Source organism: Blastococcus sp. SYSU D00868 (assembly GCF_054050575.1).
In genome coordinates this window covers 1-47,192 of record NZ_JBJGZO010000036.1, presented here as the reverse complement: position 1 = coordinate 47,192, position 47,192 = coordinate 1, and the positions used below count along the sequence as shown (strand labels likewise).

Below are 47,192 nucleotides of genomic sequence, written 5' to 3'. Positions count from 1 at the left end.
CCCCCCCCCCCCCCCCCCCCGCCCCCCCCCCCCCCCCCCCCCCCCCCCCCCCCCCCCCCCCCCCCCCCCCCCCCCCCCCCCCCCCCCCCCCCCCCCCCCCCCCCCCCCCCCCCCCCCCCCCCCCCCCGCTACAGCGACGCGGGCGCGGCGGCGACGGCGGGAACCGTCGGCCGGGCCGGCTCGCCGGCCGCGGGGACCGCGGCCGGGCCCCGGGTGCCGGCGTAGGCCGCGCTCAGCCGCCGGTAGGCGGGGCTGGCGAACGCCGCGAGGACGGCGAGGACGCCGATCAGCCCGGTGACCACGAAGACCAGGGCGATGCCGCGGGTCGGGCCGGTCCCGAACCAGTCGCCGATCGCCCGGGCGCCGGCGCCGTCGGTCATGAACGGGATGACGACGAACTGGGTGAGCGGCGCCATCAGGAACGCGGTCAGCGGCGAGGCGGCCTGCTCGACGCTCTGCGCGAAGCCGAACACCCGGCCCTGCCGCTCGTAGGGCACCACCCGCTGGAGCACGGTCTGCTCGGCGGCCTCGGCGAAGGGCATGACCGTCATGAACACGGCCATCGCGATCGTCAGGGTGAGGATCGAGGACACCAGCGGGAACAGCAGGGTCCCGGCCCACATGGCCAGGTCGACCAGCAGCAGGACGCGGATCGGGCGGCTGCCCAGGCCGATCCGGGCGACCAGCAGCCCGCCCACGACCAGCAGCGCGGACAGCCCGCCCCACAGCAGCCCCCACGCCTGCACCGACATCAGCGACAGGCCGTAGGGGTCCATCAGCGCCATGAACGCGCCGCCGAGGAAGTTGTTGAAGCAGCTGAACAGGATCAGCGGCAGCAGGCCCGGGACGCCGCGGACCAGGCGCAGCGTCCCGCGCAGGTCGACGCCGGCCGCGGCGGGCGCGGCGTCGTCGTCCCCGGCCGCGGCCGCGGCGCCGTCCTCGGGGACCCGCACCCGGGTGAGGTGGACGACGGAGGCGACCAGCACGGCCAGCGCCAGCACCAGGACGGCGGTCATGCCGCCGAAGGCGACCAGCAGCCCGCTGACCACCGAGGTGACCAGCATGGACAGCCCGGTGGCCGACCCGACCAGGCCGTTGGCCCGGTCCCGGCGGTCCTCGGGCACGAGCAGCGTCACCAGGGTCGTCAGCGCGATGGACCGCGGGTTGCCCGCGATCACGCCCAGCATCAGCAGGACGACGAAGCACCACAGCGGCACGCTGCCCGCCGTCCGGAAGGACTCCGCCGGCGTGACCAGCAGGACGACGGACGCCAGGCCGTAGAGCGCGATGGAGGCCACCGCGGACGCCTGCAGGACGGCGTGCTTGCGGTGGTGGTCGACCAGGCTGCCGAACCAGATGCCGGTGCCGGCGGTCGCGACCAGGAAGATCCCGGCGATCATGCCGGTGGCGAAGACCGACCCCGTCTCGAGGAACACCCAGAAGGTGACCGCGAACCAGACGGTGTAGTTCACGACCGACACCAGCAGGTTGTCCACCAGCAGGTGCGCGAAGACCCGCTGGGGACCCGAGCGCAGGTCCAGGGCGGGGGGCCGGTCGGCCATGGCGGTCTCCTCGTCGGTGGCTGCCCGCGGCCGGGAGGCCGGCGGACGTTCACCAGAGGAGACCGGGCGATGGCCCCGCGCTCATCGGCACCCGCGAGATCTGCACACCCGTCGGCATCAGGCGCTGAGGGCGACGGGTGTGCAGATCTGGTCGGCTACAGGCGCTCGGCGACGAAGTCGATGCAGGCGGTCAGGGCGCTGACGTCGTCGGGGTCGACGGCGGGGAACATGCCCACCCGCAACTGGTTGCGGCCGAGCTTGCGGTAGGGCTCGACGTCGACGACGCCGTTGTCCCGCAGCACCTGCGCGATGCGCGCGGCGTCCACGCCCTCGGCGAAGTCGACCGTGCCGACGACCAGCGACCGCTGCGCCGGGTCGGCGACGAACGGGGTGGCGATCTCCGACTTCTCCGCCCAGCCGTACAGCCGGCCGGACGAGTCGCGGGTGCGCTCGACCGCGCCGGACAGGCCGCCCAGCCCGTTGAGCCAGTCGACCTGGTCGGCCAGCAGGAACAGCGTCGCGACCGCGGGGGTGTTGTACGTCTGGTCCTTGGCGGAGTTGTCGACGGCGATCGACAGGTCGAGGAACCCGGGCACCCACCGCCCCGACGCCCTGATCTCGGCCACCCGCGCCAGCGCCCGCGGCGACATGAGGGCCACCCACAGCCCGCCGTCGGCGGCGAAGGCCTTCTGCGGGGCGAAGTAGTAGACGTCGCTCTGCGCCACGTCCACCGGCAGGCCGCCGGCGCCGCTGGTCGCGTCGATCAGCACGAGCGCGTCGTCGTCGGCGCCCCCGGGCCGGGCCACCGGCGCCATGACCCCGGTCGAGGTCTCGTTGTGCGCCCAGCCGTAGGCGTCGATCCCCGGCGCGCCGGCGGGCAGGGCCAGCGTCCCCGGCTCCGCCGAGGTGATCACCGGGTCGCCGAGGAACGGCGCGTCCCGGACGCCGGAGGCGAACTTGGCCGAGAACTCGCCGAAGGTGCCGAACGCGGCGCGGTCGCGGATGAGCCCGAAGGCGGCGGCGTCCCAGAACGCCGTCGTCCCCCCGTTGCCGAGGACGACCTCGTAGCCCTCCGGCAGCCCGAACAGCCGGCCCAGCCCCTCGCGGATCCGGCCGACCAGCCGCTTCACTGGCGCCTGCCGGTGCGAGGTGCCCATGAGCGCCGCGCCGTCGGTGGCCAGCGCCCGCAGGGCCTCCGGGCGGACCTTGGACGGACCGCAGCCGAAGCGCCCGTCACGGGGCAGCAGGTCGGCGGGGATCTGGATGGTCATGCGGGGTCCCTCCCCGGGTCGACGGCGTCAGCACGAGGGGCCCGCCGCGGACGTGCGTGCGACGGGCCCCTGCGGTGGTGGTCGGTGCCTCAGGAGGCGGGGGCCACCTGGCTGATGGACTTGGTCTGGACGTTCTCCCAGCCCTCGACCTCCTCGGGCTTGCGCGGGTCGGGGCCGATGTAGCGGGCCGACGGGCGCACGAGGCGGCCGGTGTTCTTCTGCTCGAGGATGTGCGCGCACCAGCCGGCGGTGCGGGCGCAGGTGAACATCGAGGTGAACATGTGGCTGGGTACCTCGGCGAAGTCGAGGACGATGGCCGCCCAGAACTCCACGTTGGTCTCGACCGGCCGGTCCGGGCGCCGCTCGCGCAGCTCCTTGAGCGCGGCCTGCTCCAGGGCGCGGGCGGCCTCGAAGCGCGGCGCGCCGAGCTCCTCGGAGGCGCGGCGGAGCACGCGGGCGCGCGGGTCCTCGGCGCGGTAGACCCGGTGGCCGAAGCCCATCAACCGCTCCTTGCGGTCGAGCAGGTCCTTCACGTACTTCTCGGCGTCGCCGGTCCGCTCCACCTCGTCGAGCATGTGCAGCACGCGGGACGGGGCGCCGCCGTGCAGCGGGCCGGACATCGCGCCGATCGCCCCGGACATGGCCGCGGCGACGTCGGCGCCGGTGGAGGCGATGACGCGGGCGGTGAACGTCGAGGCGTTCATGCCGTGCTCGGCCGCCGACGTCCAGTACGCGTCGACGGCGGCCACGTGGCGGGGGTCGGGCTCGCCGCGCCAGCGGACCATGAAGCGCTCGACGATGGTCGAGGCCTCGTCGATGCGCTTCTGCGGCACCGCGGGGACGCCGATGCCGCGGGCGGACTGCGCGACGTAGGACAGCGCCATCACCGCGGCGCGGGCCAGCTGGTCGCGGGCCTCCTCGGAGGAGATGTCCAGCAGCGGGCGGTAGCCCCAGAACGGGGCGAGCATCGCCAGCGCCGCCTGCACGTCGACGCGCACGTCGCCGCTGTGCACCGGGATCGGGAACGGCTCGGCCGGGGGCAGGCCCGGGCCGAACTTGCCGTCGACCAGCAGGGCCCAGACGTTGCCGAAGGTGACCTTGCCGACGAGGTCCTCGATGTCGACGCCGCGGTAGCGCAGGGCGCCGCCGTCCTTGTCCGGTTCCGCGATCTCCGTCTCGAAGGCGATGACACCCTCGAGACCCGGCTTGAAGTCGTCGGCCATCTCGCATGCTCCTCTGCGCGCGCGGGATCGTGCGTCGGATCGCGGCGCACGACAACGCTGGAACAGTAGGCCCAACCCCCGGGCGCGGCGCAGCCGGGGCGGGCCCGGTGGCAGCATCGGACGGGTGCCCGACCTCTCCCGCATGCGCAGGGACTACGACCGCCCCGTACTGCGGGAGGACGACCTGGCCGCCACCTGGCTGGAGCAGTTCGACCGCTGGTTCGGCGACGTCGTGGCCGCGGAGCTGCCCGACCCCAACGCGGTGGTCGTCGCCACGGCGGACGCCGACGGGGCGCCGGACGCCCGCATCGTGCTGGTGAAGGGCTACGACGAGGCCGGCTTCGTGTTCGGCACCAGCTACGCCTCGGCCAAGGGCGCGCAGCTGGCGGTCAACCCGCGGGCGGCGCTGGTGTTCCCCTGGCACGCGCTGCAGCGCCAGGTGCGGGTGACCGGGCGGGTGGAGCGGATCGGCGACCGCGCCTCCGACGGGCTGTGGGACCCGCGGCCCCGGGAGGCGCAGCTGGCGGCCGTGGCGTCGGTGCAGTCGACCGTCGTCGACTCCCGCGACGAGCTGGAGGCGCGGGTGCGGCTGCTGGACGAGGAGACGCCGGAGGGGTCGGTGCCGCGCCCGCCCACCTGGGGCGGCTACCGGGTGGTGCCCGAGGTCGTGGAGTTCTGGCAGGGCGGGCCCGGGCGGCTGCACGACCGGCTGCGCTTCGTGCGGGACGACGCCGAGGGCGGCGGCTGGATCGTGCAGCGCCTCGCGCCATGACGTCCCCGGTCGACCCGGTCGAGGGTGCCGGGAAGGCGGCGGAGCCGGCACCGGCGCCGCGCCGGCGGGGCTGGGCCATCGACACCACCCCGCTGCAGAACCCGCACTACCGCCGGCTGTTCTGGGGCATCGCCGCGACGATGCTCGGCCAGCAGATGACGCTGGTCGCCGTCCCGTTCCAGGTCTACGACCTGACCGGCTCCTCGCTGCTGGTCGGCGTCACCTCGATCGTGGCGCTGGTGCCGCTGGTCGTGTTCGGCCTGCTCGGCGGGGCGATCGCCGACGCGATGGACCGCCGCCGGCTGATGCTGGTCACCGCCACCGGCTCGGCGGTGACCAGCACCCTGCTCGCCCTGCAGGCGCTGCTGCCCGGCGGCGGCAACATCTGGCTGCTGTGGCTGCTGACGGCGGCGGTCTCCGGGTTCAGCGCGGTCAACCAGCCGACCCGCAGCGCGGTGATCCCGGCGATCGTCGGGCCGGCCGGGGTGCCCGCGGCCAACGCGCTGTCGATGACGGTGCGCCAGGTCGGCGTCATCGTCGGGCCGCTGCTGGCCGGGGTGCTGATCGGGCTGGGCGACCTGTTCCTGGCCTACGCCGTCGACGCCGCCGGGTTCGTCGTGGCCCTGCTGCTGCTGCGCGGGCTGCCGCCGCTGCCGCCGGGGTCCGCGGCGACCGGCCCGCTGCGGCTGGCCTCGGCGGTGCGCGGGGTGGGGGAGGGCTTCACCTTCCTGCGCACGCAGCCGGTGCTGCTCATGACGTTCGTCGTCGACATCATCGCCATGGTCTTCGCCTGGCCGCAGGCGGTGTTCCCGGAGCTCACCGAGACGCGGTTCGCCGACTCGCCCAACGCGCTGGGCTGGCTGTTCGCCGGCGTCTCCATCGGCGCCCTGCTCATGGGGCTGACCTCGGGCTGGGTGTCGCGGGTCGACCGGCAGGGCGCGGTGGTCATCGCCGCGATCGTGGTCTGGGGCGTGGCGATCGTCGGCTTCGGGTTCGCGCCGTCGCTGTGGCTGGCGGTGCTGTGCCTGGCCGTGGCCGGCGCCGGGGACATGGTCAGCGCCGTGCTGCGCTCGTCGATGCTCCAGCTGGCCGCGCCCGAGGAGATGCGCGGGCGGATGCAGGGCGTGTTCATCGTCGTGGTGGCCGGCGGCCCGCGGCTGGGCGACCTGCGCGCCGGCGCGCTGGCCAGCACCGCGGGGGTGACGACGGCGATGGTGTCCGGCGGCGTCATGACCGTCGTCGCCATGGCGGTCGTGGCCCTGGCGGTGCCCTCGTTCTGGCTGTTCCGGGCCTCCCGCTCGACCCAGCCCTCCGCGCCGCCGGGGGGAGCCCGGCCGGTCTCGCCCGCCCCCGAGAGTGGCGAGGGCCGACCGGGCTCCGCCCCGTCGTGACGCGCGCGCGGGGCGGCGGCAGCGTACTGACCGGTTCCGCAAGGACTACGCGAGGGCCCCGGCGACCACCCGCAGGTCGGCGACGAGCGCGTCGAACGCGGCCGCGCGGGCCTCGTCCGGCGTCCGCAGCACGGCGGAGGGGTGCGTGGTCGCGAGCATCCACGTCTGGTGCGGGGCGTCCTCGTCGTCGTCGGCCGGGTCGACCGCCGCGACCCCGGGCGGCGTCCAGGGGAGCAGCTGCCCGCGGTCCTTGGTGATCCGGAAGGACGGCGAGATGAGCGCCTTGGCGGCGGTCGCCCCCAGGCAGACGACGACCTCGGGCTTGAGCACCTCGAACTCCGCCTCCAGCCACGGCCGGCAGGCGCGCAGGTGCTCGGGCCCCGGCGACTGGTGGATCCGCCGCTTGCCGGTCGGCGTGAACCGGAAGTGCTTGACCGCGTTGGTGACGTAGGCGTCGCCGCGGTCGATGCCGGCCTCGTCCAGCGCCCGGTCGAGCAGCCGCCCGGCCGGGCCGACGAACGGCTCGCCCTTGCGGTCCTCCTGGTCGCCGGGCTGCTCGCCGACGAACACGATCCGCGCCGTCTCCGGGCCCTCGCCGAAGACCGTCTGCGTGGCCGGCTCCCAGAGCTCGCAGGCCCGGCACCCGGCGGCCGCCGTCCGCAGGCCCGGCAGCCCGACGCCGCGGGGAGGCTGGGCCGGCACGTTCTCCTGGCTCATGCCCTGATGACACCGCAGTCGGCGCGCGGGCGCGCGCCGGGCACGGGATAGCTTCGGGGGCAGGCCGAGGAGGGGGACGGACGAGTGCTGGAGTTCGACGGGCTCTACAAGAGCTATGGCGCCCACCGCGTGCTGGACGGTGTCGGGTTCACCGTCGCGCCCGGCTCGATGTTCGGCTTCTGCGGGGCCAACGGCGCGGGCAAGACGACGACGATGCGCATCGCGCTCGGCCTGGCCCGGGCCGACGCCGGCGAGGTGCGGTGGCGGGGCGCCCCGCTCGACGCCGCCGCCCGCCGGCGGATCGGCTACATGCCGGAGGAGCGCGGGCTCTACCCCAAGATGCGCGTCGGCGAGCAGCTCGCCTACTTCGCACGTCTGCACGGGATGGACGGCGCCGCGGCCGCGCGCGCCGCCGACCACTGGGCCGAGCGGCTGGGCCTCGGCGACCGGCGCAAGGACGCCGTCGAGAAGCTGTCGCTGGGCAACCAGCAGCGGGTGCAGCTGGCCGCCGCCCTGGTCAGCCGGCCGGAGGTGCTCATCCTCGACGAGCCGTTCTCCGGACTGGACCCGGTCGGGGTCGACTCGCTGGCCGAGGCGCTGCTGGAGCAGTGCCGGGGCGGCGTCCCGGTCGTCTTCTCGAGCCACCAGCTGGACCTCGTCGAGCGGCTGTGCGACTCGGTGGGGATCCTCGCCCGCGGCCGCATGGTCGCCAGCGGCACCGTCGAGGAGCTGCGCCGCCGCGAGGCCGGCCGGCTGCTGCGCGTCGTCGTCCCCGAGGCGCCGGCGGGCTGGGCGCACGGGCTGCCCGGCGTGCGGGTGGTCTCCCAGCAGGGCGGCGACACCCTGCTGGAGCTCGCCGCCGGCGGCGACGACCAGACCGTCCTCGCCGCCGCGCTGCGCACCGGCCGGGTCAGCCACTTCGCCTGGCGCGAGCCGACCCTCGTCGAGCTGTTCCGCGAGGCGGTCGCCGACCCCGCCCCGGCGCCGGCCGCGGCCGACGAGGAGGTGGCCGCGTGAGCGAGCCGAGGCCGCTGGGCAGCGCCGCGCTGGTCCGGCTCGTCGCCGGCCGGGAGATCTCCACCCGGCTCCGGGACAAGAACTTCATCATCAGCTCGATCGTGATCATCCTGGTGCTGATCGGCGTGATGGCCTTCCAGGTCGTCGTCGGCTCCGGCGAGGACGAGGGCCGGATCGGCATCGTCGGCGACAGCAGCGAGCTCGGCCCGGCCGTCCAGGCGCAGGGCGAGGCGGTGGGCGTCGACGTCACCGTCGTCCCGCTGCCCGACGAGGCCGCCGCCCGGCAGGCGGTCGACGACGAGGACGTCGACGGCGCGCTGGTCGGCGGCGCCGACGACCCGCAGCTGCTGGTGAGGGACCGCGACGCGACGCTGGAGGCGGTGGTCAACGGCGCGGTCGCCGGCGTGGCGATCGCCACCCGGCTGGCCGAGGCCGGGGTGGACGTCGGCGACGTCCCGGAGGTCTCGGTGACGGCGCTCGACGCCGGGGACGACGACGGCGAGCGGGTGGTCACCGCGATCATCGGGGTCGGCATCCTGTACGGCCTGCTCATCATGTTCGGCCAGTTCGTCGCCCAGGGCGTGGTCGAGGAGAAGTCCAGCCGGGTGGTCGAGCTGCTGCTGGCCACGATGCGGCCCTGGCAGCTGCTCGCCGGGAAGATCCTCGGCCTGGGGGTGCTGGGCCTGGCGCAGATCGTGGTCATCGGCGCCCTCGGCGTGACCGGGGCGCTCGCCTTCGACGTCGTCGACGTCCCCGGCGAGCTCATCGGCACGGTCGTGTCCGTCGTGCTGTGGTTCGTCCTCGGCTACGCCTTCTACGCCGCGATCTTCGCCGTCGCCGCCTCGCTGGTCAGCCGGCAGGAGGACCTGGGCACGGTGCTCACCCCGACCACCCTGGTGCTCGTCGCCGGCTTCTTCATCGGGCTGCAGGCCGCCGGGGACCCGGAGAGCACGCTGGCCACCGTCACCTCCTACGTGCCGGGGCTGTCGCCGCTGGTGATGCCGGTGCGGCAGGCGGCGGGGGAGGCCGCGGCCTGGGAGGTCGGGCTGGCCGTCGCCCTCATGCTCGTCGCCATCGCGCTCGTGGTCCGGCTGGGCGGCCGCGTCTACGCGGGGGCGCTGCTGCGCACCAGCGGGAAGACCAAGCTGCGGGAGGCACTGCGCGCCGAGCGCGCCTGACGGAGGACCTCCCTGCCCCCACCGCTGGCACGCTCGCGGCGGGCCCCTGCAGGGGGGCCGACCCGCCGGGCCCGTGACCTCCTCCGGTTGCGTCCGGATGGGGAGGGGTAGCCGCCCGCGCATGGCGATGCAGCTGGGCTACACGATGATGACCGAGCAGGCCGGGCCGAAGGACCTGGTGAGCCACGTGGTCGGCGCCGAGGAGGCGGGCTTCGACTTCGCGGTCAGCAGCGACCACTTCTTCCCGTGGCTGGAGGAGATGGGCCACTCGCCCAACGCCTGGGTCACCCTCGGCGCCGCGGCGCAGGCCACCAGCCGCATCCCGCTGATGACCTACGTGACGTGCCCGATCCTGCGCTACCACCCGGTGGTCGTGGCCCAGCAGGCCGCGACGCTGCAGATCCTGTCCGGCGGCCGGTTCACGCTGGGCGTCGGCGCGGGGGAGAACCTCAACGAGCACGTCGTCGGCGCCGGCTGGCCGCCGGCCGACGTCCGCCACGAGATGCTCGTCGAGGCGCTGCAGGTGATCCGCGAGCTGTTCGACGGCGAGGGCCACGTCAACTTCCGCGGGGACCACTTCGACGTCGAGTCCGCCAAGCTGTGGGACCTGCCGGAGAAGCGGGTGCCGATCGGCATCGCGGTCTCCGGCCAGCAGTCCTGCGCCATCGCCGGCGAGCTCGGCGACGCGATGATCGCCACGGAGCCGCGCACCGAGCTGGGCGAGTGGTTCGACGACGCCGGCGGGGTCGGCAAGCCGCGGATCGCGCAGATGCCGATCAGCTACGACACCGACCGGGACGCCGCCGTCGAGCGCGCGCACCGGCTGTTCCGCTGGTTCGGCCTCGGCTGGAAGGTCAACGCCGAGCTGCCCGGCCCGCCGGCCTTCGAGGCGGCCAGCCAGTTCGTCCGCCCGGACGACGTCGCCGGCAGCATCCCGTGCGGCGCCGACGTCGACGCCGTCATCGAGGGCGCGCGGGAGTACGCCGACGCCGGGTTCACGCACCTGGCGCTGGTCCAGATCGGCGGCGACGTCCAGGCGCCCTACCTCGAGTGGGCGCAGCGCGAGCTGATGCCGGCCTGGAAGGAGGCCTTCGGCGCCTGAGGAAGGACCTCCCTGCCCCCACCGCTCACCAGCTCGCGGCGGGCCCCTGCAGGGAGGCCACCCGCCGTCGGGGGAGACACGATCGGGTCAGGTCACCACCACGGAGGACGCCGCGGGCCGCCGCGGCACCGCACGATGGCGGCATGACCGAGGACCTCCACGAGCGCCTCCGGCGACTGCCGGACGCCGACGCGCCCGCGCTCATCGCCCTCGGCCGTGAGCTGGTCGGCGCGGGCCGCCTGCCCGACGCCGAGGAGTGCTTCCGCCGCGCCGCGGCCCTGGGCGACGCCGTGGCGGCCTTCGCGCTGGGCAACACGCTGGCCGCGCAGGAGCGGTGGAACGAGGCGAGCATCGCCTACGAGGCCGCCCTGGCCGGCGGCGAGGCGCACGCCTGGCGCACGCTGGGCACGGTCCTCGACGAGATGGGCGACGAGGAGGGGGCGCTGGCCGCGTGGCGCGGCGCCGCCGAGGCGGGCGACCCGCACGCCGCCGCCGTCCTGGCCTGCCGGGAGTGGTGCCGCACCCAGGACGTCGGGCTGGAGGCTGCCCTGCGGGCCGGCGCCGACCTGTTCCCGCCCGCCCGGGCCGACCTGGCCGACCTGCTGCGGGAGACCGGCCGGGCCGTCGAGGCGCGCTTCGTGCTGGAGGTCGGGGCCAAGCGCGGCGAGGCCGTGGCCTGGCTGCCGCTGGGCAACCTCTACTGCGACGAGCTCGGCGACGACGAGGCGGCCGAGGAGGCCTACCGCAGCGGGATCGCCGCCGGCGACGTCCGCTGCCACCACAACCTGGGCGTGCTGCTCGTCGGCCGCGGCGACCGGGAGGGCGCGACCGAGCAGTTCGGCCTGGGCGCCGAGGCCGGAGACGAGCTGGCGATGGCCGCGCTCCGGTACTTCCAGGACTGACCCGCCCCTGCTCGACGAGATCTGCACACTCGTCGGCATCAGCGGCTGATGGTGACGACTGTGCAGATCTCGTCGCGTCAGGGCAGCTGGCGGAGGGCGGCGAGCGGGCCGCGGTAGGACGACGCCGGCGGGCCGGTGACCCCCGGGCGCGCGGTGAACAGCCGCCCGGCCCCGGGCTGCGCCGCCAGGTCCTCGCCGGACATCCCCTCGGCCGAGGTGGTCACCACCAGCAGGTCGCGGCCGGGCCCGGCGAAGCAGCAGGCGGAGGTCTGCTCGACCGGGACGTCGACGACGGCGAGCAGCTCGCCGTCCGGGGAGTACCGCCGCACCTGGCCGGCGCCCCACAGCGCCGTCCAGAGGCAGCCCTCGTCGTCGACGGTGAGCCCGTCGGCCACGCCCGGCTCCCCGCCGAACTCCAGCAGCACGCGGCCGGCGCCCAGCGTGCCCGAGGCGACGTCGTAGTCGACGGCGTGCAGCAGGCCCGGGCCGGAGTCGGCGAGGTACAGCGTGCCGCCGTCGGGTGACCAGCCCAGGCCGTTGGAGACGGTCAGCCCGTCCCGCAGGGTGCGCACCGTGCCGTCGAGGTCCAGGCAGTAGAGGGCCCCCGCGCCCGGCCGCTGGTCGAACGCCATGGTCCCGGCCAGGAGGCGGCCGGCGGGGTCGCATGCGGCGTCGTTCATCCGCGTGCCGCCGGACTCCGCGGTGCCACCCTCGCCGGCCAGCTCCAGCAGCACCCGGGCGGTGCCGTCGCCGGCCACGTGCGTGAAGCCGCCGCCGGCGGCCAGCAGCCACCCGCCGCCGGCGGCCGGGGCGACGGCGCCCACCGTGTCCCCGCCGCGGTGCGCGGCCACCTCGGTGAGCGCGCCGTCCGGCCCCACCGTCGCCCGGCGCAGCAGGCCACCGGAGATGTCGACCCACAGCAGCTCGGACCGGCCGGCGTCCCAGCGCGGCCCCTCCCCGTGCTCGGCGACGGACGGCTCGGCGGGGGTCGCGGTCAGGCGCTGCACGGGGTCGATGGTCCCCGTGTCATCCGGCCGTCACACGCCCGGCGGCATACTCCGGCCATGTCCGAAGCCACGGTGGACGTCGCCGACCTCCGACAGCACGGCCGCGGGGAGGACGCCGGCGCCGGCACCGACGCCCCGCTGCGGGACGACATCCGGCTGCTCGGCCGGGTGCTCGGCGAGGTCATCGCCGAGCAGTCCGGCGACGAGGTCCTGGACCTCGTCGAGCGCACCCGCGTGGCCGCCTTCGGGGTGCGCCGCAGCGACGTGGACCGGGCCGAGCTCGCCGCCCGGCTCGGCGAGCTGGACGTCCGCTCGGCCAACCACGTCATCCGCGCGTTCAGCCACTTCTCGCTGCTGGCCAACCTCGCCGAGGACATCCACCACGAGCGGCGGCGGCGCTACCACCGGCGCAGCGGCTCGCCGCCGCAGCCGGGCAGCCTGGCCGCCAGCTTCGCGATCCTGGACGACGCCGCGCTCGACGCCGACGCGGTCGCCGACGCGCTGGACGGCGCGCTGGTCGTCCCGGTGGTCACCGCGCACCCGACCGAGGTGCGGCGCAAGACGATCACCCAGGTGCAGCGGCAGGTCACCGAGCTGATCCGCCTGCGCGACCGCTCCACCGAGGACCTGGGCGCGGACCCGGAGTGGGCCGGCAAGCTGTGGCGCTCGGTGCTCACCCTCTGGCAGACGGCGCTGCTGCGGCTGTCCCGGCTGCGGCTGCAGGACGAGATCGACGAGGCGCTGCGCTACTACGAGCTGTCGCTGTTCGAGGTCATCCCCGCCATCAACACCGAGCTGCGCCGCGCCCTGCGGCAGCGCTGGCCCGGCGCGGACCTGCTCGACCGGCCGATGCTCCAGCCCGGCTCGTGGATCGGCGGCGACCGCGACGGCAACCCCTTCGTCACCGCCGACGCGGTCCGCCGCGCCACCACCCGCCAGGCGGAGACGGCGCTGGGCCACCACCTGGCCGAGCTGGTCGCGCTGCGCGACGAGCTGTCGATGTCCGACCGGCTGGTCACCCCCACGCACGAGCTCTACGCGCTGGCCGACGCCTCGCGCGACGAGTCGCCGTTCCGCGCCGACGAGCCCTACCGGCGGGCGCTCATCGGCGTGCACGCGCGGCTGGCCGCGACCGCCCGCCGGGTGCTGGGCACCGTGCCCGGCGCCGCCCCGATCACCGACCTCGTGCCCTACGACGCGCCCGAGGAGCTGCTCGCCGACCTCGCCGTCGTCGACACCTCGCTGCGCAGCCACGGCGCCGGCGCGCTGGCCGACGACCGGCTGACCCGGCTGCGCGAGGCCGTCGAGGTGTTCGGCTTCCACCTGTGCGGCCTGGACATGCGGCAGAACTCCGCGGTGCACGAGGAGGTGCTCGCCGAGCTGCTGGCGTGGGCCGGCGTCTGCGACGACTACGCCGCGCTCGACGAGCCGTCGCGGGTCGAGCTGCTGGCCGGCGAGCTGCGGCTGCGCCGGCCGCTGGTGCGTCCCGACGCCGAGCTGTCCGACCTCGCCCGCGGCGAGCTGGACCTGGTCCGGGCCGCCGCCGAGCAGGTCGCGCTGCTGGGACCGGCGACCATCCCGAACTACGTGATCAGCATGTGCGAGTCGGTCAGCGACGTCCTCGAGGTCGCCGTCCTGCTCAAGGAGGTGGGCCTGCTCGAGCTCGACGCCGCCGGCCGGCCCACCTGCCCGGTCGGGATCTCGCCGCTGTTCGAGACGATCGAGGACCTGCAGAACGCCGGCGCCACCATGACCGCCGTCCTCGCCGAGCCGCTGTACCGGGACCTGGTCGCCGGCCGCGGGAACCTGCAGGAGGTCATGCTCGGCTACTCCGACAGCAACAAGGACGGCGGCTACCTGGCCGCCAACTGGGCGCTCTACCGGGCCGAGCTGGCCCTGGTCGAGGTCGCCCGCGCCGAGGGCGTGCGGCTGCGGCTGTTCCACGGCCGCGGCGGCACCGTCGGCCGCGGCGGCGGCCCCAGCTACGAGGCGATCCGGGCGCAGCCGCCCGGCGCCGTCTCCGGCTCGCTGCGGATCACCGAGCAGGGCGAGGTCATCGCCGCCAAGTACGCCGACCCCGACCTGGCCCGGCGCAACCTGGAGGCGATGGTCGCGGCGACCCTGGAGGCCAGCCTGCTCGACGTCGAGGGGCTGGGGGACGCCGCCGACGACGCCTACCGGCTGCTCGACGACCTGGCCGCCCGCGCGCAGCAGGCCTACCGGGCGCTGGTGCACGAGACCCCGGGCTTCGTGGAGTGGTTCCGCGCGGCCACGCCGATCCGCGAACTCGCCGAGCTGAACATCGGCAGCCGCCCGCCGTCCCGCAAGGCCGGCGACCGGATCGCCGACCTGCGCGCCATCCCGTGGGTGTTCAGCTGGTCGCAGGCCCGGATCATGCTGCCCGGCTGGTACGGCACCGGCTCGGCGCTGGAGGGCTGGGTCGGCGGCGACGAGGCCCGGCTGGAGCGGCTGCGCGAGCTGCACCGGCGCTGGCCGTTCTTCCGCACGGTGCTGTCCAACATGGGCATGGTGCTGGCCAAGACCGACCTGGGCCTGGCCGCCCGCTACGCCCAGCTGGTGCCCGACGAGGAGCTGCGCGCGCGGGTGTTCGACCAGATCACCGCCGAGCACGAGCGCACCTGCCGGATGCTGCTGGCGGTCACCGGGGACGACGAGCTGCTCACCGACAACCCCTCGCTGGCCCGCTCCATCCGCAACCGGTTCCCCTACCTGGAGCCGCTGCACCACCTGCAGGTGGACATGCTGCGCCGCCGGCGGGAGGGGGACGACGACGAGCTGGTCCGCCGCAACATCCAGCTGACCATCAACGGCATCGCCACCGCGCTGCGCAACTCCGGCTGATCCCGGACCGGCCCGGCGACCCCGGTCAGAGCTCCGGGACCGGCACCCGCGAGCGGTCCAGCCACCGGGCCAGCCGGGCGCCGTCCCACGGCCGGCGGCGGCGCCGGGCGGCCAGCAGCAGGCACCGCGGCAGCTCGAGCAGCGCCAGCGCGATGCCGGCCGCACCGGGCAGGTCGCGGTCGCGCACGTGGGCGGCGAGCGCCCGCGGCCGGCGGGCGAGGAGCGCGAGCGTGTCGGCGACCGGCCGCGCCGCGTGCTGGGGGACCAGGACCTGCACGGTCCGCGCGTGGTGCCACTCGCGCAGGAACACCCCGCGGGCGCTGCGGCCGCCCTTGCCGTGCCGGAAGCGGGTGCCGGGCACGCGCAGCAGCAGGTGCCCGGCGGCCCGCAGCCGGCGGGAGGCGTCGCGGTCCTCGTTGTAGAAGAAGTAGGCGGGGTCGAAGCCGCCCGCGGCGAGGAACTCCGCCCGGCGCAGCAGCAGCGCCGTGCCGGCCAGCTCCCGGACCGCGCGCGGCGGGCCGGGCGGGTCGTCGTCCTCCCCGGGGCCGTGCACCGCCGGCGCCGCCCACACGGCCCGCGGCTCGGCGTCCAGGGCCTCGGCCAGCCGGCGCAGCATCGCCGGCTCGGGCTCGCCGTCGGAGTTGAGCAGGGCGACGTAGCGGCCGCCGCACGCCTCGACCGCCAGGTCCATGGCGCGGGCGAAGCCGAGGTTGCGCCGCGCGCGCAGCACCCGCCGGCGCGCGGCCGGGTACCGTTCCGCCACGCAGGCGCGGGCCGCCGCCGACGTCTCCGGCCCGGCGGCGTTCTCCACCAGCAGCGCCCCGCCGCGCCAGCCCGCCCCGGTCGCCGCCGCGACGGCCGCGTGGTGGCGGGCGAGCGTCTCCGGGGACTCGCGGTGGACGAGGAAGACGACGTCGACGTCGTCGAGGCCGGTGCGGGGGCTGGTCACCGCCGGCTCCTACCCGCGGCCGGCCACGTGCTGCGCGACGGCGGCCGACCGGGCAGGGTCGGGGACGTGGGCAACGGGGGAGCGGTCGAGGGCGTCGCCGTCGCGGCCACCGGCGGGGACGTCCTGCAGCGCGCGGCCGCCGACCTGGGCCTGGCCCCGGCGGCGCTGGCGCCGGCCACCAGCGACCCGGCGTACCGGGTGCTGGCCGGCGCGGCCGGCGAGGCCGTGCTGCTGCGCCGCCAGTGGACCGTCGAGGGCACGCCCGAGGCGGTGGTGCTCGCCGCCGCCGGCATGGGGCCGGACCACCCGGCGGTGCGGGCGGCGGCGGTCGGCTGGGGCTGCGACCGGGTCCGCGACCGGCCCGGCGGGTGCGGCGTGCGGCGGCTCGCGCTGCCGCCGGCGACCGCGCCGCTGGCCGAGCAGTTCCTGGCCGCGGCGGCGCTGGCCGCCACCCGCGTGGAGACGGCGGTGGCGCTGGCCCGCGGCACCGGCGAGGACCGGGTCAAGCCCGACGGCAGCCCGGCGCTGGCCGCCGACGAGGCGGCGCACACCGCCGCGGCCGGCGTCCTCGGCGCGCTCGGGGTGCCGCTGCTCAGCGAGGAGCGGGCGGACGTGGCCGTCGCCGACGGCGAGCCGTGGATCGTCCTGGACCCGCTGGACGGCACCGGCAACTTCCGCGCCGGCCTGCCGCCGTGGGCGTTCTCCGCGGCGCTGGTGCAGGACGGGCGGCCCGTGGCCGGGGTGGTGGTCGACCTCTCCTCCGGCCGCCGGTGGTCCGGGGCGGAGGGGGCCGGGGCCCGCCGCGACGACGTCCCGGTCGCGCCGCGCCCCGGCACGACCGTCGTCGTCCCCAGCGCACCCGGCGGCGGCGCGGTCGCCGTGCCACGCACCGCCCGGCGCGTGCGGGTGACCGGCTGCACCGCGGTCGAGGTGTGCCTGGTCGCCGACGGGTCCGCGGCCGGCTGGCACGACCTGGACCGCTCGGGCACGCACGTGCACGACGTCGCCGGCGGGCTGGCGGTGCTGGCCGCCGCCGGCGGGGTGGCCCTCACCGCCGACGGCGAGCCGCTGCGGCTGCACCCCGACACCGGGACGAAGATCCGCTTCGCGGCGGCCGGCACCGCCGCGGCCGCCCGGGAGCTGATCGCCGCGGCCCCGCGCCGCTGACGCCCGCTCAGGCGTCGGCGGTCTCGGCCTCGATCTCCGCGGCCCGCGCGGCCGCCAGCAGGTCCTCGCGGTCGTGCATGGTCGTCCGCTGCCGCCCGCGGGTGGCGCCGAGCGCCATCTCGGCGGCGTCGATGGCCTTCCAGTTGGGCAGCAGCACCGGCTCCGCGCCGCGGGCCCGCAGCGTCCGCACCAGGTCGTCGGGGTCGCCGTGCGCCGCGATCGCCCCGGCCTCGACGTCGGCCAGCAGCGTCGCCACGGTCTCCCGCGCGTCGTGCTTGTTGGTGCCGACGACGCCGGTGGGCCCGCGCTTGATCCAGCCGGCCACGTACTCCCCGGCGGACGGCGCGCCGTCGCGCAGCACCCGGCCGGCCTCGTTGGGCACCGTGTTGGTGGCGGTGTCCAGCGGCAGCCCGGGCAGCGGCAGCCCGCGATAGCCGACCGACCGCACGACCAGGTCGGCGGGGAGCACCGTCAGCTCGCCGGTGCCCACCGCGCGGCCGTCGGCGTCGACCGCCGTCCGCTCGACCTCGATGCCGGTGACCCGGTCCTGGCCGAGGATCCGGACCGGGCGGGCGAAGAACCGCAGCTCGATCGTGCCGCGGCCCGGCTCGGCGGCGTTGCCCGCGTAGCCGCGCAGCACCTTGACGTTGCGCGCCTTGAGCCGGTCGGCCGGCGGCGGCTCGTCCTCCCCGGGCAGGTCGGCCGGGTCGACGAGCACGGTGGCGCCGGCGAGCTCACCGAGCTCGTCGAGCTCCTTGGTGGTGAAGCTGGCCTGCGCCGGTCCCCGGCGGCCCAGGACGGTCACCGACTCCACCGGGGCGGCGGCCAGCGCGTCGAGCACGTGCTGGGGCATGTCGGTCGGCTCGAGCTCCTCGGCGGTGCGCACCAGCACGCGGGCCACGTCCAGGGCGACGTTGCCGACCCCGATGACCACGGCCCGCCGCACCCCCTCCAGCGCGGCCTCGACGCCCGGCCGGTCGGCGTCGGGGTGGCCGCAGTACCAGGCGACGAGGTCGGTGGCGGCGATGCTGCCGGGCAGGTCCTCGCCCTCGATCCCCAGCGCCCGGTCGCGCGAGGCGCCGTAGGTGTAGATGACCGCGTCGACGTGCCGGCGCAGCTCGTCGAGGGAGAGGTCGGTGCCGATCTCGACGTTGCCGACGAACCGCACGTGCTCGTGGTCCAGCACGCCGTGCAGCGTGTCCCGCAGCGCCCGCATCCGCAGGTGGTCCGGGGCGATGCCGTGCCGGACCAGCCCGAACGGCGTGGGCAGCCGGTCGACGAGGTCCACGGCGACCGGGACGTCGGTCTGGCGGGTCAGCGCCTCGGCGGCGTAGATGCCGGCCGGCCCGGCGCCCACGACGGCCACCCGGAGGCGGCGGGGGGCGGGTGTGGTGGCAGTCTCCTCGGCGTCCGACATGATCGGCATCCTGACCCGAGCGGCCGGGATGCGCCAACCACCGGGCCGGTCGGGCGAGCCGTCCGCTGCCGAGGAGGAGCCCCGTGTCCGTCGTCGTCGTCGCCCACATCCGTCCGCTGCCCGAGCACCTCGACGCCGTCCGCGCGGCGTTCCTGGAGGTCCTGCCGGAGGTGCACGCCGAGCCCGGCTGCGAGCTCTACGCGCTGCACGAGGCCGACGGCGTCCTGGTCATGGTGGAGAAGTGGGAGAGCCAGGAGGCGCTCACCACCCACATGACGGCGCCCGCGCTCACCGGGCTGGGCCCGAAGCTCGCGGGCAAGGTGTCCGGGGCGCCGGAGGTGCAGGTGCTCACCCCGCTGCCCGCCGGCACCAAGGGCGAGCTCTAGCCGCAGGCGACGTCGTGGTCGAGCCCGTCGGCCACGTACTGGGTGAACACCACCCGGCCGCCGGGCACGAGCGGGTCCTCGGCGCAGAGGTCGGCGGCCTCCCCGGCGGACTCCGCGCCCGCCAGCCAGCTGTCGAGGCCGGACAGCGGGCTGCCGGCCGGGACCCGGCCGGCGATCCGGGCCCACTGCCGGCCGGTCGAGTACAGCCCGACCTCCGCGCCGACCTCCCGCAGGTAGCCGGCCATGCCCTCCAGGGCCGCCCGGTTGCGGGCCTGCGCCCCGGCCGAGCCGTACTGCCAGGTGTTCATCGTCTCGACGTCCAGCCACCACCGGTGGGCGGCCGGGTCGGGGTCGACGCCGGCCGCCCACGCGGCGGTCAGGAAGAAGACGTGGACGTCGGCGGCGGCGCGGATCCGCCCGTACTGCCACGAGCAGGCGGCGGAGTTGCCGCCGTCGCAGTCGCCGTACGGGGTCGCGCCGGTGGCCGGCCAGGTGGTCAGCCGCTCGATGAGCTCGCCGGGGTTGGCCGTGTTGACGTACAGCTCACCCCGCGGGCTGCCGGTCGCCTCGGCGGCCCACGCCAACTGCTCGGCCAGGCACGGGTTGGCCCGGGCGGCGGTCCCGCCGTTCACCCCGACGACGGCGAAGTCCGCCCGCTCGGGCAGGCGCTCGCCGCACTGCGGGTGGGAGACGTCGTAGCCCACCCGCGGGCCGTCGTCGGGCGCGGCCAGCGCGGTGCCCGGCAGCGCCAGGAGCACGGTCGCCCCCAGCGCCGCGAGGGCGCGCCCGGCCAGGGTCATCGGGGAACCCTACGCGAGCGCGGGCGGGATCAGGAGGCCTGGCAGACCGGGCACCAGTAGAGGTTGCGGCCCACCATCTCCCGGGTCGCCACCTCCGTGCCGCAGACCCGGCAGGGCAGGCCGGTGCGCCGGTACACGTAGTGCGCGTCCTCGCGGGTCACCGCGCCGCGCCGGCGGCCGCGGTCCTCCGGCCGGGTGGTGACGATCCGGCCCATCCGCACCCCGGCCCGCATGAGGACGACGAGGTCGGCCCACAGCCGCGCCCACTCGTCGGCGCCCACGTCGCGGCCGGGGCGGAACGGCGAGACGCGGTGCCGGAAGAGGATCTCGGCGCGGTAGACGTTGCCGACGCCGGCCAGCACCGACTGGTCCATCAGCAGCGCGCCCACCGCGGTGCGGCTGCCGGCGATGCGGCGGTGGGCGACCGCGCCGTCGCGGCCGCGGGCGCGCAGCGGGTCGGGGCCCAGGCGGTCGAGGATCTTGTCCACCTCGGGGGCGGTGAGCACCTCGCACGCGGTGGCCCCGCGCAGGTCGGTCCACGCGCCCTGCCCGTCGGGCCCCGGCCCCTCCCAGCGCATGCGCAGGGCGCCACGCGGCGGGGGAGGGGTGCCCGTCCCGCTGGTGTAGCTGCCGTACAGGCCCAGGTGCACGTGCAGGGTGTCGGCGCCGAAGCAGGCGAACAGGTGCTTGCCGTAGGAGGTCACCTCGTCGAGCAGGCGGCCGTCGAGCAGCTCGGCGCCGGCGGCGAAGCGCCCCTGGGGGCTGGTCACGTGCACCGGTCGGCCGGCGAACGCCTCCTGCTGCTCCCGGGCCAGCCGGAACAGGGTGTGGCCCTCAGGCACGGCGCACCCGCTCGAACCGCTCCAGCGCCACCCGTCGCTCGTGCGCGTGGTCGACGACCGGCTCCGGGTAGCCGGCGGGCACGCCGCCGGGCGCCGTCCACGGCTCGTGCACGTGCCGGGCGTCCAGCCCCCGCAGCTCGGGCACCCACCGCTTCACGTACTCGCCGTCCGGGTCGAACCTCCTCCCCTGGGTGATCGGGTTGAAGACCCGGTAGTAGGGCGAGGGGTCGGTGCCGGTGCCGGCGACCCACTGCCAGCCGTGGTTGTTGCTGGCCAGGTCGCCGTCGACCAGGTGCTGCATGAAGTACCGGGCGCCCAGCGTCCACTCCTGGTGCAGGTCCTTGACCAGGAAGGAGGCGACGATCATCCGCACCCGGTTGTGCACCCAGGCCTCGCCGAGCAGCTGGCGCATGCCGGCGTCGACGATGGGGAAGCCGGTGCGGCCGGTCTGCCAGGCCCGCACCAGCTCCTCGGCGTGCGGGCCCGCGTCGTAGCCGAGGGCCTGCAGCTCCGGGCGCAGGTACTCGCGGGCGGTCTCCGGGCGGTGCCAGAGGACGTCGGCGTAGAACTCCCGCCAGGCCAGCTCGTCGGTGAACCGGCGGACCGCCTCGGTCCGCTCCCCGGCGGGCCCGAGGTCGGCGAGGTCGGCCAGCAGCGTGCGGGGGTGGATGGTGCCGTACTTCAGGTGCGGGGACAGCCGGCTGGTGGCGTCGCGGCCGGGCAGGTCCCGCCCGTCGGCGTAGCCGGTGAGCCGCTGCTCGCGGAACCGCTCCCAGGCGGTGTGCGCGGCCTCCTCACCGGCCGGCGGCAGCTGCACGTCCCCGACGTCCTGGGCGGGCGGCAGGTCCCCGGGGGGCACGCCGTCGCACCACCGGACGTGGTCGGGCCGCCGCGCGGGCGCGGGCCACCCGTGCTCGCGCCAGGCGCGGGCGAACGGGGAGAAGACCTGGAAGGCGCTGCCGTCCCGCTTGGTCACCAGCCCCGGCCCGACGGCGTACGGCGAGCCGGTCCGGACCAGGGGGACGTCGCCGAGGGCCCGCTCGACCGCCGCGTCGCGGCGGCGGCCGTAGGGCCCGGTGTCGGCGGAGACGTGCACGCCGCCGGCCGCGACCTCTCGCGCCACCGCGGGGACGACGTCGGCCGGGTCGCCCTCGCGGACGACGAGCGCGCCGCCGGTCGCCGCGCGCAGCTCGGCCAGGCAGCGGCGCAGGTACTCGCGCCGCGGCAGCCCCGACGGCCCCCACAGCCGCGGGTCGACGACGAACAGCGGCAGCACCCCGCCGTCCGGGCCGGCGGCCGAGCACGCGGCGAGCAGGGCCGGGTGGTCGCCGAGCCGCAGGTCACGGCGGAACCAGAGCACGCTGACGGGCACCCCCGCCACGCTAGACGAAGGGCCTCGGTGCCCCCCATGACGCGCATGCTCGTCGCGGGCTCCTGCACCGAGGCCGTCGCGGTGCTCCTAGGCGCCGGCGGTGGCCAGCCCGAAGTGCGGGCGGTCCTCCTCGCGCACGAGGTCGAGGTAGTCCGGGTGCTGCTGGATGTAGTAGCGGATGAAGGAGCAGTAGGGCAGGACGTGCAGGCCGCGCTCCCGCGCGGCGTCGAGGACGCCGGCGACCAGGACCGACCCGATGCCGCGGCCGCCCACGCTCGGGTCGACCTCGGTGTGGGGGAGGGTCATCACGCCGTTGTCGACGTGGTAACTGGCGAGTCCGACGACCCGCTCGCCCAGCCTGACCTCGAACCGTCCCCGATCGGGGACGTCGACCACGCTCGTCTCCATCTCGCTGTGCCCACCTTCCGCTCGCCGCCGGCGCCGTTGCCGGGGCTGGTTGTGCGTACCTGAACGGTAACGCCTCGGCAACGGCCTGTGTCCCCGCCCGGCCCGGCGGGCGCGTCGGCGCGGAGGCGCTCAGTCGCCCCTCGGCGGGTCCGCCGCGCGCTCGGCCAGCAGGCGGTCGAGCTTGGCCTCGAGCCGGTCGAGTCGCTCCTCCAGCCGCTGCTCGAGGGTCACGGCCTCCGCCTCCAGGGCCCGCTCCTCGGCGGCCGCCATGCGCGCGGCCACGGCGAGGGCGACGACCGCGGCGACGGCGCCGATGACCGCCACGCCCGCCACCATCACGGCGGCGGCGACCACCCGGCCGGCCGCGGTGACCGGGACGTGGTCGCCGTAGCCGACCGTCGTCAGCGTCGTGATGGCCCACCACACGCCGTCGGCCGCCGAGCGCACGGTGCTCCCCGGCCGGTTCCCCTCGATCGCCCACAACGCCAGCCCGCCGGTCAGGACCACCACCGCCGTGACGGCGGTGACGGCCACGCTGAGGCGGCGCACCAGCGTCCAGGTGAGCCGTCGCGACGGGGACATGGCGACATCCTGCGCGGCCGCTGCCGCCGCCGGGGAGCACCGGTGCATGCTCGGCCGATGTCCCGTCCGCGCGCCCGGTGTCACATCCGCGGGCCCGGCGGTGCTTCCCCGGTGTGGACCTGGTGCAGCACGAGCGGTGGGCGGCGCCCGCCGTCCGCGCCTCGCGGACGCCGGTGAGGGCCGACGGTGTCCGGCCGGACCTCGAGGCGGTGTTCCGCGCGGACTACCCGCGGGTGGTCGGCGTGGCGGCCCGCGTGCTCGGGTCCCGCGACCAGGCCGAGGACGTCGCCCAGGAGGTGTTCCTCGCCTTCGGCCGCTCGTCGGTGCCCGCCCGGGAGGCCGCCGGCTGGCTGAGCGTCGCGGCCGCCCACACCGCGCTCAACCTGCTGCGCTCGGGCCGCCGCCGCGCCGCGCGCGAGGAGGTCGTCGGCCGGCAGCAGCCGGCCGAGGTGCCGGACGTCGCCGACGCGGTGCTCACCCGGTTCGAGCGCGGCCGGGTGCGGGCCGCCCTCGCCCGGCTGCCGCGCCGGCAGGCGCTGGTCCTGGTCCTGCGGCACAGCGGCCTGAGCTACGACGAGGTGGCGGCCGCCCTCGATCTGTCCCCCGGCAGCGTCGGCACCACCGTGCGGCGCGCCGAGTCCCGCCTGAAGGAGGAACTGGACCGCGATGCGTCATCCGAGTGAGGGCGTGCTGCGCCGCCTGGTCGACGAGCCCCTGGGCGTCGCCGACGCCGACCGCGCGCACGTCGCCGCGTGCCCGTCCTGCCTGGCCGGCCTGGAGGCCGCCCGCGCCGACGCCCGGACCGCCGCGGCCGCGCTGGACGCCGGGGTGCCCACGCACGTCGACACCGACGCCGGCTGGGCCCGGCTGACCGCCGCCGCCCCGGCCGGCCGGGCCGCCGCGCCGGCCCGCCGCCGGCGGTGGGCGCCCGCGCTGCGCCGTCCGGCGGTCGCCGCCCTCGGGGCCGCCGTCGTCCTGTCCGGCGCCGGGGTGGCCGCGGCCAACGACTGGCTGCCGATGTTCCGCACCGAGCAGGTCCGGCCGATCGCGCTGGACGAGCGCGACCTGGTCGCGCTGCCCGACCTCTCCGCGTTCGGGGACCTGGAGGTCACCGGCGAGGTCGAGCCCGCGGAGGTGCCCGACGCCGCGGCCGCCGAGGAGCGCACCGGCCTGGCCGTGCCGGCGGTCGACGACCTGCCCACCGGCGTGACCGGCGAGCCGTCGTACCTGGTGGTCGACCCGGTGAGCGCGGTGTTCACCTTCTCGGCGGAGCAGGCGGCCGAGACCGCGGCCGCGTCGGGGGAGGAGCTGCCCGTGCCGCCGCCCGGGCTGGACGGCAGCCGGGTCCGGCTGGAGGCCGGTCCCGCGGTCGCCGCGGTCTGGACGCAGCGCTCCGGCCTGCCGGTCCTGGCCGTGGGCCGGGCGGTCGCGCCCACCGCGTTCTCCGACGGCGTCCCGTTCGGGACGGTGCGCGACTACCTGCTCTCGCTGCCGGGGCTGCCCGCGGACGTCGCCGAGCAGCTGCGCACCTTCTCCGCCGACGCGGCGACCCTGCCGCTGCCGGTGCCGGCCGACATGGTCACCACGTCGACGGCCGAGGTGGCCGGGGCGGAGGCGACCGTGCTCGAGTCCCGGGACGGCACCATGGCGGGCGTGGTGTGGGTCGCCGACGGGGTCGTGACCGGCGTCGCCGGCGCCGTCAGCACCGACGAGGTCCTCGCCGTGGCCCGCGGGCTGCGCTGATGGCGGTCCCCGACAGCTGGGGCGACACCCGCACGGCCGCCGAGCTGGTGGCCGACCTGCCGGAGTCCCCGGCCGTGTGGTGCTCGGGCCTGCGCAAGCGGTACCGGCGCCGGACGGCGGTCGACGGCGTCTCGTTCACCGTCGGCCGCGGCGAGGTGGTCGGCCTGCTCGGGCCCAACGGGGCGGGCAAGACCAGCGTGATCAAGATGCTGCTGGGCCTGGTGCACGCCGACGCCGGCGAGGTGATGCTGCTCGGCCGCCCGGGCTCCGACCCGCGGTCCCGGGCCCGGGTCGGCTACCTGCCCGAGCTGTTCCGCTACCAGCCGTGGCTGACCGCCCGCGAGGTGCTGGCGCTGCACGCCCGCCTCGCGGGGGTGCCGATGACCGAGGCCGACGGCGGCGAGCGGCTGGCCGCCGTCGGGCTCGGCGGGCGGGCCGGGGACCGGGTCGGCGGGTTCTCCAAGGGCATGCAGCAGCGCCTCGGGCTCGCGGTGGCCCTGGTCGGCCGCCCCGAGCTGGTGGTCCTCGACGAGCCCACCAGCGCGCTGGACCCGATCGGCCGGGTCGACGTCCGCGACCTCGTGCTCTCGCTCAAGGCGCAGGGCGTGGCGGTGCTGCTCAACTCCCACCTGATCGGCGAGGTCGAGCGGGTCTGCGACCGCGTGGTCATCCTCGACTCCGGCCGGGTGGCCGCCGCCGGCACCCTCGCCGAGCTGCTCGGCCGGCGGGAGGTCCGGCTGCACCTGACCGGGGTCGACGGCCGCGCCTCGGCGCGGCTGCGGGCCGCGGGGGAGGTCTCCGCCTCCGGGGACCGGTTCACCGTCGTGTTCCCGGACGGCGACGACGGCGCCGCCGTGCCCGCCCTCGTCGCCGACCTGGTGGCGCTCGGGGTCGCCGTGCACGCGGTCGAGCCGGCGCGGATCAGCCTGGAGGAGCGGCTGCTGGGCATCCTGCGGGCCGGGCACGGGGACGGCGGCCGGTGAACGGGGTGCTGACGATCGCCCGGCTGACCGTCCGGGAGGCCGCCCGCCGGCGGGTGCTGTGGGCGCTCGCCGTCCTCACCCTGGCCCTGCTCGTGCTCAGCGGGTGGGGCTTCTCCAAGCTGACCGGGCTGGACACCGAGTTCGGCGACCTCACCTCCGGCCAGGCCCGGCTGATCGCCTCCCAGCTGCTCAACCTGGTCATGTTCGGGCTGAGCCTCATCGCCGCGCTGGGCACCGCGTTCCTGGCCGGGCCGACGGTGGCCGGGGAGATCGAGTCCGGCATGGCGCTGTCGCTGATGGCCCGGCCGGTGCGCCGGTCGGCGGTGCTGCTGGGCAAGTGGCTGGGGCTGGTCGCCGTCGGCTGCGGCTACGTGGTGGTCGCGGGGCTCGCGCAGTTCCTCGTCGTCCGGTGGACCGTGGGCTACTGGCCGCCCGATCCGGCCGAGGGGCTGGCCCTGCTCGCCGCGCAGACCGTCGCGCTGCTGACCCTCGGGCTGCTGCTGTCCAGCGTCATCTCGCCGATGGCCTCGGGGGTGGTCGCCGTCGGGCTGTTCGGCGCCACCTGGGTCGCGGGCATCGTCGGCAACGTCGGCCAGGTCCTCGGCAACGAGGGGGTGGAGCGGGTCGGCACCGTCTCGCGGGTGCTGCTGCCCACCGACGGGCTGTGGCGCGGGGCCATGCACGCGTTCCAGGACCCGTCCGCGCTGCTGACGCTCGGCCCCGAGGGCGCCGGTTTCCCCTTCCTCAGCGAGGCCCCGCTCACCGCGGTCTACCTGCTGTGGGCGGCGTTCTGGATCGCCATGGTGTGGGGGCTGACCGCGCTGGTGCTGCGCCGCCGCGACGTCTGAGCGCTCAGTCCGCCGGCGCCGGCCGGTCCTACCCCACATGGGCAGGGTCGTCGGGGACATGACGGTGTCGGTCGACGGGTTCGTCTCCGGGGCGGGGGACGGCGTCGAGGCGCTGCACCGCTGGGCGCTGGAGAGCCGCGACCCGGTCGACGCCGCGGAGCTGGAGAGCGTGGCGGCCGACGCCGGCGCCGTCGTCATGGGGCGGCGCACCTTCGACGCGGTCGACGGGCCGGACGGCTGGCAGGAGGGCATGGGGTACGGCGCGCGGCACGACGGCCGGCCGCCGTTCTTCGTCGTGACGTCGTCCCGGCCGCGGACGGTCCGGCTCGCCGGCACGCACGACTTCACCTTCGTGCTCGACGGGCCCGCCGCCGCGGTCACCGCCGCCCGGGCGGCCGCCGGCGAGCGGGACGTGTACGTGATGGGCGGCGGGGCGCTGGTCGGCAGCTGCCTGGCGGCGGGGCTGCTCGACCGGCTGCGGCTGCACCTCGCGCCGGAGGTGCTCGGCGCCGGCACCCCGCTGTTCGCCGCGGGCTCCTCTCGCCGCCTGGTGCAGCGGGAGGTGCGGGTCTCCTCGACCGCGGTGCACCTGACCTACGACGTCGCCGGCTGAGGGCCGGGCCGCGAGCTCAGGCGGCGGGGTCGGGCGGCGGCGTCAGGCGACCGGGTCGGCCGCCCGGCGCGCGGTCGGCGGGCGCCAGCCGGTGGTGTCCCGGCGGGCCGCCGGCCGCACCGGCATCGGGTCGGGCTCGGGGAGGGGGGCGCCGCGGTCGGCGGAGAGGTCCTCCGGGTCGAGAGCGATCGAGCGGAGGACGCCGTCCATGATCGCCGGGGCGACGTCCGGCCGGGTCGACCGCATGTGCGGCTCGATCGTCGCGATGAGCAGGGTGCAGGGGGTGCTGGCGCCGGACCCGAGGTAGGGCTGGGACGCCGCTCCGGGCATCGTCAGCCACGGGATCCCCATCATGTGCTGGAGCCGCAGGACCCGGTCGTCCAGCACGGTCACCCAGCCCTCGACCCCGGACCGCCGGGAGTACTCGTGGATGCCGTGGCACAACGCGAGCGTGACCTCGGCGCCGGACGCGCCGCTGCGGAAGCGCCGGTCGACCGCCAGGCTGGCGACGTCCCACACCGGTCCACCGGCCGGTGCCGCCGCGGCGAGGGCGGCGGCCGGGTCGACGTGCCAGGGGTCGCCGGCGACGTCGACCAGGGTCTTCACCGGCGCGGACGCCGGGTCGTCGACGATGAACCGGGCGGCCCCGACGGCCGAGCCGGACTCCTCGTCGAGGACGACGACGAACCGGGAGCGGTCCTCGTACGGGCCGTACTCCTCCTCCATCACCTCCGGCGTGTTGCCGAAGGCCTGCAGGAACACCGCGGCCTCGATCCGGCGGGCGGCGTCCCGCTCGGCCGGGGTGTGGGCGACGAGGAGGCGCAGCGCCACGTCAGAAGGACTTCGCGACGACGGGCTCGGCGGCGAACCAGTCGCGGGTGAACGCGACGGCGTCGTCCACGTCGAACGCCTTGCAGGTGTAGATGTCCACGGAGAAGAACAGCCGCGGCTGCTCCCAGGCGTAGAAGTGCGCGCCCGAGGTCTCCCAGTGGATCCAGCCGGCCCAGCCGTACAGGTCGGAGCGGTGGGTCACCGGCTCGAGCAGCTGCACCATGTCGACCGCGCGGGACAGGTCGGACAGGTAGCGGCGGATCTGCTCGTCGTCGACGGGCCGGGCGGGCACGCCCTCGATCACCAGCCGCTGCCGCAGGATGTCCGGCGCCAGGTCCCGCCACTCGGCGGCGGGGGCCGGCGCGACGGCCCGGTCGGCGCCACGCACCAGGCGGGGACGGAGCAGCTCACTGGCGGGGGAGGACGGCGTCACGTGATCATGGTGGCCCGCCGACTACGTACAGCGTCCGACCCCTGACGGCGTGTCGTCACAACGGAACGTGAACGTGCGCCTCCGCACACCCGATCCGCCTGGTCAGGCGCTGAGCTCCGGCAGCAGCGCGGCGTCCAGGACCCCGGCGTCCGCGGCGGCCAGCCAGCCGAGGAAGTCCTCGACCGGCATGGGCCGGGCGATGCCGTAGCCCTGGGCGACGTCGCAGCCCAGCCGCGCGAGCGCGGCGCTGGTGGACGCCGTCTCCACGCCCTCGGCGACCAGGTGCAGCCCGAGGTCGTGGGCGAGCGCCACGGTGTGCCGGACGATGGCCGCGGCCCGCGGGTCGCGGTCGACGTCCGCGGTCAGGCTGCGGTCGATCTTCAGCTCGTCGGCCGGCAGGTGCCGCAGGTAGGCCAGCGAGCTGTAGCCGGTCCCGTAGTCGTCGATCGACGTCCGGACGCCGAGCTCGCGCAGGTCGGCCAGCACGGCGCGGCCCCGCTCGGGGTCGGCCATGAGGGTGTCCTCGACCAGCTCGAGGGTCAGCGCCTCGGTGGGCAGGCCGTGCCGGTGCAGCGCGGCGGCGACCTTCTCGGGCAGGTCGAGGTCGGTCACGTTCGCGGCCGAGAGGTTGACCGAGACCGGCACGTGGCGGTCGTTCCACCAGCGGGTGGTGGCCGCGAGCGCCAGCTCGAGGACGCGGTCGGTCAGCGGGCGCAGCAGCCCGGCCTGCTCGGCGGCGGGCAGCAGGTGCGCGGGGGAGAGCAGGCCGCGGGTCGGGTGGTTCCACCGCACCAGGGCCTCGGCGCCGACGATCGACCCGTCGCGCAGGTCCATCTGCGGCTGCAGGAAGACGACGAGCTCGTCGCCCTGGAGCGCCACGCGCAGCTCCTCCATGGTGCGCAGCCGGTCGCTGCCGGAGGTGCCGGTGATCGGGTCGGGGACGTACACGTGCACGCCCTCCCGTGCGGCCTTGGCCGAGTACATGGCGACGTCGGCGCAGTGCAGCAGCTCCTGCACGGTCGTGGCGGGGGCCGGCGTCGTGGCCACGCCGACGCTGACGCCGACGTGCAGCCGGATCCCGGTCACCATGAACGGCTCGAGCAGCAGCGCCCGGAGCCGCTCGGCGAGGGCCTGGGCCCGCTGCGTGTCGGCGGCGGGCAGCAGGACGGCGAACTCGTCGCCGCCGAGCCGGGCGAGGAGGTCGTCGGCGCGCAGGGCGCGCCGCAGCCGCGGCCCGATCTGGCGCAGCAGCTCGTCGCCGGCGGAGTGCCCGAGGCTGTCGTTGACCTCCTTGAACCCGTCGAGGTCCAGGAGCAGCAGGGCCGCGGGGCGGGCGGCCGTCGCCGTCACGACGGCGTCCTGGGCGGCCTCGAGCAGCGCGCGGCGGTTGGGCAGGCCGGTCAGCTCGTCGGTGCGCGACTCCCGCTTGACCTGGTGGAAGCCGCGGACCTCGTGGAAGGTCACGGCGATGCGGGCGATGCCGGCGACCACGCAGGCGATCGCGAGCCACGCGCAGACCGGCGGGATCGGGTGCGTCCAGCCGGAGCCGAGGACGAAGAGGCTGGCCGCGATGCAGGCCAGCGGCACGGCCAGCAGGCGCCAGCCGATGCGCGAGGCGCCGCGGTCGACCGGGGCGGGGCGGTCCACGGCGGTCGCGGCCGACAGCGCGGCGAAGACGACACCGGTGAGCCAGCCCAGCTCGAGCGGGCCGCCGTCGACGTAGTCGCCGCGGACCGACAGGGTGAAGTACACGAGGTCCGACGCCGCGACGAAGGTCAGGCCCGTGATCACCAGGACGAGGGTGCGGTCCATCCGCATGCCGAGGATCGAGCCGACGGCGGCCAGCATGGCCAGCAGCACCACGGTGATCGTCGGGCTGGTCAGCTCGATCGCCGGCACGGCCTCCTGCCCCGCCTCGGGGATCAGGTAGGGCCCGAGCAGCAGCGCGATGCCGATGGAGAGGCTGCCCAGCGCGGTGATGAGGCCGTCCAGCCACATGCTGGGGTGGAAGCGGGGCACCCGGGCCTTGATGACGCCGACCACGAAGACGTAGAGCGTGAGGTACCCGCAGAGGGAGATGAGGTCCGCGAGGGGCGACGAGGGTCCGTTGCCGTCGACCCCGGCGGCGAGCACGCGCAGGGCGTTGCCCACCGCGCTGAGGGTGAGCGCGATGCCCAGGCCCCACCACGCGAGCCGGTCGATCCGGATGCGCCGACCGGCCGAGAACAGCGCCCAGGCCGCGGCCAGGTACGGCAGGTTGAACAGCACCACGTCGTAGAGCCGGTCCCACGCGTCGCCCGCGGGGCGGAACCAGACCCCGGTGGCGAACACCAGGGCCAGGCCCACGGTCAGGTACAGCGCGAGGACGGGACGCCGCTGGGCGGTCGTCGACGGTCCGTGCGTCTTCATGGTCAGGGGATCGGCCGTCGGCGGCCCGGGGCACAGTGGAGTGACTCCAGGGGTCACCTGATGGGGTGAGACGGCCTCCTCCTCACCCTCCGGCGGGGAGGCCGCCGGTCAGCTCGGCTTGGTGCCGCCGACGATCCGTGCGACACCGCCGAACCACCGGTGGTCGATGGTCTCCGGGTCGGTCACCTGCCGCTCCAGCGGCTCCCAGAAGCGCCGGCGCTGGTCGGCCTGGGCCAGCAGCCGGTAGTAGGTGTTCGCGACGCCGCTCTCCCGCCGGCCGTCGAGGTACAGGTCCATGACGGCGATCCGGCCGCCGGGGCGGACCAGGTCGAACATGCGCTGGAAGACGTCCTGCCAGTCGGGCACGACGCTCAGGCCGAGCACGCAGATCGCCGCGTCCACCTGTCCCGCCCCGATGAGGTCGGCGTCGAGCTGGCGGGCGTCGGCCTGGACGAGGGAGACGTTGCGCCACCCGGCGTCCCTCACCTTGGCCCGGGCCCGGGACAGCATGCCGGGGGAGTAGTCGACCCCGACGACCCGGCCGTAGGGCCCGACCCGCTCCCGCAGCAGCGGGAGGCTGGCGCCGGTGCCGGTCGGCACGTCCAGGACGGTCTGGCCGCGCTGCAGCCGGAGGAGCTCCACCGCCTCGCGCCGGTGCCCGCCGTGCAGGAACTCGGTGCCGGACTCGTAGACCCAGGCGAAGACGTCGTAGTGCTGCATGGGGCAGGCCTACCAGGTCGGCCGGGGCGGTGGGGTCGGGCGTCGGCGGACGGCGCGTGTGTCCCGCAGCACGGTCGACCGGCCGGCCGGCGCCGGACCCGTCAGTCGGTCGCCCGGCCGTGCACGGCGTCGAACACGTCCAGGAGGCGCTCGCGGGCCGCCGGCGGGAGCGTGGCCGAGGGCAGCCCGCGCAGCGCGGCGGTGGTGCCGCGCACCTGCTCGAGGTAGACCACGCACGGATCGCAGAGGTCGAGGTGCGCCGCGACCGCCCGCTCCAGCGCGTCGGGCAGCGTGCCCTCGAGGTGCTCGGTGACGAGCTCGACGAACTCCTGGCAGGCGATCTCGAGGACCCGGTCGTCGTCCGGGGTCCGCGGGTGCGGCGGGCCGGTCACGGCGCTCACGTCCCCACTCTCCCGTCCCGGTACACGTCCTCGAGGCGGGCACGGATCCGTGCCCGGCCGCGGTGCAGCAGGAGCCGCTGGTTGCCGGCGCTGATGCCGAGCGCGGTGCAGACCTCGTCCGACGTGAGCCCGTGCACGTCCCGGAGGGTCACGACGGTCCGCTGGCGCTCCGGGAGCTCGTCCAGCGCCGTCCGCAGCTCGCGGCGGATCTCGGCGGCGACCGCCGCGTCCTCCGGGGGCGGTTCCCAGCGCACCGGCAGGCCGGCGTCGGTCCAGTGCCGCGGCCACCGGTCGTCCGGACCGCGGAACCGGCCGGGGTCGACCGTCGGGCCCGCGTCGCCGTCGGCGCCGTCGTCGGCGAACGCCGACGACCAGGGCACGGAGCGTGCCTCGCGCACGCCTCGCGTCCGGGCCTGGTTCTCCAGGATCCGGAAGACCCAGGTCCGCAGGGACGAGCGGCCCTCGAAGCGGTCCAGCTGGGTGATCACGGCCAACCACGTCTCCTGCACGACCTCCTCGGCGGAAGCCCGCGTCGACACGTGGTGGCGCGCGATGCCCAGGAGCACCGGGGACCAGGCCTCGACCAGCTCGGTGAACGCCGCCCGGTCGCCGGCGCGCAGCCGCTCGAGCAGCTCGGCCTGCGCCGCGCTGCCGCCCTCGAGGACCGCCGCGCCGACCGCGGAGGTGCCGGGACCGTGCTGCGGCATGGGCGAGCTCCTCGCCGGGGGAGGTCCGGGGACGGCGGAACGCTGCGGCCATCATCGGGAGCGGTGGTGGCCGCCGTCAGGGACGGAGGTCCCGCGGACGGGCGCCGGACGGCTCCCCGGGGCACCGTCACGGCCGGGCCCGTTCCGCCTGGTCGATCGCCCAGGCGGCGTTGACCAGGCCGATGTGGCTGAAGGCCTGCGGCACGTTGCCGAGCTGCTCACCGGTGGCCGGGTCGACCTCCTCCGAGAGGAGCCCGAGGTCGTTGGCGAACGCGGCGGCGTGCTCGAACACCTCGCGGGCGCGGTCCACCCGTCCCGCGAGGGCCAGTGCCTGGGCGAGCCAGAAGGTGCACAGCAGGAAGGTGCCCTCCTCGCCGGCCAGGCCGTCGACACCGCCCTCGGTCCGGTAGCGGTAGACCAGCCCGCGGTCGTCGGTCAGCCGGTCGGCGATCGCCTCGATGGTGGCGAGCATCCGGGGGTCGTCGGCGGGCAGGAACCCGACGATCGGCAGCATCAGGTTCGACGCGTCGAGCGCCGTGGACCCGAAGTACTGCGTGAAGGCGCCGGCCTCCTCGCTCCAGCCCTGCTGCAGCACGGCGTCGGCGATCTCCTCGCGGACCTTCTGCCACTCGTCGACGCGGTGCTCGCAGCGCAGCTGCGGCGCCAGCGCGATGGCCCGGTCGAGGGCCACCCAGCACATGACCTTCGAGTAGAGGAAGTGCTGCGGCTCCCCGCGCACCTCCCAGATGCCCTGGTCCCTGTCCTGCCACCGGACCGCGGCGGTGTCGGCGCAGGCGGCCAGGAACCACCGCGTCTCCTCGTCGAGCGCCGGCAGCTGGTCGGACAACCGGGCGGCGGCGCCGAGCAGCTCGCCGTAGACGTCGACCTGGCGCTGGTCCCACGCGCCGTTGCCGACCCGCACCGGGCGGCTGTCCCGCCAGCCGCGCAGATGCGGCAGGGTCCGCTCGCTGAGGTCGTGCTCGCCGCCCACGCCGAACATGATCTGCAGCGAGGACTCCGGGCCGATGCCGGCCGCGCCCGCGGTGGTCATGAAGGCGAAGAAGTCCTGGGCCTCGTCGGGGCAGGCGGCCACCCACAGGGCCTCCATGGTGAAGCTGGCGTCCCGGACCCAGGCGAAGCGGTAGTCCCAGTTCCGCTCGCCGCCGACCCCCTCCGGCAGCGACGTCGTGCCCGCGGCGACGACCGCGCCACTGGGCTGGTACGACAGCCCCTGCAGCACCCGGCCGCTCAGGTGCACGAGGTCGGCCCACGGCCCGTCGTAGGTCTGGTGCAGCTCGCACCAGGACTCCCAGCTCTCGAGCGTGCGCTCGAGCAGGCCGGCGAGCTCGCGCTGGGGCCACACGTGCGCGGACACGGCGTCCCCGAGGGTGCTGCGGTGCAGGGCGAGGTGGACGACGTCCCCGGCCCGCAGCCGCAGCCGGGTCTCGGCCCGGCCGTCGTGCAGCGACGGTTCGCCCGGCAGGGTGAGCACCAGCCAGTCGGCGCCGCCGCGGGCCGCGACGCCCCCCTCGACGCGGGACAGCAGCGGCACGATCAGCCCGTACTCGGGCCGCGGCCGGTAGTCGACCAGGACCTCCACCTCGCCGGCGGTGCAGGCCAGCCGGCGGATGAGCACGTGCGGCACGTCGGTCCCCAGCCGGTGGCCGCCGTTGTCGGGGCCCAGCGCCAGGGCGTCGGTGAGCTGCAGCTCGCCCTCCGCGGTCCGGAACGTGGTCTCCAGCGCGAGCGAGCGGTCGGCGTACCGGCGGGTGGCGGTCCACTCCGCGGTGGGCCGGACCGACCAGTGCCCGGCGTCGTCGTCGAGCAACGCCGCGAAGACCGACGGGCCGTCGAAGCGGGGGAAGCAGAGCCATACGACGGTCCCGGCGCGGTCGACGAGCGCGCACGAGTGCCGGTCGGAGAGGAACGCGTGGTCGGCGATCGGGGTGGAGCTCATGGCGGTCTCCCGGGGTCGGCGGTCGTTGCTCCGCAGTCGCGCGGGGGCGGGCTGCCGTTACGCGTAACGCCGGGCGGGGACGCGGGGACGACGGCGTCGAGAGCGAGGAGGCCCCCATGTCCGAGTCCGTGCGCGGTGTGCCCGAGGTCGACGGGTCCGAGCCCGACGTGCCCGCAGCCGACGTCGTCGAGGTCGACGTGGTCGTGGTCGGCGGTGGTCCGGCGGGTGAGGTGGCCGCCGGCCGCTGCGCCGATCGCGGCCTGGCGGTGGCGCTGGTGGAGGCGGAACTGGTCGGCGGCGAGTGCTCCTACTGGGGCTGCATCCCCAGCAAGACGCTGATCCGGCCGGGTGACGTGCGCGCGGCCGCCGGGCGGGTGCCGGGGGCCACCGGACCCGACGACGCCCCGGTCGACCTCGCGGCGGTGTTCGCCCGCCGCGACTACATGACCTCCTCGTGGGACGACCGCGGGGACGAGGCCTGGCTGGCCGAGCACGCCGTCCGGCTGGTGCGCGGGCGCGGGCGCCTGGCCGGGGCGCGCCGGGTGGAGGTCGACGGCGGGCCGGTCCTCAGCGCCCGGCGGGCGGTCGTGCTGGCCACCGGTTCGGTCGGGGTCCTCCCGCCGGTGCCGGGTCTGGCCGAGGTGCGGCCGTGGGACAACCGTGCGGCGACCTCGGTCAAGGAGGTGCCGGCGCGGCTGCTCGTGCTGGGCGGGGGTGCCGTGGGGCTGGAGCTCGCCCAGGCCTTCCGCCGCCTGGGCTCGGCGGAGGTGACCGTGGTGGAGGGCTCGGACCGGCTGCTGCCCCGGGAGGAGCCCTTCGCGGGCGAGGAGGTGCACGCCGCCCTCGAGCGGGAGGGGATCGCCGTCCGGCTGGGCACGCTGCTGACCGCCATCCGCCGGGAGGGCACCGACGGCCCGGTGCGGGGCACGCTGAGCACCGGCGAGCAGGTGACCGCCGACGAGGTGCTCGTCGCCGTCGGTCGCCGGCCGCGCACGGGGGACCTCGGCCTGGACACCGTGGGGCTGACGCCCGGCGCCGCGGTGCCGGTCGACGACCGGCTGCGCGCCGTCGGCGTGTCGGGGGAGTGGCTGTACGCGGTCGGGGACTGCACCGGGGTGGCCCCGTTCACGCACATGGGCAAGTACCAGGCGCGCATCGCCGCCGACGTCCTCACCGGGCGGGACGTCCGGGACCGGGCCAGCCGGGACGCCGTCACCCGGGTCGTGTTCACCGATCCGCAGGTGTGCGCGGTCGGGCTCACGGCCGAGCAGGCACGCGACCGCGGCCTGTCCGTCCGCGTGGTGGACGTCGCCACGGGCGAGGTGCCGGGCTCCTACGTCCTCGGCGAGGGGCTGGCGGGCAGCACGCGGCTGGTCGTCGACGCGACCGCCGGCGTCCTGGTCGGTGTGACGATCACCGGGAACGGCGTGCAGGAGCTGCTGCAGTCGGCCGCGATCGCGGTCGCCGCCCGGGTCCCGCTGACCGACCTGCGGCACGCCGTCCCCGCCTTCCCGACCGTCGCCGAGGTGTGGCTGCACGCCCTCGAGGCGGCGGGGATCTGAGGGGGTGCGTCATGCCGGACGTCTCGTTCACGAACCTGCTGGTGATCGCCGTGGTCGCCGCGGCGGTGCCCCTCGCGCTCGGCTGGGCGCCGCGGCTGCGCGTGCCGTCGGTGGTGCTGGAGATCGTGGCCGGCGTCGTCCTCGGCCCGTCGGTGCTCGGCTGGGTCGAGGTCGACCTGCCGGTGCAGGTGCTGGCGCTGGTCGGGCTCGCCTTCCTGCTGCTGCTGGCCGGTCTGGAGATCGATCTGCGGGCGCTGCGCGGGCGGTCGCTGGCCCTGGCCGGGGCCGGGGCCGGGTACGTGCTCAGCCTCGGCCTGGCCGTCGCCGTCGGGCTCGGCGCCGGGGCGCTGGACTGGACGCCGAGCCCGCTGTTCCTCGCCGTCGCGCTGACCGCCACCGCGCTGGGGCTGGTCATCCCGGTCCTCAAGGACGCCGGCCAGGTGGCCTCCCCGGTGGGGCAGACCGCGATCGCGGGGGCGTCGGTGGCCGACTTCTCGGCCATCGTCCTGCTGACCCTGTTGTTCTCGACCTCCGGTGGAGGGGCCGGGGCGACGGCGGCCGTGCTCGCCGGCTTCGGGGTACTGGTCGCCGTCCTCGCGGTCGTCCTGGGCCGGGTGGGCATGTCGATGCGCCTGGGGGAGGTGCTCGTGCGGCTGCAGGACACCACGGCCGAGATCCGGGTCCGGCTGGTGGTCGTGCTGCTGTTCGGGTTCGTGGTGCTCGCGGAGCGGTTCGGCCTGGAGCTGCTGCTCGGCGCGTTCCTGGCCGGCGCCCTGGTGGGGCTGCTCGACCGCGACTCGGCCACGCACCCGTACCTCCGGGTCAAGCTGGAGGCGATCGGCTTCGGGTTCCTGATCCCGGTGTTCTTCGTCGCCAGCGGGGTGCGGCTGGACCTGCGCGGGCTGGTCGAGGAGCCCTCGGCGCTGCTGAGGGTCCCGGTGTTCCTCGCCGTCCTCCTCGTCGTGCGGGGGCTGCCGGCGCTGCTCCAGGTGCGGACCCTGGGACGGCGGGGTGCGGCCGCGGTCGGCCTGTTGCAGGCCACGTCGCTGCCGTTCCTGGTGACGGCGGTGCAGATCGGGGAGGCCACCGGCCGGCTCGACCCGGTGACCGGGGCGGCGCTGGTCTGCGCCGGCCTGCTGTCGGTGCTCGTGTACCCGGCGCTGGCCCTCGGCCTGCTGGATCGCGGTGCGACTCCTCCCGAGGCCGCCGCCGCGGCTCCCCGGCCGCGGGTGACCACGGAGGAGCCCGGTCGCGATCTGGCCGGCAGCCGACCGCTCACCTCGACCGGACGGCCGACGTCGAGGCGGTGAGCCTCAGCAGCCTGACCGCATGGCCCGAACCCGTGGTCGGCGGGGCGCTGCGGCTCCGGGCATCACGGTGTCCCTGAACGGCCCACGGAGAGACAGCGCACGCTGGACGTCACGGGAGCCTGCGGACGACCGCCGAGCCGGACACGATGAACGTCGAGAACTCGTCTGCGTCGAGCGAGTAGAGGATGTCCTCGCCCTTGGGCTCGAGGCCATGGCGCCGGACACCTTCGCGGGTCCACACCGGGACCTTCGCTTGCAACTCGGCGCGCCAGCCGAGCCGGAGGCGGCTGCTCAGGCGCAAACTGCCGGCACGGTTATGCCGTCGTCCGGGACGAAGTCGATGACCTTTCCGCCCTGGTCGGTGTAGGTCATCTGGTCGTCAGTGATGACAACGGTTCCGCGCCCGACCCAATCCTCAGGCGGGTTGGTCGCGTCGACTCCCATGCCATCGACCATCTCCGGAACCGCTTCCCAGAGGCGCCCGTCGACGGTCACGGGCTCAACGCCGCAGTGCCACAGGGAAACCTCCACCATGTCCGACTCGTCGGTGCCACCGCAGGCCGCCAGGACCCCGACACCCAGGAGCACGAGCCAGCGCACACTTCCACGACGTGGTGGGCGCCCGCGCGGTTCCCAGCCGGTCTGCCACGGCCAGTCGTATTCGCAGGAGGCAATGGGGGCCACAGGACTGCTGGCAGGTCGCTCCTCGCCAGGCTGAGCGGGTCCAGCGCCGTACGACTGGCAGGTGTCCCACCGGCCTCCCTGAGGGCCACTGTCAGCGGGTGGCGGCGGAGGGCCTCGGCTCGGGCGCGCGCCGGCGCCCCGCGGCCGGGGCGGTCGCGGGGTGCGAGGCGTGCGGGTGGTCAGGTGTGCAGGGGTGGGTGGGGGACGATCTGGGTGCCGTCGGGGCGGTAGGTGCGCCAGCGTTGTCCGGGTGGGGCGGTGTCGTCGCGTTCGACGCGGAAGCCGTGGTGGCACTGGGTGTGGTGGCGTTCGCAGAGCAGCCCGGAGTTGGCCACCGAGGTGTCGCCGCCGAGGGCCCACTCGATGATGTGGTGGACCTCGCAGAACCAGCGGGGGGCCTCGCAGCCGGCGAACACGCAGTGCTGGTCGCGGAACTCCACGGCCTTGCGGATGTGCGCCGGCACCACCCGCTGCTCCCGGCCCACGTCCAGGGGCAGCCCGTCGGGGTCGAGGACGAGGCGGGTGATGGTGGCGTCGCAGGCCAGCCACCGCGCCCGGGCCGCAGACAACGTCCCGCCCATGCCGGTCATGGCCGCACCGGGGATGGTCGAGGCATCCATCAGGTCCTGGACGCCGATGGTCGCGATCACGTGTGGCTTCACCGTGCGCAGCACCGGCAGCCGGCCCGAGGCCAGGGCGAGGTCGGCCAGCTGCACCAGTGCGTCCCCGCCGCGCTGGGCGCGGCTGCGGATGTCGCCGGCGCAGCGGGAGGCCGCGGAGATGGACTCCAGCGCGGTGGCCACCTTCTGCCCGCCGACCGCGTCCAGGGTGCCGCGCAGGGTCCAGCCGCCGTCGGGATGCTGCACGAGCGTGACCGCCCGCTCCTCGGTGGGATCGGGCTCGGGCCCGTCGGGGTCGAGCCGGGCCAGGTAGTCGGCCACGGCCAGCCGCAGATCCCGGTGGGTGCCGTGCACGGCGACGGTGACCAGTGCCGCCTCCACCTGCGCCAGGTCGATGCCCTGCGCGGCGGCCCGGGCCTGGTGGGCCGGGGTGGCGATCGGGGCGATCACCGCGACGTGGTCGGCGCCCAGCTCGCCGTCGGTGAAGGCGCCGGCGGTCCGCGGCAGGTGCTCCAGCACCCGGCCGTGGCCGACCAGCCGCCCGGCCAACGCGCCCGACAGGCCCAGGTGTCCGCGCAGCCACGCTTGGGTGGTCGGGATCCCGTCGTGCTCGGCGGCGCCGCGGGCGTCGACCCGGCGCACCGCCCGGGTCAGCTCGGCGGTGATCCGGTGCCCGGCGGCCACCAGCCCGCGGACGTGGTCCAGCAGCGGCCCGTCCGGCAGCTCGTCCAGGTCCAGCCCGGCGAGCTCGTCGAGCACCGACTGCAGCTCGCCCATCCCGCCTCCCGACCGCTTCGAATGTGTGTTCGATTCTAGCGGTCCCGGGGGAGCCCGACGAGATGAATCCCCAGGTCAGACGCCGGTCCACAGATGTCGGCGGTCGCTTGACGTCGGCACGGAAGAGAGTGTCAGCCGTCAGCGCACGGGGACACCCGTGACGTCCGGCTGCCGCGGCGTCGGGACGGATGCCGTCACCGGGGTGGCCGCCCGGACGCCGAGCCGCTCGGCCATCCGGTCGGCGACCCGCAGCGCGTTGGCGATGATCGTCAGCGTCGGGTTCACCGCCGTGCTGGAGACGAAGAAGCTCGAGTCCGCCACGTACAGGTCCTCGACCTCGTGCATGCGGCAGTCCAGGTCCAGCGGCGCCGTCGTCGGGTCCGGACCGAACCGGATGGTGCCGTTCTGGTGCGCCACCCCGCCGATGCCCAGCTGGCCCCCGGCGTACTGCCGGTTCTCGTACACGTCCTGCTCGCAGCGGATCGAGTCGAGCAGGCCCTGCAGCCGCATCCGCAGCCGGGCGACCTCGGCGCCGTTGGTGCGCCGGTAGCGCAGGGAGATCCCGCCGTCGCGGTCGACGGTCACCCGGTTCTCGTCCAGCGGCAGGTCCTCGGTGGTGAGCCAGAAGTCGATCGAGTGCCGGGCGAGGTCGGCCGGGTCCCGTGCGTCGGGGACGTCGAAGCCGATGAGCACGGCGTCGCTCTTGCCGTTCATCTGGATGGAGCCGACGGGGTACTCCCAGTCCGGGTCGAACGGGTCGGACCAGTAGAAGTCGTTCACCCCGAGCGTCTTCTGGAACCGGGTCGGGTTCGGCGTCTTCGAGAACGCCACCAGGCCGGAGTTGTTGTGCAGCATCAGGTGCCGGCCCACGTGGCCCGAGCCGTTGCCCAGCCCCGCGGGGTGCCGGTCGGACGCCGAGGCGAGCAGCAGGGCGGCGGAGTTGATCGCCCCGGCGGCGAGGACGACGACGTCGGCGGTGTACTCCTCCCGTTCGCCGTCCCGGTCGACCACCACCCGCGAGACCCGGTGGCCGGTGCGGTCGGTCTCCAGTCGCACCACGCGCGCCCGGGTCCGGAGGGTCACGTTCGGGTGCCGCAGCGCCGGCTCCACCGTCATGACCTGCGCGTCCGCCTTGCCGTTGACCAGGCAGGGGAAGCCGTCGCAGGTCGCGCAGCGGATGCAGGCGGACGAGTGCGGCCGGGCCTCGTCGAGGAGGACGCCGTTGGGCAGGGAGAACGGGTGCAGTCCGGCCGCGGTCAGGTCCTCGCGCAGCTGGGCGATCCGGGGCTCGTCGCTGATGGCCGGCCACGGGTAGGGGCCGGACGCCGGTGGGTCGTCCGGGTCCTCGCCCCGCGTGCCGTGCACCTGGTACAGCCGCTCGGCCCGGTCGTAGTACGGCGCGAGGTCGGCGTAGTCGATCGGCCACGCGGGTGAGATCCCGTCGACGTGCCGGACGGGACCGAAGTCGCGCTCGCGGAACCGGTAGAGGATCGCCCCGTAGAACTTGGTGTTGCCACCCACGTAGTAGTGCTGCTTGGGCGTGAACCGCCGTCCGTCGGCGCCGTCGGTCCACTGGCCGCTGTTGGCGTACCGCTTCTGCGCCCACAGCGCCTGCGGGTCCCAGTTCTGCGGCTCCCGGGGCAGCCAGTCGCCGCGCTCCAGGACGACGACCCGCTTCCCCGTGGGGGCCAGCGCCCAGGCGACGGCGCCCCCGCCGGCTCCCGATCCGATGACGACGACGTCGGCGTGCTCGCTCATGGCCCCTCCCGGTCAGGTGATCGCGAGCGGCGTCACCCACGACCCCGTGGCGCCGCGCAGCTTGGCGTGGCTGACGACGAGCAGGAACTCGCGCAGCCCGGCCGCGGCGGCCTCGGCCAGCCGCAGGTTCTCCAGCACGACCACGCCGTGCCGGACGTTCAGCGTCTGGGGGACGACGAACGGCTCGCGCGCGTCCTCCGGCGGCACCGGGCCGTAGCTCCAGGTGTCGCAGCCGGTCAGCGCCACCCCGTGCCCGGCGAGCCACTCGGCCAGCCGCATCCCCGGGCCGGGCTCGCCGGCGGAGTACCGGTCCGCGTCGTCGTCCCAGAGCGCGCCCCAGCCGGTGTGCACCAGGACGGCGTCCCCGCGGCGGATCTCGCGCCCCTGCAGCGCCGCGACGGCGTCCTCGACGGTGACGACGTCCCCGGGGCCGAGCGGTCCCCGGACCGCGGCGACGTCGAGCAGCAGGCCGCGGGTGACGACCTGCGGCAGGGTGTCGACGCCGAGCCGGGCGGTGCCCCAGTCCTCGGCGATGTCGGCCAGCCGGTGCCCGTTGTAGGTGCGGTCGCCGACCTGCAGGTGGTTGAGGGCGTCCAGGTGGGTGCCCATCTGCTGGGTGGCGGTGATCTGCTCGACCACCCAGTTCACCGCGTTGCGGCCCCACCCCTCGGGTCCGCCGTCCGGCCGCCGCCGGTTCACGTAGTGGTAGTTGGTGGTCAGGTACGACCGGAAGGTGCGTCCCTCGAAGGCCGGGACGTCGGCGTGCAGCACGTGCGCGAGGTCGTACACGCGGCCGGTGCGGACCAGGGAGACCGCCGCGCGCACGACGTCGGCGGTGACCTCGTTGAGCGCGCCGGCCGCGTCGTCCGGCCCCCAGCGGGAGGGGAACCACCCCGCCGTCCGGTCCTCGACGGACGGCGGGGTGACGGTCGCGGTCACTCCGAGGACCAGGTGGTCTCGAACGACGGGTAGAGCGTCAGCCCGCCGTCGACGAACAGGGTCTGGCCGGTGATGTAGGCGGCCTCCTCGGAGCAGAGGAAGGCGGTCACGGCCGCCATCTCCTCGGCCCCGCCGGCCCGCCGCATCGGGATGTGGCTCTCCACCATCTGCCGCTTGACCGGGTCGTCGATCCACGACCGGTTGATGGGCGTGACCGTGGCGCCGGGTCCGATGCCGTTCACGCGGATGCCGCGCGCGGCGTACTCGAGGGCGAGGGTGCGCGTGAGGTTCTGCATGCCGCCCTTGGACACCGAGTAGCCGACGAACCGCGGCTTCGGGATGACCTGGTGGACGCTGGAGACGTTCACGATGCAGCCGGGGGCGCCGGCGCCGACCCACCCGCGGATCGCCTGCTGGCTGCACAGGAACGCGCCCCGCAGGTTGACGGCGAGCACCTTGTCGAAGGCCGCGACGGGCAACTCGTCGGTGTCGGCGGCGATCTGGATGCCGGCGTTGTTGACCAGCAGGTCGATGCGGCCGTACTCGGCGAGGACCTGCTCGTACATCGCGCCGACCTGGTCCTCGGCGGAGACGTCGGCCGCGACGAGGATCGGGCGGGTGCCGGCGGCGGACATCTCCTTCATGCAGATCTCGACGCCGTGCTCGATCGTCTCCTTCGTCTCCTCCGCGCCCTCGTGCGGGCCGACGTAGTTGATGGCGACGTCCACGCCCTCCTCGCCGAGCCGGATGGCGATCGCCTGCCCGATCCCGGAGCTGCCCCCGGTGACCAGCGCCTTCTTGCCCTGCAGTCCCTTCACGTCCTGCTCCTCCCGGTGAGTTCCCGACCGTGGTGGAAGAAGTCGACGGCCTCGCCGGGCGCGCCGACCCGGTCGGCCGCGCGTGCGGCCCCGAACGGTGCGTTCCAGAAGGGCTCCCCGGCCGGGAACCCGTCGTGCGGGGCGACGTACAGGTAGGGGCGGGGCACCGCCTCGTCGCCCGGGGAGACGCCGTAGTCGACGGCGTCGAGCGAGATGGCCAGGTCCAGGTGCTCCGGCCACAGCACCGGCTCGGCCGGCGCACCGAGCTCGGCGGCGAAGCGGCGCAGCGCCGCCTCGCCGAGGGCGTACCAGCCGGCGAGCTGCCGGGCGGCCGTGACGTCGATCGGCAGCGGTGCCGCCGGATCCGGGTCCGTCGCCGGCGGGTAGCTGCCGCGCAGCCCCAGGGCGACGCCGGCGAACGCCGCGGCGGCACCCAGCGTCGTGACCGTGCGGGAGCGGACGACGTCGCCGCGCAGGACCACCAGCTGGTTGCCCACCACCGCCAGCTGCCGCCCGTCCACCCCGACGGTGGTGCTGAACCCGCCGGGGTGGGGGCGCAGGCGGATCGTCCCGGCCGCGGCGAACTGGCCGGCGGCCAGGACGTGCTCACCGAGGTGGTGCCAGCTGTCCCGGGTGGCGACGAGCGCGGGCGGTGCGGTGACGGTCATGCACCCGTGGTCTGCCGTCCGTCCCGGGCGTTACGCGGTCCGCCGCGTCCCGGGCGATCCGGTCAGTCGGCCTGGTCGACGCAGAGGATGTTCCCCTCGCTGTCCTTGAACCAGGCGGCGCGTCCCATGCCGGGGATGGCGGCGATCGCACCGCTCCACTCGACCCCGGGCATGTCGTACCTCTCGAACGTGACGCCCTTCGCCTCGAGGTCGCGGACCTGGGTCTCGATGTCGTCGACGTGCACCTGGGCGAGCGTGTGCCCCGCCTGCCCGGCGAACTCGGTCCGGTAGACGGAGAACGCCGTCCCGCCGTCGGTCCGATAGGCGAGCTGGACGCCCTCGATCTCGGCGACGGGTGTCAGGCCCAGCTTGTCGGCGTAGAAGTCGCGCGCCCGGGAGAGGTCGCTGGCGGGGATGTTGGCTTCGATGCGGCTGTCGTTCAGCATGGCCGGCTCCGGTCGGTCCTGGTGCGTTCCCCGTGCTGACGGCGCGGACCGTAGACCCGCCGCCGACCGGACGGCAGGGCCCCTCGTCACCGTTCCGGCGGGCGCACCCCGGGGGACGCCGGCGCGGTTTCCGCCGCCGCGGACGGGGTAGCGCACCTCCCGAACCGAGGGCCCGAGGAGTCGAAACAGCGGCCTCCCAGCCCTCCGTCCCGGTCGCCGGGCATCGTCCGCGACCTCGAGGTCCACGACATGAGCGCCGGTGAGCGCGTCACCTGGGAGATCTGCCCCCGCTGCGGACGGTGCGCGGCCGTCGCCTGGCGTCACGGTCACGCCGTCGCGGCCGACTGCCCCGGCGACTGCGGGCTGCGCCCCGCCGACGTCGTCCGGTGGCGGACCGATCTCGGGTTCCCGTCCTAGCTGTCGAGGGTCGGCGGACCCGCGGACGACGCCAGTGCCACGGTGAGCAGGGTGCTCACCGGCCCCCACACGACGAGCCCGCCGGGGGAGAGCCAGCCGAGCGACAACGGCCCGGCGAGCACGAGGACCGGGGCCAGCACGACGAGGTCGACGGTGCCGGCCGGCCAGCGGCGGGAGCGCAGCCAGGCGGCGACCGCGAGGGACCAGCCGGCGAGGACCGCGGCGGCGGCCGGCCAGGAGCCGGCACCGGACCGGATCCACCCTCCCTGGAGCGCGAGCAGCCCGGCCACCAGCGGGAGAACGGTGACGGCGTAGCCGGTCAGGAACGCCCGGACCGCCGCGCCGGGAGGCGTCTCGGGGTCGGTGCCGGCCGAGGCGTCCCTCCCCTCCCGGGCCAGGGCGAGGGCGCTGCCGGGGGTCATGCCGGCGCCCCGGCCGCCGGGACGACCCGGGGGGTGCCCTCGGCGGACCGCGCCCGGTCGGCGGCGATGCGGTCGGACAGCAGCGCCGCGTCGGCGCCCACGAACCCCAGCAGCGCCGAGCCCCGGCAGGTCTGCCAGGGCAGGCCCAGGAAGTACAGGCCCGGCACGTCGGTGACCCCGGCGTCGTGCCGGACCTGCCCGTCGACCACCACGCCCGGGACGTCCAGCCAGGAGTGGTCGCTGCGGTACCCCGTGGCCCACACGACCGCGTCCACCTCGGTGGTGCCGCCGTCGGCGAACGTCGCGGTGCGGCCGGTGAACCCGGTCAGCCGCGGCCGCAGGTCGATCCCGCGGCGGCGGAGGTCGCTGCGCCGGCTGCCGATCACCAGGTCGCCCCGGGCACGCAGCCGGCGGGCGATGCGCGAGTCCGCGGGCACGGTGAAGAACCCGGACCGGGTGAGCCACGTGAACAGGTCCCGGCCGGCGACGCGCTGGGGCAGCTGCAGCGGTGCGGATCCCACGGCGACCGTGACCGCCTGGGTGGTGGCCAGCTCGGCGGCGATCTGCATGCCGGAGTTCGCGGCGCCGACGACGAGGACGCGCCCGCCGCCGGGGACCTGGGCCGGGTTGCGGTAGGCGGCGCTGTGCAGCTGGGGCACGTCGGCGTCCAGCTGCGCGGCGACGGCGGGGACGTGCGGGGTCTGGAACGGTCCGGTGGCGACGACGACCTGGCCGGCGCGCACGGTGCCGGTGGGGGTCATCGCCGCGAAGGACCCGTCGGCCTCCCGGTACAGCTCCAGCACCGGCGAGTCGGTCCGGACCGGGAGGTCGAAGCGGGCGGCGTAGGCGGCGAGGTAGTCGGCGACGTCGTCCTTGCCCGGATGGGTGTCGGCGGGCGCGGGGAACGGCATGCCCGGCAGCGAGTCGTACTGGGCGGGGCTGAACAGCCGCAGCGAGTCCCAGCGCGAGCGCCAGCTGTGGCCGATCTCGGGGCCGGCGTCCAGGAGCACGAAGTCGGTGCCGCGCTGCGCGAGGAAGTGGCCGAGCGCGAGGCCGGCCTGGCCGGCGCCGACGACGAGGACGTCGTGGTGGTCGGGGGTGCGGGGGGCGTGGGACACGGGAGCTCCTTCGTCGGTGCGGTGTCTGCGCCAGGACGCTAGGAGCGGGGCCGGGGGCGTCACGCCGGGGAAATCGCCGGGTTCGTCGCCGGGCCCACCCGTGGCCGGCCGGCTCAGAGGTCGAGCGGGAGGGCGGTGAGCGCAGCGCGGGAGGCTACGCCGAGCTTGGCGAAGACGTTGCGCAGGTGGAAGTCGATGGTGCGGGGGCTGACGAACAGCTGGGCGGCGGCGTCCCGGTTCGACAGGCCCTGCCGGACCAGGGCGGCGACCTGGCGCTCCTGCGCCGTCAGCTCGGTGGCGGTGGAGACGTCGCGGCGGCGGGCGGTCTCCCCGGAGGCGCGCAGCTCGGTCGCGGCCCGCTCGGCCCAGGGAGCGGCACCGAGGTCCTCGAACAGCGCCAGGGCGGCGCGCAGGTGCTCGCGGGCGTCGACCCGGCGCCGCGCCCGGCGCAGGTGCTCACCGAGTGCCAGGTGCGTGCGGGCCCGGTCGGGCCGGCGCAGCGAACGCTCGTGCGCCGCGAGGGCGAGCCGGAAGTGCTCCTCCACCGCGGGCCCCTCGGCCAGCAGGGCGCGGCCGTGCTCGAGGACGGCGACCGCGGCCGGGGCGCCGGTGCCCGCCGCGAACGCCTCCAGCTCGGCCAGCCAGGCGCGGGCCAGGTCGTCCCGGCCGGCCCGGACGGCCGCCTCGACACGGTCGACGGCGGCCATCCGGCGCAGCCCCGGCAGCGAGATCTGCTCGAGGTGGTGCAGCGCCGTCGCCGGGGGGCCGCCGGCGCGCAGGCCGCGCGTCCAGTGGACGAGGTCGGACACCATCGCGTCGACGAGCCCGACGGGATGCGCCTGCCGGATCGCCGTCGCCTCGCCCGCGTGCCGTTCCGCGGTGTCGGCGTCGCCGCGCAGCGCGGCGACCAGGGCCAGCTCGGCGGTCGGCAGGGCGGTCATCCCGGGGTGGCCGGTGCTCCTGGTCAGCGGGAGCGCCTCGGCGGGGGGGGGGGGGGGGGGGGGGGGGGGCGGGGGGGGGGGGGGGGGGGGGGGGGCGGGGCGGGGGGGCGGGGGGGGGGGCGGGGGCGGGGCGGGGCCGG

General features: G+C 76.0%; 47 protein-coding genes. 17 read left to right on the top strand and 30 right to left on the bottom strand.

The window, feature by feature from the left end:
• Positions 1 to 128 precede the first annotated feature (128 nt).
• The 3 genes from ACI79F_RS21685 to ACI79F_RS21675 all read right to left on the bottom strand — a co-directional run bounded on the left by ACI79F_RS21685 (position 129) and on the right by ACI79F_RS21675 (position 4,056).
• Positions 129 to 1,562 (bottom strand): MFS transporter, encoded by a 1,434-nt coding sequence (locus tag ACI79F_RS21685; RefSeq protein ID WP_456543019.1) that lies wholly within the window; start codon positions 1,560 to 1,562, stop codon positions 129 to 131.
• 155 nt (positions 1,563 to 1,717) lie between these two features.
• On the bottom strand, positions 1,718 to 2,833 hold the full coding sequence (gene serC, locus ACI79F_RS21680; RefSeq protein ID WP_456543018.1) for a phosphoserine transaminase: 1,116 nt from the start codon (positions 2,831 to 2,833) through the stop codon (positions 1,718 to 1,720).
• An 89-nt stretch (positions 2,834 to 2,922) separates the two neighbouring features.
• The gene (locus ACI79F_RS21675; protein WP_456543017.1) at positions 2,923 to 4,056 is read right to left on the bottom strand and encodes a citrate synthase 2; all 1,134 of its coding nucleotides are present in this window, start codon (positions 4,054 to 4,056) and stop codon (positions 2,923 to 2,925) included.
• A 124-nt stretch (positions 4,057 to 4,180) separates the two neighbouring features.
• Here ACI79F_RS21675 and pdxH point away from each other — a divergent pair, with 124 nt between their 5' ends.
• Entirely contained in the window at positions 4,181 to 4,828 is a 648-nt protein-coding gene (pdxH, locus tag ACI79F_RS21670) for a pyridoxamine 5'-phosphate oxidase (protein ID WP_456543016.1), read from the top strand.
• Positions 4,825 to 6,219, top strand: a complete 1,395-nt coding sequence (locus ACI79F_RS21665) for an MFS transporter (protein WP_456543015.1) — start codon at positions 4,825 to 4,827, stop codon at positions 6,217 to 6,219. Before pdxH ends, ACI79F_RS21665 begins: the two co-directional genes overlap by 4 nt.
• A gap of 45 nt (positions 6,220 to 6,264) precedes the next feature.
• On the opposite strand, the gene ACI79F_RS21660 is transcribed toward ACI79F_RS21665, so the two are convergent.
• Entirely contained in the window at positions 6,265 to 6,936 is a 672-nt protein-coding gene (locus tag ACI79F_RS21660) for a UdgX family uracil-DNA binding protein (RefSeq protein ID WP_456543014.1), read from the bottom strand.
• 84 nt (positions 6,937 to 7,020) lie between these two features.
• Here ACI79F_RS21660 and ACI79F_RS21655 point away from each other — a divergent pair, with 84 nt between their 5' ends.
• From ACI79F_RS21655 to ACI79F_RS21640, 4 genes are all read left to right on the top strand, one after another.
• The gene (locus ACI79F_RS21655; RefSeq protein WP_456543013.1) at positions 7,021 to 7,953 is read left to right on the top strand and encodes an ABC transporter ATP-binding protein; all 933 of its coding nucleotides are present in this window, start codon (positions 7,021 to 7,023) and stop codon (positions 7,951 to 7,953) included.
• Positions 7,950 to 9,131 (top strand): ABC transporter permease, encoded by a 1,182-nt coding sequence (locus ACI79F_RS21650; protein WP_456543012.1) that lies wholly within the window; start codon positions 7,950 to 7,952, stop codon positions 9,129 to 9,131. Before ACI79F_RS21655 ends, ACI79F_RS21650 begins: the two co-directional genes overlap by 4 nt.
• 121 nt (positions 9,132 to 9,252) lie before the next feature.
• Entirely contained in the window at positions 9,253 to 10,233 is a 981-nt protein-coding gene (locus ACI79F_RS21645) for a TIGR03557 family F420-dependent LLM class oxidoreductase (protein ID WP_456543011.1), read from the top strand.
• Between the two features lie 143 nt (positions 10,234 to 10,376).
• Positions 10,377 to 11,135 (top strand): tetratricopeptide repeat protein, encoded by a 759-nt coding sequence (locus ACI79F_RS21640; protein WP_456543010.1) that lies wholly within the window; start codon positions 10,377 to 10,379, stop codon positions 11,133 to 11,135.
• Positions 11,136 to 11,212: 77 nt separating this feature from the next.
• Here ACI79F_RS21640 and ACI79F_RS21635 read toward each other — a convergent pair whose 3' ends face one another.
• The gene (locus ACI79F_RS21635) at positions 11,213 to 12,142 is read right to left on the bottom strand and encodes an SMP-30/gluconolactonase/LRE family protein (protein WP_456543009.1); all 930 of its coding nucleotides are present in this window, start codon (positions 12,140 to 12,142) and stop codon (positions 11,213 to 11,215) included.
• 57 nt (positions 12,143 to 12,199) lie between these two features.
• Between ACI79F_RS21635 and ppc the strand changes: the two genes are divergently transcribed.
• Positions 12,200 to 15,004 carry a phosphoenolpyruvate carboxylase gene (gene ppc, locus ACI79F_RS21630; RefSeq protein WP_456543008.1) on the top strand — a complete coding sequence of 935 codons (2,805 nt, stop codon included), beginning with the start codon at positions 12,200 to 12,202 and terminating at the stop codon, positions 15,002 to 15,004.
• A gap of 25 nt (positions 15,005 to 15,029) precedes the next feature.
• On the opposite strand, the gene ACI79F_RS21625 is transcribed toward ppc, so the two are convergent.
• A complete protein-coding gene (locus ACI79F_RS21625) occupies positions 15,030 to 15,953 on the bottom strand; it encodes a glycosyltransferase (protein ID WP_456543007.1) in 924 nt (307 codons plus the stop codon).
• Between the two features lie 66 nt (positions 15,954 to 16,019).
• Here ACI79F_RS21625 and ACI79F_RS21620 point away from each other — a divergent pair, with 66 nt between their 5' ends.
• Positions 16,020 to 17,120 carry an inositol monophosphatase family protein gene (locus ACI79F_RS21620; RefSeq protein WP_456578942.1) on the top strand — a complete coding sequence of 367 codons (1,101 nt, stop codon included), beginning with the start codon at positions 16,020 to 16,022 and terminating at the stop codon, positions 17,118 to 17,120.
• 7 nt (positions 17,121 to 17,127) lie between these two features.
• On the opposite strand, the gene ACI79F_RS21615 is transcribed toward ACI79F_RS21620, so the two are convergent.
• Entirely contained in the window at positions 17,128 to 18,537 is a 1,410-nt protein-coding gene (locus ACI79F_RS21615) for an FAD-dependent oxidoreductase (RefSeq protein ID WP_456543005.1), read from the bottom strand.
• Positions 18,538 to 18,620: 83 nt separating this feature from the next.
• Between ACI79F_RS21615 and ACI79F_RS21610 the strand changes: the two genes are divergently transcribed.
• Positions 18,621 to 18,923 carry a putative quinol monooxygenase gene (locus ACI79F_RS21610; RefSeq protein ID WP_456543004.1) on the top strand — a complete coding sequence of 101 codons (303 nt, stop codon included), beginning with the start codon at positions 18,621 to 18,623 and terminating at the stop codon, positions 18,921 to 18,923.
• On the opposite strand, the gene ACI79F_RS21605 is transcribed toward ACI79F_RS21610, so the two are convergent.
• The 5 genes from ACI79F_RS21605 to ACI79F_RS21585 all read right to left on the bottom strand — a co-directional run bounded on the left by ACI79F_RS21605 (position 18,920) and on the right by ACI79F_RS21585 (position 22,927).
• Positions 18,920 to 19,723: a hypothetical protein gene (locus tag ACI79F_RS21605; RefSeq protein WP_456543003.1), complete on the bottom strand. Its 804-nt coding sequence runs from the start codon at positions 19,721 to 19,723 to the stop codon at positions 18,920 to 18,922. The two genes, ACI79F_RS21610 and ACI79F_RS21605, sit on opposite strands and share 4 nt — an antisense overlap.
• Positions 19,724 to 19,752: 29 nt before the next feature.
• Positions 19,753 to 20,565, bottom strand: a complete 813-nt coding sequence (locus ACI79F_RS21600; RefSeq protein ID WP_456543002.1) for an Fpg/Nei family DNA glycosylase — start codon at positions 20,563 to 20,565, stop codon at positions 19,753 to 19,755.
• A complete protein-coding gene (locus ACI79F_RS21595) occupies positions 20,558 to 21,937 on the bottom strand; it encodes a cryptochrome/photolyase family protein (RefSeq protein WP_456543001.1) in 1,380 nt (459 codons plus the stop codon). Before ACI79F_RS21595 ends, ACI79F_RS21600 begins: the two co-directional genes overlap by 8 nt.
• An 87-nt stretch (positions 21,938 to 22,024) precedes the next feature.
• The gene (locus tag ACI79F_RS21590) at positions 22,025 to 22,345 is read right to left on the bottom strand and encodes a GNAT family N-acetyltransferase (protein ID WP_456543000.1); all 321 of its coding nucleotides are present in this window, start codon (positions 22,343 to 22,345) and stop codon (positions 22,025 to 22,027) included.
• A 129-nt stretch (positions 22,346 to 22,474) separates the two neighbouring features.
• Positions 22,475 to 22,927, bottom strand: coding sequence for a potassium channel family protein (locus tag ACI79F_RS21585; protein WP_456542999.1), 453 nt, complete (start codon positions 22,925 to 22,927; stop codon positions 22,475 to 22,477).
• A gap of 113 nt (positions 22,928 to 23,040) precedes the next feature.
• Here ACI79F_RS21585 and ACI79F_RS21580 point away from each other — a divergent pair, with 113 nt between their 5' ends.
• From ACI79F_RS21580 to ACI79F_RS21560, 5 genes are read left to right on the top strand one after another with little or no spacing between them, the layout of a single operon-like run.
• Positions 23,041 to 23,610, top strand: a complete 570-nt coding sequence (locus ACI79F_RS21580; RefSeq protein ID WP_456542998.1) for a sigma-70 family RNA polymerase sigma factor — start codon at positions 23,041 to 23,043, stop codon at positions 23,608 to 23,610.
• Positions 23,594 to 24,670 carry a hypothetical protein gene (locus ACI79F_RS21575; RefSeq protein WP_456542997.1) on the top strand — a complete coding sequence of 359 codons (1,077 nt, stop codon included), beginning with the start codon at positions 23,594 to 23,596 and terminating at the stop codon, positions 24,668 to 24,670. The genes ACI79F_RS21580 and ACI79F_RS21575 overlap by 17 nt, the downstream gene beginning before the upstream one ends.
• Positions 24,670 to 25,653 carry an ABC transporter ATP-binding protein gene (locus ACI79F_RS21570; protein WP_456542996.1) on the top strand — a complete coding sequence of 328 codons (984 nt, stop codon included), beginning with the start codon at positions 24,670 to 24,672 and terminating at the stop codon, positions 25,651 to 25,653. The genes ACI79F_RS21575 and ACI79F_RS21570 overlap by 1 nt, the downstream gene beginning before the upstream one ends.
• On the top strand, positions 25,650 to 26,501 hold the full coding sequence (locus ACI79F_RS21565; RefSeq protein ID WP_456542995.1) for an ABC transporter permease: 852 nt from the start codon (positions 25,650 to 25,652) through the stop codon (positions 26,499 to 26,501). The genes ACI79F_RS21570 and ACI79F_RS21565 overlap by 4 nt, the downstream gene beginning before the upstream one ends.
• Positions 26,502 to 26,538: 37 nt before the next feature.
• The gene (locus ACI79F_RS21560; protein WP_456542994.1) at positions 26,539 to 27,114 is read left to right on the top strand and encodes a dihydrofolate reductase family protein; all 576 of its coding nucleotides are present in this window, start codon (positions 26,539 to 26,541) and stop codon (positions 27,112 to 27,114) included.
• A gap of 42 nt (positions 27,115 to 27,156) precedes the next feature.
• Here the strand turns inward: ACI79F_RS21560 and ACI79F_RS21555 are convergent, their stop codons facing one another.
• From ACI79F_RS21555 to ACI79F_RS21525, 7 genes are all read right to left on the bottom strand, one after another.
• A complete protein-coding gene (locus ACI79F_RS21555; protein ID WP_456542993.1) occupies positions 27,157 to 27,945 on the bottom strand; it encodes a hypothetical protein in 789 nt (262 codons plus the stop codon).
• A gap of 1 nt (position 27,946) precedes the next feature.
• Entirely contained in the window at positions 27,947 to 28,378 is a 432-nt protein-coding gene (locus ACI79F_RS21550) for an S-adenosylmethionine decarboxylase (RefSeq protein ID WP_456542992.1), read from the bottom strand.
• Positions 28,379 to 28,480: 102 nt separating this feature from the next.
• Positions 28,481 to 30,787, bottom strand: coding sequence for a putative bifunctional diguanylate cyclase/phosphodiesterase (locus ACI79F_RS21545; RefSeq protein ID WP_456542991.1), 2,307 nt, complete (start codon positions 30,785 to 30,787; stop codon positions 28,481 to 28,483).
• A 108-nt stretch (positions 30,788 to 30,895) separates the two neighbouring features.
• Positions 30,896 to 31,507, bottom strand: coding sequence for a class I SAM-dependent methyltransferase (locus ACI79F_RS21540; protein WP_456542990.1), 612 nt, complete (start codon positions 31,505 to 31,507; stop codon positions 30,896 to 30,898).
• 101 nt (positions 31,508 to 31,608) lie between these two features.
• Positions 31,609 to 31,908: an anti-sigma factor family protein gene (locus tag ACI79F_RS21535; RefSeq protein ID WP_456542989.1), complete on the bottom strand. Its 300-nt coding sequence runs from the start codon at positions 31,906 to 31,908 to the stop codon at positions 31,609 to 31,611.
• On the bottom strand, positions 31,905 to 32,615 hold the full coding sequence (locus ACI79F_RS21530; RefSeq protein ID WP_456542988.1) for an RNA polymerase sigma factor: 711 nt from the start codon (positions 32,613 to 32,615) through the stop codon (positions 31,905 to 31,907). The genes ACI79F_RS21535 and ACI79F_RS21530 overlap by 4 nt, the downstream gene beginning before the upstream one ends.
• 127 nt (positions 32,616 to 32,742) lie before the next feature.
• A complete protein-coding gene (locus ACI79F_RS21525) occupies positions 32,743 to 34,572 on the bottom strand; it encodes a glycoside hydrolase family 15 protein (protein ID WP_456542987.1) in 1,830 nt (609 codons plus the stop codon).
• 116 nt (positions 34,573 to 34,688) lie between these two features.
• On the opposite strand from ACI79F_RS21525, the gene ACI79F_RS21520 reads away from it, so the two are divergent.
• Together ACI79F_RS21520 and ACI79F_RS21515 are read left to right on the top strand one after the other, a co-directional pair.
• Entirely contained in the window at positions 34,689 to 36,134 is a 1,446-nt protein-coding gene (locus ACI79F_RS21520) for a dihydrolipoyl dehydrogenase family protein (protein ID WP_456542986.1), read from the top strand.
• 11 nt (positions 36,135 to 36,145) lie between these two features.
• Positions 36,146 to 37,444, top strand: a complete 1,299-nt coding sequence (locus ACI79F_RS21515) for a cation:proton antiporter (RefSeq protein WP_456542985.1) — start codon at positions 36,146 to 36,148, stop codon at positions 37,442 to 37,444.
• 109 nt (positions 37,445 to 37,553) lie between these two features.
• On the opposite strand, the gene ACI79F_RS21510 is transcribed toward ACI79F_RS21515, so the two are convergent.
• From ACI79F_RS21510 to ACI79F_RS21475, 8 genes are all read right to left on the bottom strand, one after another.
• Entirely contained in the window at positions 37,554 to 37,685 is a 132-nt protein-coding gene (locus ACI79F_RS21510) for a hypothetical protein (protein ID WP_456542984.1), read from the bottom strand.
• A gap of 50 nt (positions 37,686 to 37,735) precedes the next feature.
• Positions 37,736 to 38,044, bottom strand: coding sequence for a hypothetical protein (locus ACI79F_RS21505; RefSeq protein ID WP_456542983.1), 309 nt, complete (start codon positions 38,042 to 38,044; stop codon positions 37,736 to 37,738).
• 263 nt (positions 38,045 to 38,307) lie between these two features.
• Positions 38,308 to 39,525, bottom strand: coding sequence for a DUF222 domain-containing protein (locus ACI79F_RS21500; protein WP_456542982.1), 1,218 nt, complete (start codon positions 39,523 to 39,525; stop codon positions 38,308 to 38,310).
• 138 nt (positions 39,526 to 39,663) lie between these two features.
• Positions 39,664 to 41,283, bottom strand: a complete 1,620-nt coding sequence (locus ACI79F_RS21495) for a GMC oxidoreductase (RefSeq protein WP_456542981.1) — start codon at positions 41,281 to 41,283, stop codon at positions 39,664 to 39,666.
• A gap of 12 nt (positions 41,284 to 41,295) precedes the next feature.
• On the bottom strand, positions 41,296 to 42,222 hold the full coding sequence (locus tag ACI79F_RS21490; protein ID WP_456542980.1) for a cyclase family protein: 927 nt from the start codon (positions 42,220 to 42,222) through the stop codon (positions 41,296 to 41,298).
• Complete coding sequence (locus tag ACI79F_RS21485) at positions 42,219 to 43,040, bottom strand: glucose 1-dehydrogenase (RefSeq protein WP_456542979.1); 822 nt, start codon at positions 43,038 to 43,040, stop codon at positions 42,219 to 42,221. Before ACI79F_RS21485 ends, ACI79F_RS21490 begins: the two co-directional genes overlap by 4 nt.
• On the bottom strand, positions 43,037 to 43,708 hold the full coding sequence (locus tag ACI79F_RS21480; protein ID WP_456542978.1) for a hypothetical protein: 672 nt from the start codon (positions 43,706 to 43,708) through the stop codon (positions 43,037 to 43,039). The genes ACI79F_RS21485 and ACI79F_RS21480 overlap by 4 nt, the downstream gene beginning before the upstream one ends.
• A gap of 62 nt (positions 43,709 to 43,770) precedes the next feature.
• Positions 43,771 to 44,154, bottom strand: a complete 384-nt coding sequence (locus ACI79F_RS21475) for a VOC family protein (protein ID WP_456542977.1) — start codon at positions 44,152 to 44,154, stop codon at positions 43,771 to 43,773.
• 249 nt (positions 44,155 to 44,403) lie between these two features.
• Here ACI79F_RS21475 and ACI79F_RS21470 point away from each other — a divergent pair, with 249 nt between their 5' ends.
• Positions 44,404 to 44,571: a hypothetical protein gene (locus tag ACI79F_RS21470; protein WP_456542976.1), complete on the top strand. Its 168-nt coding sequence runs from the start codon at positions 44,404 to 44,406 to the stop codon at positions 44,569 to 44,571.
• Here the strand turns inward: ACI79F_RS21470 and ACI79F_RS21465 are convergent.
• The 3 genes from ACI79F_RS21465 to ACI79F_RS21455 all read right to left on the bottom strand — a co-directional run bounded on the left by ACI79F_RS21465 (position 44,568) and on the right by ACI79F_RS21455 (position 47,052).
• The gene (locus ACI79F_RS21465) at positions 44,568 to 44,993 is read right to left on the bottom strand and encodes a hypothetical protein (protein ID WP_456542975.1); all 426 of its coding nucleotides are present in this window, start codon (positions 44,991 to 44,993) and stop codon (positions 44,568 to 44,570) included. The two genes, ACI79F_RS21470 and ACI79F_RS21465, sit on opposite strands and share 4 nt — an antisense overlap.
• Positions 44,990 to 46,111 (bottom strand): flavin-containing monooxygenase, encoded by a 1,122-nt coding sequence (locus tag ACI79F_RS21460; protein WP_456542974.1) that lies wholly within the window; start codon positions 46,109 to 46,111, stop codon positions 44,990 to 44,992. The genes ACI79F_RS21465 and ACI79F_RS21460 overlap by 4 nt, the downstream gene beginning before the upstream one ends.
• A 113-nt stretch (positions 46,112 to 46,224) precedes the next feature.
• Entirely contained in the window at positions 46,225 to 47,052 is an 828-nt protein-coding gene (locus ACI79F_RS21455) for a helix-turn-helix transcriptional regulator (RefSeq protein ID WP_456542973.1), read from the bottom strand.
• Positions 47,053 to 47,192 lie beyond the last annotated feature (140 nt).

What these genes read in the sequence shown, in the direction of transcription:
- ACI79F_RS21685 (WP_456543019.1), bottom strand. Translation starts at nt 1,562, where the DNA reads ATGGCCGACCGGCCCCCCGCCCTGGACCTGCGCTCGGGTCCCCAGCGG.
- serC (WP_456543018.1), bottom strand. Translation starts at nt 2,833, where the DNA reads ATGACCATCCAGATCCCCGCCGACCTGCTGCCCCGTGACGGGCGCTTC.
- ACI79F_RS21675 (WP_456543017.1), bottom strand. Translation starts at nt 4,056, where the DNA reads ATGGCCGACGACTTCAAGCCGGGTCTCGAGGGTGTCATCGCCTTCGAG.
- ACI79F_RS21665 (WP_456543015.1), top strand. Translation starts at nt 4,825, where the DNA reads ATGACGTCCCCGGTCGACCCGGTCGAGGGTGCCGGGAAGGCGGCGGAG.
- ACI79F_RS21660 (WP_456543014.1), bottom strand. Translation starts at nt 6,936, where the DNA reads ATGAGCCAGGAGAACGTGCCGGCCCAGCCTCCCCGCGGCGTCGGGCTG.
- ACI79F_RS21645 (WP_456543011.1), top strand. Translation starts at nt 9,253, where the DNA reads ATGGCGATGCAGCTGGGCTACACGATGATGACCGAGCAGGCCGGGCCG.
- ACI79F_RS21640 (WP_456543010.1), top strand. Translation starts at nt 10,377, where the DNA reads ATGACCGAGGACCTCCACGAGCGCCTCCGGCGACTGCCGGACGCCGAC.
- ppc (WP_456543008.1), top strand. Translation starts at nt 12,200, where the DNA reads ATGTCCGAAGCCACGGTGGACGTCGCCGACCTCCGACAGCACGGCCGC.
- ACI79F_RS21615 (WP_456543005.1), bottom strand. Translation starts at nt 18,537, where the DNA reads ATGTCGGACGCCGAGGAGACTGCCACCACACCCGCCCCCCGCCGCCTC.
- ACI79F_RS21605 (WP_456543003.1), bottom strand. Translation starts at nt 19,723, where the DNA reads ATGACCCTGGCCGGGCGCGCCCTCGCGGCGCTGGGGGCGACCGTGCTC.
- ACI79F_RS21590 (WP_456543000.1), bottom strand. Translation starts at nt 22,345, where the DNA reads ATGGAGACGAGCGTGGTCGACGTCCCCGATCGGGGACGGTTCGAGGTC.
- ACI79F_RS21585 (WP_456542999.1), bottom strand. Translation starts at nt 22,927, where the DNA reads ATGTCCCCGTCGCGACGGCTCACCTGGACGCTGGTGCGCCGCCTCAGC.
- ACI79F_RS21575 (WP_456542997.1), top strand. Translation starts at nt 23,594, where the DNA reads ATGCGTCATCCGAGTGAGGGCGTGCTGCGCCGCCTGGTCGACGAGCCC.
- ACI79F_RS21570 (WP_456542996.1), top strand. Translation starts at nt 24,670, where the DNA reads ATGGCGGTCCCCGACAGCTGGGGCGACACCCGCACGGCCGCCGAGCTG.
- ACI79F_RS21560 (WP_456542994.1), top strand. Translation starts at nt 26,539, where the DNA reads ATGGGCAGGGTCGTCGGGGACATGACGGTGTCGGTCGACGGGTTCGTC.
- ACI79F_RS21545 (WP_456542991.1), bottom strand. Translation starts at nt 30,787, where the DNA reads ATGAAGACGCACGGACCGTCGACGACCGCCCAGCGGCGTCCCGTCCTC.
- ACI79F_RS21540 (WP_456542990.1), bottom strand. Translation starts at nt 31,507, where the DNA reads ATGCAGCACTACGACGTCTTCGCCTGGGTCTACGAGTCCGGCACCGAG.
- ACI79F_RS21530 (WP_456542988.1), bottom strand. Translation starts at nt 32,615, where the DNA reads ATGCCGCAGCACGGTCCCGGCACCTCCGCGGTCGGCGCGGCGGTCCTC.
- ACI79F_RS21525 (WP_456542987.1), bottom strand. Translation starts at nt 34,572, where the DNA reads ATGAGCTCCACCCCGATCGCCGACCACGCGTTCCTCTCCGACCGGCAC.
- ACI79F_RS21520 (WP_456542986.1), top strand. Translation starts at nt 34,689, where the DNA reads ATGTCCGAGTCCGTGCGCGGTGTGCCCGAGGTCGACGGGTCCGAGCCC.
- ACI79F_RS21515 (WP_456542985.1), top strand. Translation starts at nt 36,146, where the DNA reads ATGCCGGACGTCTCGTTCACGAACCTGCTGGTGATCGCCGTGGTCGCC.
- ACI79F_RS21500 (WP_456542982.1), bottom strand. Translation starts at nt 39,525, where the DNA reads ATGGGCGAGCTGCAGTCGGTGCTCGACGAGCTCGCCGGGCTGGACCTG.
- ACI79F_RS21495 (WP_456542981.1), bottom strand. Translation starts at nt 41,283, where the DNA reads ATGAGCGAGCACGCCGACGTCGTCGTCATCGGATCGGGAGCCGGCGGG.
- ACI79F_RS21480 (WP_456542978.1), bottom strand. Translation starts at nt 43,708, where the DNA reads ATGACCGTCACCGCACCGCCCGCGCTCGTCGCCACCCGGGACAGCTGG.
- ACI79F_RS21475 (WP_456542977.1), bottom strand. Translation starts at nt 44,154, where the DNA reads ATGCTGAACGACAGCCGCATCGAAGCCAACATCCCCGCCAGCGACCTC.
- ACI79F_RS21470 (WP_456542976.1), top strand. Translation starts at nt 44,404, where the DNA reads ATGAGCGCCGGTGAGCGCGTCACCTGGGAGATCTGCCCCCGCTGCGGA.
- ACI79F_RS21465 (WP_456542975.1), bottom strand. Translation starts at nt 44,993, where the DNA reads ATGACCCCCGGCAGCGCCCTCGCCCTGGCCCGGGAGGGGAGGGACGCC.
- ACI79F_RS21455 (WP_456542973.1), bottom strand. Translation starts at nt 47,052, where the DNA reads ATGACCGCCCTGCCGACCGCCGAGCTGGCCCTGGTCGCCGCGCTGCGC.